At 68.7% G+C, this 56,123-nt stretch carries 53 protein-coding genes, 1 pseudogene and 1 riboswitch (2 of these 55 cut by a window edge); of the genes and pseudogenes, 36 read left to right on the top strand and 18 right to left on the bottom strand.

Annotated elements, in window-relative coordinates:
* A protein-coding gene (locus IU514_RS18140) for an ABC transporter permease (RefSeq protein WP_194932550.1) crosses the window boundary here: on the bottom strand, positions 1-1,022 show its 5' portion. The gene continues 100 nt to the left of window position 1, outside the view; only the first 1,022 of its 1,122 coding nucleotides appear in the window; its start codon is at positions 1,020-1,022; the stop codon falls past the left edge of the window.
* A 155-nt stretch (positions 1,023-1,177) separates the two neighbouring features.
* On the opposite strand from IU514_RS18140, the gene IU514_RS18135 reads away from it, so the two are divergent.
* Positions 1,178-2,428 carry a threonine/serine exporter family protein gene (locus IU514_RS18135; RefSeq protein ID WP_194932549.1) on the top strand — a complete coding sequence of 417 codons (1,251 nt, stop codon included), beginning with the start codon at positions 1,178-1,180 and terminating at the stop codon, positions 2,426-2,428.
* 83 nt (positions 2,429-2,511) lie between these two features.
* Here IU514_RS18135 and IU514_RS18130 read toward each other — a convergent pair whose 3' ends face one another.
* The 4 genes from IU514_RS18130 to IU514_RS18115 all read right to left on the bottom strand — a co-directional run bounded on the left by IU514_RS18130 (position 2,512) and on the right by IU514_RS18115 (position 5,494).
* Positions 2,512-2,880 carry an H-NS histone family protein gene (locus tag IU514_RS18130; protein WP_194932548.1) on the bottom strand — a complete coding sequence of 123 codons (369 nt, stop codon included), beginning with the start codon at positions 2,878-2,880 and terminating at the stop codon, positions 2,512-2,514.
* Positions 2,881-2,990: 110 nt separating this feature from the next.
* Positions 2,991-4,709, bottom strand: coding sequence for a proline--tRNA ligase (locus IU514_RS18125; protein ID WP_194932547.1), 1,719 nt, complete (start codon positions 4,707-4,709; stop codon positions 2,991-2,993).
* Between the two features lie 81 nt (positions 4,710-4,790).
* Positions 4,791-5,066, bottom strand: coding sequence for a DUF4124 domain-containing protein (locus IU514_RS18120; RefSeq protein WP_194932546.1), 276 nt, complete (start codon positions 5,064-5,066; stop codon positions 4,791-4,793).
* Positions 5,067-5,074: 8 nt separating this feature from the next.
* On the bottom strand, positions 5,075-5,494 hold the full coding sequence (locus IU514_RS18115) for a DUF4124 domain-containing protein (RefSeq protein ID WP_194932545.1): 420 nt from the start codon (positions 5,492-5,494) through the stop codon (positions 5,075-5,077).
* Positions 5,495-5,579: 85 nt separating this feature from the next.
* Here IU514_RS18115 and pssA point away from each other — a divergent pair, with 85 nt between their 5' ends.
* The 4 genes from pssA to IU514_RS18095 are packed head-to-tail and all read left to right on the top strand — an operon-like array spanning position 5,580 to position 7,727.
* Entirely contained in the window at positions 5,580-6,356 is a 777-nt protein-coding gene (gene pssA, locus IU514_RS18110) for a CDP-diacylglycerol--serine O-phosphatidyltransferase (protein ID WP_194932544.1), read from the top strand.
* Positions 6,353-6,721, top strand: coding sequence for an alanine acetyltransferase (locus tag IU514_RS18105; RefSeq protein ID WP_194932543.1), 369 nt, complete (start codon positions 6,353-6,355; stop codon positions 6,719-6,721). The genes pssA and IU514_RS18105 overlap by 4 nt, the downstream gene beginning before the upstream one ends.
* Entirely contained in the window at positions 6,718-7,209 is a 492-nt protein-coding gene (gene rimI / locus IU514_RS18100; RefSeq protein ID WP_386760666.1) for a ribosomal protein S18-alanine N-acetyltransferase, read from the top strand. The genes IU514_RS18105 and rimI overlap by 4 nt, the downstream gene beginning before the upstream one ends.
* 29 nt (positions 7,210-7,238) lie before the next feature.
* Entirely contained in the window at positions 7,239-7,727 is a 489-nt protein-coding gene (locus IU514_RS18095; protein ID WP_194932542.1) for a hypothetical protein, read from the top strand.
* A gap of 105 nt (positions 7,728-7,832) precedes the next feature.
* On the opposite strand, the gene IU514_RS18090 is transcribed toward IU514_RS18095, so the two are convergent.
* The 3 genes from IU514_RS18090 to IU514_RS18080 all read right to left on the bottom strand — a co-directional run bounded on the left by IU514_RS18090 (position 7,833) and on the right by IU514_RS18080 (position 12,640).
* Positions 7,833-10,610, bottom strand: a complete 2,778-nt coding sequence (locus tag IU514_RS18090; protein ID WP_194932541.1) for a valine--tRNA ligase — start codon at positions 10,608-10,610, stop codon at positions 7,833-7,835.
* Positions 10,611-10,734: 124 nt separating this feature from the next.
* Complete coding sequence (locus IU514_RS18085; protein ID WP_194932540.1) at positions 10,735-11,157, bottom strand: DNA polymerase III subunit chi; 423 nt, start codon at positions 11,155-11,157, stop codon at positions 10,735-10,737.
* A 4-nt stretch (positions 11,158-11,161) separates the two neighbouring features.
* Positions 11,162-12,640 (bottom strand): leucyl aminopeptidase, encoded by a 1,479-nt coding sequence (locus IU514_RS18080; RefSeq protein WP_194932539.1) that lies wholly within the window; start codon positions 12,638-12,640, stop codon positions 11,162-11,164.
* A gap of 153 nt (positions 12,641-12,793) precedes the next feature.
* Between IU514_RS18080 and lptF the strand changes: the two genes are divergently transcribed.
* Positions 12,794-13,882 carry an LPS export ABC transporter permease LptF gene (gene lptF, locus IU514_RS18075; protein ID WP_194932538.1) on the top strand — a complete coding sequence of 363 codons (1,089 nt, stop codon included), beginning with the start codon at positions 12,794-12,796 and terminating at the stop codon, positions 13,880-13,882.
* A complete protein-coding gene (gene lptG / locus IU514_RS18070; protein WP_194932537.1) occupies positions 13,882-14,982 on the top strand; it encodes an LPS export ABC transporter permease LptG in 1,101 nt (366 codons plus the stop codon). Before lptF ends, lptG begins: the two co-directional genes overlap by 1 nt.
* Positions 14,983-15,165: 183 nt before the next feature.
* Here lptG and IU514_RS18065 read toward each other — a convergent pair whose 3' ends face one another.
* Entirely contained in the window at positions 15,166-15,660 is a 495-nt protein-coding gene (locus tag IU514_RS18065; RefSeq protein ID WP_194932536.1) for an RDD family protein, read from the bottom strand.
* A gap of 61 nt (positions 15,661-15,721) precedes the next feature.
* Between IU514_RS18065 and xerD the strand changes: the two genes are divergently transcribed.
* The 3 genes from xerD to purL all read left to right on the top strand — a co-directional run bounded on the left by xerD (position 15,722) and on the right by purL (position 22,131).
* Positions 15,722-16,720, top strand: a complete 999-nt coding sequence (gene xerD / locus IU514_RS18060) for a site-specific tyrosine recombinase XerD (RefSeq protein WP_194932535.1) — start codon at positions 15,722-15,724, stop codon at positions 16,718-16,720.
* Between the two features lie 520 nt (positions 16,721-17,240).
* The gene (locus IU514_RS18055) at positions 17,241-18,113 is read left to right on the top strand and encodes a DsbC family protein (RefSeq protein ID WP_194932534.1); all 873 of its coding nucleotides are present in this window, start codon (positions 17,241-17,243) and stop codon (positions 18,111-18,113) included.
* Positions 18,114-18,231: 118 nt separating this feature from the next.
* On the top strand, positions 18,232-22,131 hold the full coding sequence (gene purL, locus IU514_RS18050) for a phosphoribosylformylglycinamidine synthase (protein WP_194932533.1): 3,900 nt from the start codon (positions 18,232-18,234) through the stop codon (positions 22,129-22,131).
* 70 nt (positions 22,132-22,201) lie between these two features.
* Here purL and IU514_RS18045 read toward each other — a convergent pair whose 3' ends face one another.
* Together IU514_RS18045 and IU514_RS18040 are read right to left on the bottom strand one after the other, a co-directional pair.
* Positions 22,202-25,741 (bottom strand): HYR domain-containing protein, encoded by a 3,540-nt coding sequence (locus IU514_RS18045; RefSeq protein WP_194932532.1) that lies wholly within the window; start codon positions 25,739-25,741, stop codon positions 22,202-22,204.
* 108 nt (positions 25,742-25,849) lie between these two features.
* Positions 25,850-26,533 carry a helix-turn-helix transcriptional regulator gene (locus tag IU514_RS18040; RefSeq protein WP_194932531.1) on the bottom strand — a complete coding sequence of 228 codons (684 nt, stop codon included), beginning with the start codon at positions 26,531-26,533 and terminating at the stop codon, positions 25,850-25,852.
* Positions 26,534-26,768: 235 nt separating this feature from the next.
* On the opposite strand from IU514_RS18040, the gene gspE reads away from it, so the two are divergent.
* The 13 genes from gspE to IU514_RS17975 all read left to right on the top strand — a co-directional run bounded on the left by gspE (position 26,769) and on the right by IU514_RS17975 (position 39,646).
* Positions 26,769-28,484 (top strand): type II secretion system ATPase GspE, encoded by a 1,716-nt coding sequence (gene gspE / locus IU514_RS18035; RefSeq protein ID WP_194932530.1) that lies wholly within the window; start codon positions 26,769-26,771, stop codon positions 28,482-28,484.
* A 4-nt stretch (positions 28,485-28,488) separates the two neighbouring features.
* Positions 28,489-29,706 carry a type II secretion system protein XpsF gene (xpsF, locus tag IU514_RS18030; RefSeq protein ID WP_194932529.1) on the top strand — a complete coding sequence of 406 codons (1,218 nt, stop codon included), beginning with the start codon at positions 28,489-28,491 and terminating at the stop codon, positions 29,704-29,706.
* Between the two features lie 367 nt (positions 29,707-30,073).
* Positions 30,074-30,508: a type II secretion system major pseudopilin GspG gene (gspG, locus tag IU514_RS18025; RefSeq protein WP_194932528.1), complete on the top strand. Its 435-nt coding sequence runs from the start codon at positions 30,074-30,076 to the stop codon at positions 30,506-30,508.
* Positions 30,509-30,535: 27 nt separating this feature from the next.
* Complete coding sequence (gene xpsH / locus IU514_RS18020; RefSeq protein ID WP_228760847.1) at positions 30,536-30,994, top strand: type II secretion system protein XpsH; 459 nt, start codon at positions 30,536-30,538, stop codon at positions 30,992-30,994.
* On the top strand, positions 30,991-31,440 hold the full coding sequence (gene xpsI / locus IU514_RS18015) for a type II secretion system protein XpsI (protein WP_324187866.1): 450 nt from the start codon (positions 30,991-30,993) through the stop codon (positions 31,438-31,440). The genes xpsH and xpsI overlap by 4 nt, the downstream gene beginning before the upstream one ends.
* Positions 31,437-32,120, top strand: a complete 684-nt coding sequence (locus IU514_RS18010) for a prepilin-type N-terminal cleavage/methylation domain-containing protein (protein ID WP_194932527.1) — start codon at positions 31,437-31,439, stop codon at positions 32,118-32,120. The genes xpsI and IU514_RS18010 overlap by 4 nt, the downstream gene beginning before the upstream one ends.
* Positions 32,120-33,028: a type II secretion system minor pseudopilin gene (locus tag IU514_RS18005; protein ID WP_194932526.1), complete on the top strand. Its 909-nt coding sequence runs from the start codon at positions 32,120-32,122 to the stop codon at positions 33,026-33,028. The genes IU514_RS18010 and IU514_RS18005 overlap by 1 nt, the downstream gene beginning before the upstream one ends.
* The gene (locus IU514_RS18000) at positions 33,025-34,182 is read left to right on the top strand and encodes a PilN domain-containing protein (protein WP_194932525.1); all 1,158 of its coding nucleotides are present in this window, start codon (positions 33,025-33,027) and stop codon (positions 34,180-34,182) included. The genes IU514_RS18005 and IU514_RS18000 overlap by 4 nt, the downstream gene beginning before the upstream one ends.
* Positions 34,166-34,786 carry a type II secretion system protein GspM gene (gspM, locus tag IU514_RS17995; RefSeq protein ID WP_194932524.1) on the top strand — a complete coding sequence of 207 codons (621 nt, stop codon included), beginning with the start codon at positions 34,166-34,168 and terminating at the stop codon, positions 34,784-34,786. The genes IU514_RS18000 and gspM overlap by 17 nt, the downstream gene beginning before the upstream one ends.
* A gap of 7 nt (positions 34,787-34,793) precedes the next feature.
* Positions 34,794-35,612, top strand: a complete 819-nt coding sequence (locus IU514_RS17990) for a general secretion pathway protein GspN (protein ID WP_194932523.1) — start codon at positions 34,794-34,796, stop codon at positions 35,610-35,612.
* 79 nt (positions 35,613-35,691) lie between these two features.
* Positions 35,692-37,887 carry a type II secretion system secretin GspD gene (gene gspD / locus IU514_RS17985; RefSeq protein WP_194932588.1) on the top strand — a complete coding sequence of 732 codons (2,196 nt, stop codon included), beginning with the start codon at positions 35,692-35,694 and terminating at the stop codon, positions 37,885-37,887.
* Between the two features lie 8 nt (positions 37,888-37,895).
* Positions 37,896-38,759 carry a glycosyltransferase gene (locus IU514_RS17980; protein WP_194932587.1) on the top strand — a complete coding sequence of 288 codons (864 nt, stop codon included), beginning with the start codon at positions 37,896-37,898 and terminating at the stop codon, positions 38,757-38,759.
* Positions 38,760-38,785: 26 nt separating this feature from the next.
* Complete coding sequence (locus IU514_RS17975; RefSeq protein ID WP_194932522.1) at positions 38,786-39,646, top strand: glycosyltransferase family 2 protein; 861 nt, start codon at positions 38,786-38,788, stop codon at positions 39,644-39,646.
* On the opposite strand, the gene pyrF is transcribed toward IU514_RS17975, so the two are convergent.
* The 3 genes from pyrF to lpxO all read right to left on the bottom strand — a co-directional run bounded on the left by pyrF (position 39,647) and on the right by lpxO (position 43,233).
* Positions 39,647-40,459, bottom strand: a complete 813-nt coding sequence (pyrF, locus tag IU514_RS17970; RefSeq protein ID WP_194932521.1) for an orotidine-5'-phosphate decarboxylase — start codon at positions 40,457-40,459, stop codon at positions 39,647-39,649.
* 61 nt (positions 40,460-40,520) lie between these two features.
* Entirely contained in the window at positions 40,521-42,182 is a 1,662-nt protein-coding gene (ettA, locus tag IU514_RS17965; protein WP_194932520.1) for an energy-dependent translational throttle protein EttA, read from the bottom strand.
* 145 nt (positions 42,183-42,327) lie between these two features.
* Positions 42,328-43,233, bottom strand: coding sequence for a lipid A hydroxylase LpxO (lpxO, locus tag IU514_RS17960; protein WP_194932519.1), 906 nt, complete (start codon positions 43,231-43,233; stop codon positions 42,328-42,330).
* Positions 43,234-43,380: 147 nt separating this feature from the next.
* Here lpxO and glyA point away from each other — a divergent pair, with 147 nt between their 5' ends.
* The 13 genes from glyA (at position 43,381) to IU514_RS17895 (ending at position 53,186) form a co-directional block, all read left to right on the top strand.
* On the top strand, positions 43,381-44,634 hold the full coding sequence (gene glyA, locus IU514_RS17955; protein ID WP_194932518.1) for a serine hydroxymethyltransferase: 1,254 nt from the start codon (positions 43,381-43,383) through the stop codon (positions 44,632-44,634).
* A gap of 16 nt (positions 44,635-44,650) precedes the next feature.
* Positions 44,651-45,160 (top strand): energy transducer TonB, encoded by a 510-nt coding sequence (locus IU514_RS17950; protein ID WP_194932517.1) that lies wholly within the window; start codon positions 44,651-44,653, stop codon positions 45,158-45,160.
* A 46-nt stretch (positions 45,161-45,206) separates the two neighbouring features.
* The gene (gene nrdR, locus IU514_RS17945; RefSeq protein WP_194932516.1) at positions 45,207-45,728 is read left to right on the top strand and encodes a transcriptional regulator NrdR; all 522 of its coding nucleotides are present in this window, start codon (positions 45,207-45,209) and stop codon (positions 45,726-45,728) included.
* Positions 45,725-46,144 (top strand): hypothetical protein, encoded by a 420-nt coding sequence (locus IU514_RS17940; protein ID WP_194932594.1) that lies wholly within the window; start codon positions 45,725-45,727, stop codon positions 46,142-46,144. Before nrdR ends, IU514_RS17940 begins: the two co-directional genes overlap by 4 nt.
* Positions 46,145-46,189: 45 nt before the next feature.
* Positions 46,190-47,293 (top strand): bifunctional diaminohydroxyphosphoribosylaminopyrimidine deaminase/5-amino-6-(5-phosphoribosylamino)uracil reductase RibD, encoded by a 1,104-nt coding sequence (ribD, locus tag IU514_RS17935; RefSeq protein WP_194932515.1) that lies wholly within the window; start codon positions 46,190-46,192, stop codon positions 47,291-47,293.
* A 52-nt stretch (positions 47,294-47,345) separates the two neighbouring features.
* Positions 47,346-47,807 (top strand): cupin domain-containing protein, encoded by a 462-nt coding sequence (locus IU514_RS17930; RefSeq protein ID WP_194932514.1) that lies wholly within the window; start codon positions 47,346-47,348, stop codon positions 47,805-47,807.
* A 13-nt stretch (positions 47,808-47,820) separates the two neighbouring features.
* On the top strand, positions 47,821-48,594 hold the full coding sequence (locus IU514_RS17925) for a class I SAM-dependent methyltransferase (protein ID WP_194932513.1): 774 nt from the start codon (positions 47,821-47,823) through the stop codon (positions 48,592-48,594).
* Between the two features lie 84 nt (positions 48,595-48,678).
* Positions 48,679-48,858: riboswitch (FMN riboswitch) on the top strand.
* A 166-nt stretch (positions 48,859-49,024) separates the two neighbouring features.
* The gene (locus tag IU514_RS17920) at positions 49,025-49,627 is read left to right on the top strand and encodes a riboflavin synthase (protein WP_194932512.1); all 603 of its coding nucleotides are present in this window, start codon (positions 49,025-49,027) and stop codon (positions 49,625-49,627) included.
* 46 nt (positions 49,628-49,673) lie between these two features.
* Entirely contained in the window at positions 49,674-50,786 is a 1,113-nt protein-coding gene (gene ribB / locus IU514_RS17915; RefSeq protein WP_194932511.1) for a 3,4-dihydroxy-2-butanone-4-phosphate synthase, read from the top strand.
* Positions 50,787-50,862: 76 nt separating this feature from the next.
* Positions 50,863-51,330, top strand: coding sequence for a 6,7-dimethyl-8-ribityllumazine synthase (gene ribH / locus IU514_RS17910; protein WP_194932510.1), 468 nt, complete (start codon positions 50,863-50,865; stop codon positions 51,328-51,330).
* A complete protein-coding gene (gene nusB, locus IU514_RS17905; RefSeq protein ID WP_194932509.1) occupies positions 51,327-51,788 on the top strand; it encodes a transcription antitermination factor NusB in 462 nt (153 codons plus the stop codon). Before ribH ends, nusB begins: the two co-directional genes overlap by 4 nt.
* A 98-nt stretch (positions 51,789-51,886) precedes the next feature.
* On the top strand, positions 51,887-52,834 hold the full coding sequence (gene thiL / locus IU514_RS17900) for a thiamine-phosphate kinase (RefSeq protein WP_194932508.1): 948 nt from the start codon (positions 51,887-51,889) through the stop codon (positions 52,832-52,834).
* 100 nt (positions 52,835-52,934) lie between these two features.
* Complete coding sequence (locus IU514_RS17895; RefSeq protein WP_194932507.1) at positions 52,935-53,186, top strand: hypothetical protein; 252 nt, start codon at positions 52,935-52,937, stop codon at positions 53,184-53,186.
* A 24-nt stretch (positions 53,187-53,210) separates the two neighbouring features.
* On the opposite strand, the gene IU514_RS17890 is transcribed toward IU514_RS17895, so the two are convergent.
* From IU514_RS17890 to IU514_RS17875, 4 genes and pseudogenes are all read right to left on the bottom strand, one after another.
* Complete coding sequence (locus IU514_RS17890; protein WP_194932506.1) at positions 53,211-54,590, bottom strand: FAD-binding oxidoreductase; 1,380 nt, start codon at positions 54,588-54,590, stop codon at positions 53,211-53,213.
* The gene (locus tag IU514_RS17885; protein WP_194932505.1) at positions 54,587-55,129 is read right to left on the bottom strand and encodes a metal-dependent hydrolase; all 543 of its coding nucleotides are present in this window, start codon (positions 55,127-55,129) and stop codon (positions 54,587-54,589) included. Before IU514_RS17885 ends, IU514_RS17890 begins: the two co-directional genes overlap by 4 nt.
* Before the next feature lie 9 nt (positions 55,130-55,138).
* Positions 55,139-55,537, bottom strand: a pseudogene (locus IU514_RS17880) (YraN family protein).
* A 7-nt stretch (positions 55,538-55,544) separates the two neighbouring features.
* Positions 55,545-56,123, bottom strand: the end of a protein-coding gene (locus IU514_RS17875; protein ID WP_228760846.1) for a penicillin-binding protein activator. The gene runs 822 nt beyond the window's last position; 579 of the gene's 1,401 nt are visible here — the last part of the coding sequence; its start codon lies beyond the right edge, outside the window; it ends in the stop codon at positions 55,545-55,547.

The following is a 56,123-nucleotide window of genomic DNA, read 5'->3' as shown; positions in this document are numbered from 1 at the left end:
GACTGCGCCGTGCCCTCGACCTGCAGCCCTTCCAGGCAGCCGATCAGGCTGATCACCAGGGCGAAGAACGGCGCCTTCGCCAGGCCGACCAGGAAGTGGCGGAGTTCCATCGTGTCGTGCATGCGGGCGAGGTACTGCTGCGGCGGGATGTCCAGGCCGTAGGCGCCGACGGTCAGGCCGCCGAGCAGGCCGAACACCATCGCCACGAACGTCAGCAGCGGCAGCATGATCAGCAGGGCCAGCACGCGCGGGATCACCAGCAGGTCGATCGGGTCCATGCCCAGCGTGCGGATCGCATCGACCTCCTCGCGGCTCACCATGGCGCCGATCTGCGCGGTGAACGCGCTGGCGGTGCGGCCGGCCAGGATGATCGCCGTCAGCAGCACCCCGAACTCGCGCAGGAACGAGATGCTGACCAGTTCGACGACGTAGATGACGGCGCCGAAGTCGCGAAGGATGTTGGAGCCCAGGAACGCGATCACCGCGCCGACCAGGTAGCACAGCAGCGCGACCAGCGGCACCGCGTCGAGGCCGACCTGTTCCATGTGGAAGACGGTCGCGGTCGGACGGAAGCGCGTCGGTTCCTTGAACATGCGCAGCAGCTTCATCAGCACTTCGCCGAAGAAGCCGATCAGCGCCAACGCTTCCTTCCAGTCGTCGTGAACGGCGCTGCCGAGGCGGGCGAGGGCGGCGCTGACGCCGTATTCCCTGCGCTTGCGCGGACGGTCGTCGGCGACGTCCTCGATGGCCGCGACCAGCGCACGGTGCGATTCGTGGAAGACGAACGTGTCGAAATCGAGTTCCCGGCGCCGCGCGAAGCGCAGCAGTTGCAGCACCGCGGCGGTGTCCAGGCGGTCGACCGTGCTGGCATCGACGGCGACGGCATCGCGCGGCACGCCCGACAGCAGTTCGCCAATGGCGAGCGCATGCTCAAGCGTCCAGCTCCCGCTCAAGCGCAGGCGCGAGGGCGGTGGGCCGTCAAGGGCGATCTGCGGTGGCGTCGTCGCTGAGGTAACGGTCATTCGGGGCCTCGGCCAGCAGGATACAGGCTTGCCCGGCTGGCGTGAGCGCCGCGTGCGCACGGTTCCGCAGGCCAGTCGGTATGTTTCGTCCAATCCCGCCGATATCCGCAAGGCCATCTGTTGGCAGGACATGGGCACATGCGATGCTTCGCGTCATGTCACATCCCACGCCCCTCAATTCCGTCAGCTACGCCGCCCGCATCAACTTCGTGGTCGAACTGGCCGAGCGGCTGCATGCCTACGGCACGACCGCGCAGCGGCTGGAAGGGGCGATCTCGGCCGTTGCGCATCGGTTGAAGCTGGATTGCGAGCCGTGGTCCAACCCGACCGGCATGATCCTGACCTTCAGCGATCCACAACGGCCGCTGGGCGACAGCGATACCACGCGCGTGATCCGGCTCCCGCCCGGCGAGACCGACCTGTACCGGCTGGCGGAAACGGATCGCATCGCCGAAGACGTCATGGCCGGCCGCCTCGGCCTGGCCGAGGCGCACGCGCAGATGGAGCAGCTCGACCGCCCGCCCACGCGACGCCACCGGATCATGCAGGTGCTGGCGTTCGGCATGGCCGCGACCGCCATCGCCGGCGTGCTGCGTCTGCCGTGGCTGGATATCGGCGTGGCCGGACTCAACGGGTTGATGATCGGATTGTTCGTGCAGATGGCGGAGTTCCAGCCCACTCTCAAGGAGGCGCTGGAAGCGGTGACGGCGATGTTCGCGGCGACGGTGACACTGCTGGTGTCGGCCTTCATCGCGCCGCTCAACCAGAACACCGTGATCATCGCTTCGCTGATCGTGCTGCTGCCCGGCATGGCGCTCACCAACGCGATGAACGAGCTGACCAGCCAGCACCTGGTGTCGGGCACCGCGCGTTTCGCCGGCGCGGTCACCACCGTGCTGAAGATGGCGATCGGCGCAGCGATCGCGCTGTACATCGCCGACCTGGTCGACCTGCACCCGCAGGTGCGTGCCTCGCGCCCGCAGGACCAATGGGTGGAATGGGTCGCCCTGGTCGTCGCCGCGTTCGCGTTCGCGGTGCTGTTCCGTGCGCAGCGTCGTGATTACCCGAAGGTGATGGCGGCGGCGGCGGGCGGCTTCCTGATCTCGCGGTTCGGCGGCCAGGCGTTCGGCAGTCCCGCCGGCATCTTCCTCGCCGCGCTGGTGTTGACCGCGGCCGGTAATGCCTACGCGCGCTGGTGGAATCGCCCCGGCGCGATCTTCCGCGTGCCCGGCATCATCATGCTGGTGCCGGGCAGCACCAGCCTGCGCGGCTTCCTGCAGCTGATCCAGCAGCAGGACGTGGATGCCGGCCAGACCGCGCTGCTGGCGGTGCTGAACATCCTGCTGTCGCTCATCGCAGGACTGCTGCTCGGCAACCTGCTGCTGCCGGCGCGGCGCAACTTGTAACTCGGGGGAGATTCGCCTCCAACGAAAAACGCCGGGGCGAGCCCCGGCGTTTTTTGTTCAAGCCTTGCCCGTCACCTGAAGAATTACTTGATCAGGAAGTCTTCAGGCTTGCGGCCGGTGGCGGTATAGGCCGCCATCCAGCGCGGCTGCTTGCCGCGGCCCGACCAGGTCTCGCCGGGATTGGCCGGGTTGCGGTACTTCGCCGCGACCTTGCCCAGCGCCTTGCGCGGCTTGCGGCTGCGTGCCGCGGCCGGCGCCTTCGCGACGCTGCTGCCACCGCCACCGCCGAACAGCTCGGCAATGCTGTATCCCTCGGCTTTCGCAAGCTGGGTCAGCTTCTTGCGGACCAGGGCGATCGGCTTGCGCTTGTTGAGCGTGGTCTTGCGCTTCTTCGCCTGGCTGATCAGCGAGTCGAGTTCCTTCGCGGACAGCGAGCTGATGTCGATCGACATGAAAACCTCCGGATTATGGCGATGATTTTCGGCCGCCGTGGCGGATGGCCGGATCATAATCCGGCCTTTATCTGCCAGTAAATCCCGAGTTAATGCCTCCGGCGCTGGAATCAGGCCTTGCCGGCCAGCCGGGACAGTACGGCGGCGCGGTCGAGATTCTCGGCTTCGCTGGCCAGGCGGTGGCGGTATTCGAACGTCCCGGCCGCCAGGCCGCGTTCGGACACCACGACCCGGTGCGGGATGCCGATCAGCTCGATGTCGGCGAACATCGCGCCCGGGCGCAGTCCGCGGTCGTCCAGAGCGGTCTCGATGCCCGCGGCGTTGAGCTCGCGGTACAGCGCCTGCGCGGCTTCGGAGACGGCGGCGTCGTTCTTCGGATTGATCATGCAGACCACGGCCTGCCACGGCGCCATGGCTTCCGGCCAGGCGATGCCGTTCTCATCGTGGTTCTGCTCGATGGCGGCTGCGACGATCCGCGAGACGCCGATCCCGTAGCAGCCCATCGCAGGCGCGGCGGCCTTGCCGTTGTTGTCCAGCACGGTCAGCTTCATCGCTTCCGAATACTTGCGACCCAGCGCGAACACGTGGCCGACCTCGATGCCACGCGCGATGCCCAGCGTGCCGTGGCCGTCCGGCGACGGGTCGCCCTCGACGGCGTTGCGGATGTCGGCGACTTCGTGCGGTTCCGGCAGGTCGCGACCCCAGTTGACGCCGGCGAGGTGGAATCCCTTCTCGTTGGCGCCGACGACGAAATCGGCCATCGCCGCGACGCTGCGGTCGGCGACGATGCGGATCGCCTTCTTCGGAGCGACAGGTCCGAGGAAGCCCGGTTCGCTGCCCAGGTGCTGGTCGATCTCCTCTTCGGTCGCCAGGCGGTATTCGCCCAGGCCGGCGAGCTTGGACAGTTTGATCTCGTTGACGACGTGGTCGCCGCGCACCAGCGCCAGCACGAACTGAGGGTTGCCCTCCGCATCCTCGCCCATCAGTGCCACCGACTTCACCGTGCGCTGCAGCGCGATGCCCATCAGCGCGGCGACGTCCTCACAGGTCTTCTGCGTCGGCGTATCGACCTTGTGCATGGCTTCGGCCGCCGCGGCGCGCGGGCCCGGCGACACGGCTTCGGCCAGCTCGACGTTGGCGGCGTAGTCCGAGCCGCTGGAGAACGCGATCGCGTCCTCGCCCGAGTCGGCCAGCACATGGAACTCATGCGAGGCGCTGCCGCCGATCGCGCCGGTGTCGGCGAACACGGCACGGAACTTCAAGCCCAGGCGGGTGAAGATGCGGCCGTACGTGTCGTACATGTTCTTGTACTCGCGGCCCAGGTCCTCGTCGGTGAGGTGGAACGAATAGGCGTCCTTCATCAGGAACTCGCGCGCGCGCATCACGCCGAAACGCGGGCGGATCTCGTCGCGGAACTTGGTCTGGATCTGGAAGAAGTTCACCGGCAGCTGCTTGTAGCTGGCCAGCTCGTTGCGGGCGAAGTCGGTGATGACTTCCTCATGTGTCGGGCCGTAGCAGTACCAGGCCTCCTTGCGGTCCTGCATCTTCAGCAACTGGCCGCCGAACTTCTCCCAGCGGCCGGTTTCCTCCCACAGCTCCTTCGGCTGCACCGACGGCATCAGCACTTCGATCGCGCCGGCGGCGTTCATCTCCTCGCGCACCGCGCGCTCGACCTTGCGCAGCACGCGCAGGCCCAGCGGCGACCAGGTGTACAGGCCTGCGGCGAGCTTGCGGATCATGCCGGCCTTGAGCATCAGCTTGTGGCTGACGATCTCGGCCTCGGCGGGGGTTTCCTTGCTGGTGTGGAGGTGGAACTGCGACAGGCGCATCGGCGGGACTTCGGGGACGTAGGGAAGCGGCCATTTTGCCGTGCCGGCGACGCCGGCGCGAACTTCACCGCAGCCGTCCGGTCACTCGCGATCGCCGTGGACCTCGATCCCGGGCCGGGGTTCGCGGTCGACGCGTTCGTAACGCCGGCCTTTCGGAGGCTGATCGGTGACCTGCAGGCGTCCCTGCGCATCGCGCCAGCGGTACAGCACGGGGCGGGCGTCCTCGGCATCGGCGGCGCGGGCCGCCGCGGCTCGCGCCTGCTTGCGCTCGATGTCGGCCGGGGTGTCGCGCGAGGTCCACCAGGCCACGCCGCCGCCCAGCAGGATGCCGGCGAGGATGGCCCAGCCCAGGCGCATCAGGGCGCTTACGGCGTGGCGGAAGCGGTCGGCGTGCACCAGGCCTTGATGCCGGCCTCGGCCAGCTGGACCTGGTCGGCGCGCTGGTCGGCGCTCAGTTCGGCGTCGGGCTTGCCGTCGTTGTTCGCGTCCAGGCCGACCGGGGCGTTGCTCTTCAGGCGCTCCAGGTTCTGCCGGGACGCGGTGCACTGCGGACTATCCGCGGCCTTCTCGGCCTTCTCGGCCGCCGGGGCCTGCCCGGCCTGCGGAGCGCCGGCGTTGACCGTACTCTTCTTGTAGGCCGAATCCTTTGGCGGGGCGTCCGAGTAGTGGGTGACGCCCTTGGCGTCCTTCCAGCGGTAAACCTCTCCAGCCGTTGCCGGCAGCGCGGCCACCAGCAGTACGGCGGTCAGCCCGAGCAGGGCGGGGAAGCGGGCGGGGCGGGACATGGGCGGCTCCGGTAGGCGGACAACCTCGACGAGTCACGATTGCAGCACCGCCGCGCCAGCGAGGCAAGCCGTTAAACTTCAAAACATGGACCAGACGCAACAAACGCCCCGACCGCGTGGGCGCGGCATCTATCTGCTGCCGAACCTGTTCACCACCGGCGGCCTGTTCGCCGGCTTCTACGCGATCATCGCCGCCACCCAGGGCCGTTTCGACGACGCCTGCATCGCGGTGTTCATCGCCGCGATCCTGGACGGCGTCGACGGCCGCGTCGCGCGCCTGACCAATACCCAGAGCGAGTTCGGCATGCAGTACGACTCGCTGGCCGACCTGATCAGCTTCGGCCTGGCGCCGGCGCTGGTGACCTACCACTGGGCGCTGTCGTCGATGAAGTTCGACGGCCCGGTGCCGGGCAAGATCGGCTGGATCGCCGCGTTCCTGTACGCGGCCTGCGCGGCGCTGCGCCTGGCCCGCTTCAACTCGCAGGTCGGCCAGGTCGACAAGCGCTGGTTCATCGGTCTGGCCAGTCCGGCCGCGGCCGGCGTCGTGGCGAGCTTCGTATGGACCTTCCACGACCTGGGTTACACCGGTGAGCAGCTGCGTTATGCGGCGCTGGCGGTGACGGTGGCGGCGGCCCTTCTGATGGTCAGCCGCCTGCGCTACTTCAGCTTCAAGGGCGGCGGTCCGCGCCACGACCGCGTGCCGTTCCTGGCGATCGTGATCGTGCTGGCGGTGCTGGTCGCGATCGCGATCGACCCGCCCAGCGTGCTGCTGACGATCGGAGCGCTGTACGCGTTGTCCGGACCGGTCTATGCCGTCTGGCGCCGCCTGCGGCCGAGCCCGGCCAACGGGAGCGTGGCGTGAGCACGCCCTGGAGCGCCGAACAGGCCCAGTGGCTGCAGGCCATGGGGCACCAGGTCTGGACGCTGGCCGGTCACGGAGCCGAAGCCGCGCCGCAGTCCGGCGCGATCGCGGAGGCGGCAGCCCTGCTGGACAAGGCCGCACCTGCCCGTCCGCAGCCGGTTCGCGAGCCGGTCGCGGCGCGCACCGTTGTGCCCGCGGCAGACCGGCTGGTGCAGGCGATCCTGCGCGCCGCCAATCGAACGGCCGGCGACGAAGCAGTCAGCGCGCTGCTGCAGGAAGCGCCCGCGCTACGTGGCAACGCCGCTGCCAAGCGCGCGCTGTGGCCGCGACTGCGCCGTCTGCGCCGTCCGCAGGAGGGTCCGTGAGCGCGCTCGCCGCCGACTCGCGCGCGCTGGCGCAGCCGACGTCGCTGCGTCCCATGCGCGACGACGATCTCGATGCCGTGCACGCGGTCGAGGTGCGTTCCTACGAGTTTCCGTGGACCGTCGGCATCTTCCGCGACTGCCTGCGCGCCGACTATCCGGCGTGGGTGCTGATGCAGGACGACCGGGTCATCGGCTACTTCCTGATGAGCATCGCCGCCGGCGAGGCGCACGTGCTCAACGTCTGCGTCGATCCGGCGCAGCAGGGCCGGGGCCATGGCCGCCACCTGCTGCGCGCGCTGATGCATATTGCCCGTGGCCGCCAGGCCGAGCGGGTATTCCTCGAAGTCCGCCCGTCCAACCTGGGGGCGATCAGGCTCTACGACTCCGAAGGCTTCAATGAGATCGGCCGGCGTCCCCGCTACTATCCGGCACGGGACGGCCGCGAGGATGCGCTGGTGATGGCGATCGAGTTGCTGCCGCCGGAGTAGGGGTTCCGCACAAACACCAGGGGAGCAGGATGCGACGCAGTCAGGGGATGATGGTGTTGTCGTGCGCGATCGCGGTGCTGGCCGCGCTGGTTCCGGCGGGTCGTGCCGTTGGCGCCGAGGGTGGCGAAGCGGTGCCGCTGCTGTGGGAATCGCCGGGTTGCGATCACGACAAGCTCGGCACGGTCGAGATCGAGGCCGGAGAGCGCGTCAGCGAGCAGACGCGCGACCTCATGGTGCCGCTGGTCGACTACGGCCGCGCGATGAAGAGGCTGTCGGAAGCGGCGCAGCAGCGCGGCGGCAATGCCGTCGTGCTGCGCTGGCACCAGGGCGTGTACTTCACGCGCAACGGCAAGCAGAGCCGCAAACCTGTCTACGTGAAACTGCGCGGCGCGGCGATCCGCTTGCCCGCGCCGGAACAATGCAGGCTGCAGCTGGTCGATGCGGACGAACTTGAAGCGAGGTCGCTCGGCGGCAAGCCAGTGAACGTGTCTTCGGGCGATGCGTATGCCGGAGAGTGATCGGCGGTCCGATCGCCCACCGGCCCGCCGTTCGTCCTGAGCGCAGACGCCGAAGTCGAGAGGTGAGCGGGCCGGGTATCCAGGCCCACTTCAACCTGTCGGGACTCAGCCCAGCTTCGCGCGCTGCGTCGCCAGCGCTTCGCGCTGCAGGTTCCAGTCGGCCAGGCGCTTGCGCTCCTGCTCGACTACCGCCGATGGCGCGTTGGCGACAAACGTCTCGCTGGCCAGCTTGTTGTGGCACTTGGCGATCTCGCCGTCGACGCGCTTGAGCTCCTTGTCCAGGCGCGAGCGTTCGGCACCGAGGTCCACCAGGCCTTCCAGCGGCACCAGCAGTTTCAGTTCGCCCACCACTGCGGTCGCCGCAGCAGGTGCGTCGCCGGTGTTGTCGAGCACGCGGATCGCGTCGAGCTTGGTCAGGAAGCGCAGCTGCGAGTCGAAGCGTGCGGCGCGATCGCGATCGGCCGCGCTGGCATCGGCCAGCAGCAGCGGCACGGTCTTCGACGGCGCGACGTTGAGCTCGCTGCGGATCTTGCGCAACGCGGTCACCATCGCCTTGAGCCACTCGACGTCGGCTTCGGCGGCGGCGTGATCCTGTCCGGCGAAATCGCCGGACTCGGGATACGGGCGCACCATCAGCGTGGCTTCGGCGAGGTTCAGGCGCGGCGCGACGGCCAGCCACAGCTCTTCGGTGACGAACGGGATCAGTGGGTGCAGCAGCGACAGCAGGCGCTCCAGCACGTACAGCAGCGTGTGGCGCGTGCTGTCGGCCGCCGCGGTGTCGTCGCCATTGAGTGCCGGCTTGGCCAGCTCGACGAACCAGTCGCAGAAGTCGTTCCAGGCGAACTCGTACAGCGACTGCGCGAGCAGGTCGAAGCGGTACGACGCGAAATGCTGTGCGGCTTCCGTGGTCGCCTTGGACAGTTGCGCGAGGATCCAGCGCTCGGCATCCGTCTTCGGCTGCGGCACGCCGGCGAAGCTCGCGCCCTCGGTGTTCATCAGCACGAAGCGCGTGGCGTTCCACAACTTGTTGCAGAAGTTCTTGTAGCCCTCGGCGCGGCCGAGGTCGAACTTGATGTCGCGGCCGTGCGTCGCCAGCGCGGCGATCGTGAAGCGCAACGCATCGGCGCCGAACGCCGGGATGCCGTTCGGGAATTCCTTGCGGGTGGCCTTCTCGATCTTCTCGGCCATCTTCGGCTGCATCAGGCCGATGGTGCGCTTGGCCAACAGGTCGTCCAGCGAGATGCCGTCGATCAGGTCGAGCGGGTCGAGGATGTTGCCCTTCGACTTGGACATCTTCTGGCCGTCCTTGTCGCGGACGAGGCCGGTGATGTACACGTCGTTGAACGGCACGCGGCCGGTGAAGTGGTCGGTCGCCATGATCATGCGCGCGACCCAGAAGAAGATGATGTCGAAACCAGTGACGAGCACGCTCGACGGCACGTAGCGGTCGAAGCCACGCTGCGCCATCGCCTGCTCGTTCGGCCAGCCCATCGTGCTGAACGGCCACAGCTGCGAGGAGAACCAGGTCTCCAGCACGTCGCTGTCCTGAGACAGCGCGACGTCGCCGCTGAGCGAATGCTGCGCGCGCACTTCGGCTTCACTGCGGCCGACGTAGATGTGGCCATCGTCGTCGTACCACGCCGGAATGCGGTGGCCCCACCAGAGCTGGCGGCTGATGCACCAGTCCTGGATGTTCTCCATCCAGTGACGGTAGGTGTTGATCCAGTTCGCGGGGACGAGCTTCACGTCACCGCTTTCGACGAGTTCCAGGCCACGCTTGGCCAGGCCATCCATCTTCACGAACCACTGGTCGGTCAGGTACGGCTCGATCACCTGGCCGGTGCGGTCGCCGCGCGGCACCTGCAGCTTGTGCGGCTTGGCCTCGACCAGGCGGCTTTCGGCCTCCAGGTCGGCGAGCACGACCTTGCGTGCTTCGTAGCGGTCGAGGCCGCGATACTTCTCCGGCGCGTTGTCGTTGACCGCCGCTTCCGGCGTGAAGATGTTGATCATCTCCAGCCCGTGGCGCTGGCCGACGGCGTAGTCGTTGAAGTCGTGCGCCGGGGTCACCTTGACCACGCCGGTGCCGAACTCGCGGTCGACATAGTCGTCGGCGATGATCGGAATCTGGCGGTTGCTCAGCGGCAGCGTCACGGTCTTGCCGATCAGGTGGGTGTAGCGCTCATCCTGCGGATGCACCATCACCGCGACGTCGCCGAGCATCGTTTCCGGACGCGTGGTGGCGACGACGAGCTCGCCGCTGCCGTCGGTCAGCGGGTAACTGATCGACCACAGCGAGCCTTCTTCCTCTTCGTTGACCACTTCCAGGTCGGAGATCGCGGTCTTCAGCACCGGGTCCCAGTTGACCAGGCGCTGGCCGCGATAGATCAGCCCCTGCTCGTGCAGCCGCACGAACGCCTCGACCACCGCTTCGGCCGCCATCGGGTCCATCGTGAACACGCTGCGCGTCCAGTCGCCGGACGTGCCCAGGCGGCGCATCTGCCGCTCGATCGTGTCGCCGGACTGCTGCTTCCACTCCCACACCTTGGCGATGAAACCGTCGCGGCCCAGGTCGTCGCGGGTGACGCCTTCGCGGCCAAGGTTGCGCGCCACCACCATCTCGGTGGCGATGCCGGCATGGTCGGTGCCCATCTGCCACAGCGTGTCGTAACCGCGCATGCGGTGGTAGCGGATCAGCGCGTCCTGCAGCGTGTGCTGGAACGCGTGGCCCATGTGCAGCGTGCCGGTGACGTTCGGCGGCGGCAGCAGGATGGTGTAGGGCTGGCCCTCGCCGCGCGGCTTGAATACGCCGCTGCGCTCCCATTCCTCATAGAGGCGGGCTTCGAACTGCTTGGGGTCGTAGCTGGAGGCGAGGGTGTGGGTCATGGGGGGTCTGGTTGTTTTTTGCTCCCTCTCCCGTCTGCGGGAGAGGGCTGGGGTGAGGGGCGCGGCCTGGCGCCCTCATCCGCCCTTCGGGCACCTTCTCCCGTAAGCGGGAGAAGGGATGGAATCACATGTCGTACTTCTTGAGCTCGAGCCCGCGTGCCTGGTACTGCTTCCAGCGCTCGCGCAGCGGGCCGCGCGCGGAGTCGTCGGCCGGTACCACTTCCAGCACGCGGTCGAAGCTGCCGGTGACGGCTGCATCGCGCAGGTTGATCACCAGCGCACGCATCGGCGTGTCGACGTCGGGCGGGGCGATCAGCACCGGCGTCAGTTCATCTTCTTCGTCGCCGGCGACCTGGTGCGGGATGTAGGCGTCCTCGTCGAACGCCCACAGCAGTTCGTCGAGCTGCTCGGCCTGTTCGGCGTCGCGCGTCAGTACCAGCGTCCACAGGTTTGCATCGTGGGCCTTGCGCGCGAGTTCGCACACGAGCAGCAGCGGTTCCTCGCGGAACCGCTCCTTCTGGATCAGGTAGAAGTCGGCGCGTGGCACGCCGTTACGCCGCCCGGTCCAGCAGCCACTGGCTCAGCAGGCCGACCGGACGGCCGGTCGCCATGCCGCGCTTGCCTTCGTCGCTGGCGCTGCCGGCGATGTCCAGGTGCGCCCAGCGCTGGCCTTCGGTGAAGCGCGCCAGGAAGCAGCCGGCGGTGATCGCGCCGGCCCAGCGGCCGCCGATGTTGTAGACGTCGGCGAAGCTGGATTCCAGCAGCGTCTGGTACTCGTCCCACAGCGGCAGGCGCCAGGCGCGGTCGAACACGTTCTCGCCTGCGTCGATCAGTTCGGCGGCGAGGTCGTCGTGCTTGCTCATCAGGCCGGTGGCGAACTTGCCCAGCGCGATCATGCACGCGCCGGTCAGCGTGGCGACGTTGACCAGCGCCTGCGGCTCGAAGCGCTGCGCGTAGGTCAGCGCGTCGCACAGGATCAGGCGGCCCTCGGCGTCGGTGTTGCCGACCTCGATGGTCTTGCCGGACATGCTGGTGAGCACGTCTGACGGGCGGTAGGCGTCGGCGTCGGGCATGTTCTCCACGGCCGGGACGACCACCACCAGATTGATTGGCAGCTGCATGCCGACGGTGGCGACGAAGGTGCCCATGACGGTGGCGCCACCGCACATGTCGTACTTCATCTCCTCGATACCGCCCTGCGTCTTGAGGTTGATGCCGCCGGTGTCGAAGGTGATGCCCTTGCCGACCAGCACGTAGGGCTTGGCATCGCCGCCGTTGCTGTACTTCAGCACGATGAGCTTGGGCGGGTTGGCCGAGCCGCGGCCGACCGCGAGCAGCGAGCCCATGCCCAGTTCGGTCATCTGCGCCACGTCGAGCACCTCGCACGAGGTGGTCGGGAAGCGGCCAGCGAACTCCTGCGCCTGCTGCGCCATGTAGGCCGGATTGCAGATGTTCGGCGGCAGGTTGCCGAGCTCGCGCGAGAACTGCACGCCGGCGGCGATGGCTTGGCCCTGCGCGAGTGCGAGCTTGTCGTCGCCAAGGATCGACAGCTTGCGCAGGCCCGGATCGTCCTTCTTGCGGGCGGCGGCGCCGAGCGTGGCGGTGTAGCGGTAGCAGGCGTGGTCGGCGGCGATCACGGCCTGGCGGATCACCCAGGCGGTATCGCGGCCAGCGACCGGCACTTCCGACAGCGTGAACAAGGCGTTCGCGATCGGGCCCGACTTGAGCGTGCGGGCGGCGTCGCCGACGGCCTTGAGGTACTGCGGCACGCCGAACTTGGCGGCATCGCCCAGGCCGATCACCAGCACGCGCGGGGCGGCGATGCCGGTCAGGTCATGCAGCAGGGCCGTCTTGCCGGTCTTGCCGCTGACGTCGCCGCGCTCCAGCAGGGCGGACAGGCGGCCACCGCTGGCCTCGTCGAGGGCACGGGCGGCCGGAGTCAGGCTGTTGTCGGCAAAAGCGCCGACGACGATGCAATCGGTTTGCGCGGCGGCAGGAGCGTCGCGGTTCAGGTCGAATTCGAGGGCCATCCAACAGATTCCCGGCAATAAAAAGAAAGAGTTCCGTACAATCGAGTGGCTGAGCGGGGGCGCAACACCCCTGGCCGCGGCTGGCGCAGCCGTCTCACGCCCTCGGGACGAACCCCCGAGTTTAATGCAACCCCGCCCGGAAGCCGAAGCCTGATGCCCAAGCTGGACCGCTATCTGCTGAGCGAACTCGCCCAGTCCGTCTTCGCGACCCTGGTGGTACTGCTGATCGTCTGCCTGGGCGGCGTGTTCGTCGACGTCCTGACCGACATCACCCGCGGGCGCGTCCCGGCCGGGCTGATGCTGGTCCAGTTCGGACTCGTGCTGCTGCAGTGGCTGCCCCGAATCCTCCCGCTGGCGCTGATGCTGGGCCTGATGCTGGGCATCGGCCGCCTGTACCGCGATTCGGAGATGCCGGTCCTGTCCTCGATCGGCGTCGGTCCGCGGCGCATGTTCAAGCCGCTCATGATGATCGTGCTGCCGCTGGTGGCGGTGGTGGCCGCCTGCTCGCTGTGGCTGGCCCCCTGGGCCGAGCGCCTGTCCAAACAGATGATCAACGAGGCCAACCGCAACCTGCTGATCGCTGGCCTGGAGCCGGGCCGCTTCACCGAGCTGCCCGCCGGGGCGGGTCAGGGCGGCGTGATCTATATCGGCAGCATGTCCAATGACGGCAGCCGCTTCAGCCGCGTGTTCGTCTACCGGCAGACCGAGGACCGCCGCGTGGTCACCACGTCCGACGACGGCCAGCTGACGGTGGACGCCAACGGCGACCGTTACCTGTCCCTCAGCAAGGGCTTCGAGGTGGAGGGTCCGCGCGCGGCCGGCCTCGACTATCGATTGCTGCGCTATGCCCGCAACGACGTGCTGCTGCCGGCGGTCGCGAAGAAGTACGACCCGGATTCGCCGGAGCTGATGCCGACGACGAGCCTGTTCGGCGATCCCCGTCGCGAGGCCAATGCCCAGTTGCATTACCGCCTGGCGCCGCCGCTGCTGGCGTTCTCGTTCGCGCTCATGGCGGTGCCGCTGGCGCGCAGTTCGCCGCGCGAGGCCCGCTACGGCCGCATGCTGATGGGCTTTCTGGCCTACCTGGTGGGCATGAACCTGGTGATGGCCGGCCAGGGCTGGCTGGAGACCGGCAAGATCGCGCCGATGCTCGGCCTGTGGTGGGTCGTGTTGCCGGCAGCGGCGATCGCGCTGTGGCTGTATTTCACTGACGGCCGCCTGCGCCGCGCACGGAGCCGGTGATGAGGCTGTTGCCCAAGATTCATGACCTCTATGTCGGCAAGACCGTGCTCGGCACGGTGCTGCTGACCTGGACGGTGCTGCTCGGCCTCGATCTGATGCTCGGGTTCTTCACCGAGTTCAGCGACGTCGGCGAAGGCAACTACGGCATGTTGCAGGCGCTCACGGTCATGGCGCTGTCGGTGCCGCGCCGCGCCTACACGCTGTTCCCGCACGCCGCCGTGATCGGTTCGCTGATGGCGCTGGGCCAGCTCGCTGCCAGTTCCGAGCTGACCGCGTTGCGCGCGCTCGGCCTGTCGCGCCGCCGCCTCAGCCTCAGCGTCGCCGCCGCACTCGCGTTGCTGACCGGCCTGATGGTGATCAATGGCGAGACGCTGGGCCCGGCCGGGCAGCGACGTGCCGACATGCTGAAGGCGTCGGCCAAGTCGAAGAACATGATCGTCGCCCAGTATTCGGGCCTGTGGGCGCGCGAGGGCAACGTGATCCTCAACGCCAACGGTGGCGAGGAGCGTGTGAAAGACGGCGACCGCTGGCTGGAACTGCGCGATGTCTTCCTCTACGAGTTCACCGACAACGGCCGCCTCAAGTCCACCGCCACCGTCGCCCTGGCGGAGCACCGGCCGGGCGGCTGGCTGCTGCGCAATGTCACGCGCATCCATTTCGCCGACGCCGCGGTGCGCCAGACGCATGTCGCGGAGGAGCGCTGGAACTCCAAGCTCGATGCGGTTGCCTTGACAGCCGGCGCGGAAAAGCCGCGCTACCTGACCGCCGCGCAGTTGCATGACGCGACCAACTACCGCCTGCGCAACCGGCTGGATGCCAGCGAACTCCAGGAGCACTACTGGGGGCGCTGGTTCTATCCGATCAACGCGCTGGCCCTGTGTCTGGCGGCGATCCCGTTCGCGTTCGGCACTCTGCGCAGCGGCAGCCTGGGCAAACGATTGTTCATCGGCATCGTCTTCGCGCTCGGCTTCTGGCTGCTGCAGACGCAGTTCGTTCGCCTGGCCGGTGTGTTCAAGTTCGACTACCGCGTCGCGTACGCGCTGCCGACACTGATCATGCTCGCGGTGTCCGCGGTGTTGTTCAAACGGCGCTCGGGCTGAGCGCCGGCACGCTGCGAGGGACAGAAACGCCGCTGCAATGAGCGCGCCGCAGCGCGTGGGGATCTACTCGTTATCGCGCTTGCGCTTGGGCATGCGAATCATGCGGGTGCCGCTGGCCCGGTCGTGCCGCGCCGCGAGGAAGTGAAGCGCCGCTGCAGTGACCGCGCCGCAGCGCGCGAGGATCTAGCCGTCGCCGCGCTTGCGCTTCGGTTCGCGGATCATCCGCGTGCCGCTGGCCCGGTCGTGCCAGGTCAACCGCTCCCGGTCCACCCACGCCCACCAGAATCCCATCCCGGCGAGCAGCAGGGAGAAGGTGCCGACGGCGTAACGCACCAGCAGCGCCTTCATGGCGGGCTTTCCGTTGTCGTCCGCCGCGACCACGCGCAGGCGCCAGGGGCGCATGCCGAGCGTCTGTCCACCGCGCCGCCAGCTCAACAACGCGTAGGCGCCGGTGACGAGCCAGCACGACAGCCAGATCAGCCACGACAGCAGCGAGAACGGGCGGATGTTCTCGTGCGGATCGTGATGGCCGAGATAGGTGAAGCCGAGCGTGAAGGGCACCGAGATCAGCATCCACATCGCCAACACCGGCAGGAAGTCGTAAAGCATCGCCAGCAGGCGCCAGCCGATCAGGGCGGCGGGGCGGGGAGGCGTGGGGGCGGCTGCGGAATCGGTCATCGCATCAGGATATCCGCTCGCGCTCTTGCGGGCCTGCACCGGCAACGGGAATCATGCGGTCATGACCTCGCGAACCCCTTCCGACCGGCGCGTGCTCGCCATGGCGCTGCCGCCTTTGCCTCCGTCGGACGCGAGCACCGTCAACGCCTTCCTCGATGCGATCTGGGCCGAGAACGGACTGGCGCAACTGTCGCTCGACAGCTACCGGCGCGACCTCGAACTGCTGGCGCGTTGGGTGAGCCAGCGCGCTTGCGAGCCATCGGCTCGCGCGCTGGCGAACGCAGCGGAACCGCGCGGAGCCCTCCTCGGCACGGATCGCGCCGGCCTGTTCGACTACCTGGCGTGGCGCGCGAAGCACGGCTACTCGCCGCGCAGCAATGCGCGGCTGCTGTCGGCGCTGCGTGCGTTCTATGGCTGGTGCCTGCGGCGTGGAATGCGCAGCGACGATCCGACGGCGCTGCTGGATCCGCCGAAGCTGCCGCGCTCGCTGCCCAAGGCGCTGGCGGAGAGCCAGATCGAGGCATTGCTGGCCGCGCCGGATGTCGCGACGCCACTTGGCCTGCGCGACCGCGCGATGCTCGAGTTGATGTATGCCGCCGGCCTTCGCGTCAGCGAGCTGGTCAACCTGCCCGCGACCGCGGTCAACCTCCGCCAGGGTGTGTTGCGGGTCATGGGCAAGGGCAGCAAGGAACGCCTGGTGCCGCTGGGCGAGGAAGCGCAGCACTGGCTCGAGCGCTACCTGGCCACGGCGCGGCCCGCGCTGGCCGGCAAGCGCGCACTGGCACCGCTATTCCTGTCCGCCAGCGGCGAGGCGCCGACGCGACAGCAGTTCTGGCAACTGGTGAAGCGCTACGCCGCGGTCGCCGGTGTTGATCCGGACAAGATCAGCCCGCACGGCCTGCGCCACAGCTTCGCCACGCACCTGCTCAACCACGGCGCCGACCTGCGAGCGCTGCAGATGCTGCTCGGCCACAGCTCCCTGTCGACCACGCAGATCTACACGCTCGTTGCGCGGGAGCAACTCAAGCAGCTCCACGCGAAACACCATCCGAGGGGGTGAGGCAGGCCGCTTGCGCGGCACTGCCGCGCGGCCTGCCGAACGCCCGGCCATGGATGGCCGGGCCGGACCATCCGAAGCCTAGGTGCCTCGCCCCGGAAGGCAGCCTTCTCTCATCGAAGATCTTCATGCGCGCCATTGGCGCGCGCGGCCGCGAACGCCCGGCCATGGATGGCCGGGCCGGACCATCCGAAGCCGGTATGTCCCGCCATGGATGGCAACCGTGTTTATTCGAAGACGAATATGCGCGGCACTGCCGCGCGGCCCTGCCGAACGCCCGGCCATGGGATGGCCGGGCCGGATGATCCGAAGAAGATGCACCGCGCGATCTGTCAGACGGAGCAGCGCAGCCCCTATTCACTCTCGTCCCGCCATCGGGGCATCGTCCGCAACCTCATTCCCCGCATCAGCGCAACAAAGACCGGGACCGGCGGCACTGGCCGGTTCAGGCCGGCATGCCACAATTCCGGGAACCTCCCCCCATGAGTGCGGTCCCATCGGGACTGCCCGCCAGGAAGATTTCATGAAGCGCATTCTTTTCGCCGTCGTCGGCGCGATCAGCCTCTCCGCCTGCGCGCAGGCGCCGGATTCGGCGAAGGCACCGGGAGCGATGGCCAGCAGCGCCGGCGGCACGATGGCCGCGAAGGCTCCCGCTGCCGCGGCGGCGCCGAAGGCCGGTACTCCGGAGGCCCGGGCGCTGGATGCGATCGGCAAGCTCAACGCACGGGTCAAGCCTGACAAGGTCGGGCCCGCGCCGATGCCTGGATTCCAGGAGGCGATCGTGGGCGGGCAGGTGGTCTATGTCAGCAACGACGGCCGTTACCTGTTCCTGCCGGGCTCCGGCGGCGCGTTGTACGACGTCGATGCGCGCAAGAACCTCAGTGAGACCGCGCTCGCGTCCATGCGCAAGGACCTGCTGAAGACCATTCCTGTCAGCGAGCGCATCGTGTTCGCGCCGGCCAATCCGAAGTACACCGTCACCGTCTTCACCGACGTGGAATGCGGCTACTGCCGCAAGTTCCACAGTGAGATCGCCGAGTACAACCGCCAGGGCATCGCGGTGCAGTACCTCGCGTTCCCGCGCATGGGCCTGGGCAGCGACGACTACAAGAAGATGGTCTCGGTCTGGTGCGCACCGGACCGCCGCAAGGCGCTGACCGACGCCAAGAACGATCACCAGATCCAGCCGCGCTCGTGCAAGACCAGCGTCAACCAGCAGTACGACGTCGGCCAGCGCGCCGGCCTCACCGGCACGCCGATGATCCTGGCCGCCGACGGCACCCAGCTCGGCGGCTACATCCCGCCGGCGGCGTTGCGTGCCACCCTCGACAAGCTGGCTGCCGATTCGGCCAAGACCGCCTCGGCGGGCCCGGGCGGCGCGGCCGGCGGCCTCTGATCCACCCCCTGCGGCCGGGGCGACCATCGCCCCGACCCGCAGTTCCGGGCCTGCAGGAACCGCCGCGGCCCGTCGTTCGTTACAATGTCCGGCCCCGACGTAGCACGGTTCCCCGGACATGATCGTCCTCGAGGGCGCATCCGCCCTGTCGCCGTTCCGCCGCGAGCGGCTCCAAGCCCGCCTGCAAGCCCTCCATCCGTCCGTCCGCCTGCTCGGCGCATGGCATGTCTACTGGGTCGAACCCGAGCCCGGACAAACCCCCGACGCTGAAACGTTGCGGCGCATCCTGCAGGCCGCGCCCGCCGAGGCCGCGCGCGAAGCCGGTGCCGTCTCGCGTTACGTATCCCCGCGCCTGGGCACGCTGTCGCCCTGGGCCAGCAAGTCGACCGAGCTGATGCACGGCGCCGGCCTGCCGGTGAAGCGCGTCGAGCGCGGCACGCGGTTCGACCTGGCCGGCTGGCCGGGCGACGCGCCGACGCAGGGCGCGCTGGCCAAGGTGCTGCACGACCCGATGACGCAGTCGCTGCTGGAAGCGCGCGACGATGCGGCCGCGCTGTTCGCCGTGCCGGCGCGCGGCAGCCTGGAGCGCATCGCGCTGGCCGACCTGGAGAACGCCAACGTCCGGCTTGGCCTCGCCCTGGCCGACGACGAGATCGCCTACCTGCGCGAGCGCTTCGCCGCGCTCGGCCGCGAGCCGTCGGACATCGAGCTGATGATGTTCGCGCAGGCCAACTCCGAGCACTGCCGCCACAAGATCTTCAACGCGTCCTGGACGATCAACGGTCGTGAGCAACCGTTGTCGTTGTTCAGGATGATCAAGAACACGCACGCGACCACGCCGGAGCACACGCTCTCGGCCTACAGCGACAACGCCGCGGTGGTCGAGGGCTACGCCAGCCGCCGCTTCCGTCCCGATCCGCAGACCCATGCATACCGCGCCGAGGCGCAGGTCGATTCGGCGTTCGCGATCAAGGTCGAGACGCACAACCACCCGACCGCGATTGCGCCGTTCCCGGGCGCATCGACCGGCAATGGCGGCGAAATCCGCGACGAAGGCGCGACCGGCCGCGGCGGCCGGCCCAAGGCGGGCCTGTGCGGCTTCAGCGTTTCGCACCTGCGCATCCCGACGCTGCCGCAGCCGTGGGAAACGCAGCGTTCGCTCAACCCGCGCATGGCACCGGCGCTCGAGATCATGCTCGACGGCCCGATCGGCGCGGCGGCGTTCAACAACGAGTTCGGCCGCCCCAACCTGACCGGTTACTTCCGCAGCTTCGAGCTCGACGAAGGCGCGCACGCGCGTGCCTACGACAAGCCGATCATGCTGGCCGGCGGCCTCGGCGCGATCGATCGCGTGCAGGTCAAGAAGCTCGGCATGAAGCCGGGCGACGCGGTCGTGGTGCTCGGCGGTCCGGCGATGCTGATCGGCCTGGGCGGAGGCGCGGCGAGTTCGGTCGCCTCCGGCGAAAGCCACGAAGACCTCGACTTCGCCAGCGTGCAGCGCGACAACCCGGAGATGGAGCGCCGCTGCCAGGAAGTGATCGACCGCTGCGTCGCACGCGGCGAGGACAACCCGATCGCCACCGCGCACGATGTCGGTGCCGGCGGCCTGTCCAATGCGATCCCGGAATTGCTGCACGACTCCGGCCTCGGTGGCGTGATCGACCTGGCCAAGGTACCCAGCGACGATCCGTCGCTGTCGCCGATGCAGCTGTGGTGCAACGAGTCGCAGGAGCGCTACGTGCTCGGCCTGCCGGCCGACCGCATCGCCGAGTTCACCGCGATCTGCGAGCGCGAGCGCTGTCCGTTCGCGGTGGTCGGTTACGCGACCGCCGAGGAACACCTGGTCGTCGGCTACGGCGCGACGGTGGAAAACGCGCGCGAAGCCGGCCATGACTGGCCTATCGATTTTCCGATGGACGTGTTGTTCGGCAAGCCGCCGAAGATGCATCGCGACACGAAGCATCCGCCCGCCGCGCCGTGGCCGGAGCTGGATTGGCAGGGGCTGGACCTGCACGAGGCGGGACTGCGCGTGCTCGCGCATCCGACCGTCGCTGCCAAGAACTTCCTCGTCACGATCGGCGACCGGACCGTCGGCGGCCTGACCGCGCGCGACCAGATGGTCGGTCCGTGGCAGCTGCCGCTGGCCGACTGCGCGATCACGCTGTCGGGCTTCGACGGTTTCGTCGGCGAAGCGATGTCGATCGGCGAGCGCACGCCGCTGGCGCTGCTCGATGCCGCTGCCGCCGCGCGCATGGCCGTGGGCGAGGCCATCACCAACCTGTGCGCCGCGCCGGTGGAGTCGCTTGCGCGCATCAAGCTCTCGGCCAACTGGATGGCCGCCGCCGGACACCCCGGCGAGGACGCGCTGCTGTTCGACGCGGTCAAGGCCGTGGGCATGGAATTGTGCCCGGAGCTGGAGCTGAGCATTCCGGTCGGCAAGGATTCGCTGTCGATGCAGGCGCAGTGGCACAACGACGGCAAGCCGCACAAGTCGGTGTCGCCGGTGTCGTTGATCGTCAGTGCGTTCGCGCCGGTGGTCGACGTGCGCCGTCAGCTGACGCCGCTGCTGGTGCGCGACGAGGAATCCGAGCTGTGGCTGATCGGCCTGGGCGCCGGCAAGCAGCGCCTCGGTGGCTCGGTGCTGGCGCAGTGCTTCCCCGAAGCGAACGGCAACGGCACGCTGCCCGCGTTCGCCGGTGGCGTGCCGGACCTGGACAACCCGCAGCGCCTGCGCGACTTCTTCGAGCTGATCCGCGATGCGCGCGAAGCGGGTGTGCTGCAGGCCTACCACGACCGTTCCGACGGCGGTGCGTTCGCGGCGCTGTGCGAGATGGCGTTCTGCTCGCGCCTGGGCCTGGACATCAACCTCGATGGCTGGGGCGATGATCCGTTCCGCACGCTGTTCAACGAAGAGCTCGGCGCGATCGTGCAGGTCTCGAACGAGGACCGTGCCGAGTTCGCCGACCTCGTCGCGCGCCATGGCCTGATCGACTGCGCGCAGCGTATCGCCAGGCCGACCACGGCTCCCGCCGTGCGCGTGCGCGATGAAGGCAAGACACTGATCGAATGGCGCTGGGACGACCTGTTCGATGCGTGGTGGGCGACCACCCACGCGATGCAGAAGCTGCGCGACAACCCCGAGTGCGCCGACGAGGAACGCGCCATCGCGCGCGACTTCAACGCGCCGGGCATCAAGCCGAAGCTGGTTTTCGATCCGCAGCAGGACATCGCCGCGCCGTTCATCAATACCGGCGTGCGGCCGAAGGTCGCGATCCTGCGCGAGCAGGGCGTCAACGGCCAGATCGAGATGGCCGCGGCGTTCGACCGTGCAGGCTTCGAGTCGTTCGACGTGCACATGAGCGACCTCGTCAGCGGCCGCGTGTCGCTGGACGCCTTCAAGGGGCTGGTCGCCTGCGGCGGCTTCAGCTACGGCGACGTGCTCGGTGCCGGCCGCGGCTGGGCGACCTCGGTGCTGGAGCGTGGCGCGCTGCGCGATGCGTTCGCCGCGTTCTTCGAGCGCAGCGACAGCTTCTCGCTGGGCGTGTGCAACGGCTGCCAGATGTTGTCGCAGCTCAAGCCGATCATCCCCGGCGCGACGCACTGGCCGAAGTTCCTGCGCAACCGCAGCGAGCAGTTCGAGGCGCGCCTGGGCCTGCTGGAAGTGGTCGAGTCGCCGTCGCTGTTCTTCCGCGACATGGCCGGCTCGCGCATCCCGGTAGCGGTGGCGCACGGCGAAGGACGTGCCGAGTTCGACAGCACGCTCGACCAGACCGCCGCGCACGTGTCGCTGCGTTACATCGACGGCAACGGCCAGGCAGCGATGCAGTACCCGCTCAACCCGAATGGCTCGCCCGACGGCATCACCGGCCTGACCACCGACGATGGCCGCGCCACCATCCTGATGCCGCATCCGGAGCGCACGCCGCGCAGCGCCAACCTGAGCTGGGCGCCGCCGGAGTGGGGCGTGGACTCGCCGTGGATGCGCATGTTCCGCAATGCGCGGGCGTGGGTGGGCTGATTCCGCCGCCGCAAGGTTGAAAGAAAAAGCCGGGCCCGAAGGCCCGGCTTTTTTGTTGCCATCGCGCCGCTTACTTGAAGGAGAAGTTGGCGGTGTGCACGGAGCCGTCGATCAGCTTCACCTGGATCTGCCGGCAGGTGCCGGCCCACGATTTCTCGCTCTTCCAGACGTAGACGTACTGGTTTGCACTGGCGTCGTACTGCAGGCTGCTCTGGCCGGCGGTGACGGTTTCCAGCAACGGGTCCTCGTTCGAGCTGCAGCCCATCGGTGCGGACTTCGGATAGCCTGCGGCCATGATCGACATCCCCTGGTAGCTGCCCAGGCTGAACTTCAACGGGATCGCGCTGCCGGCCTTCGATGAGTTGAGCGTCGGCGCCATGTCGACCGGACGGAAGAAACCATTCCAGGCAAAGCTGACCGTGACCGGGAACGAGCCCTCGGCCTTGTTGCCCGCCTTGTCGGTCGCGCTGCAGCGCACCTGCGTCGTGCCGATGCTGAAGGTGCTGCCCGATTCCGGACCGCAGATCACCGGCACGGTGACGTCGACGATGTCCGACGCAGTCGGCTGCGGATAGTTCACCACTGCCGTTGCGTTGCTGCCCGCGGTGACATTGACCGGGCCGAGATAGCTGATGACCGGCCTGGTCGTGTCCTGCACCGTGACGGTGAAGCTTGCGCTCCCCGTGTTGCCCGAGCCGTCGGTGGACGAGCAGGCCACGGTCGTGGTGCCCAGCGCGAACGTGCTGCCAGAGGCCGGTGCGCAGCTCACCGCGACGTTGCCGTAGACGAGGTCGTGCGCGGAGGCCACGAAGGTCACCGTGGCGCCGTCGGGGGACGTCGCTTCGCGGACGATGGCCTCCGGCACGCTGATCGCAGGCGCCGTGGTATCGCGCACGGTCACGGTCTGGGTGGCAGTGCCGGTGTTTCCGGCCGCGTCGCGTGCGGTCCAGATGACCGTCGTTGCGCCGAGTGCGAATGCGGACGGTGCATCATGGGTCAACGACACGACACCGACTGCATCGGTGGCAGTGGCCTGCCCGATATCGACCTCCGTCAGCGGCCCGGTGGCTTCGACGACTTGGCCCGGCGGCGCCGTGACTGCCGGCGCCGTCGTATCGACCACGGTGACGACGAATCCGCTCGGCTTGCCGGCATTGCCCGCGGCGTCGCTGGCGGCGCAACTGACGTTGGTCGCGCCGATGGCAAACACGGAACCGGACGCCGGAGCGCAGGTGGAGACGCCGTCGCCATCGACGATGTCATGCGTCGCCGGACCGTCGAAGGTCACCACGGCGCCAGCCGGGCCGGTCGCTTCGACGCCGGGGATGTCCGCGTGCGGGTCGATCACCGGTGGCGTGGTGTCGTGCACGTTGACGAAGAACGACTTCGGCGTCGCGACGTTGCCCGCAGCATCGTGCGCCGAGCAGGTGACTTCGGTCTGGCCCAGCGCGAAGACGGTGCCGGAGACCGGCGAGCAGCTTGCGGTTCCGGTGCCGTCGACCGCGTCGTGCGTCTGGGGGCTGGTGTAGAAGGCCTGCGCGCCGGCCGCGCTGGTCGCTTCGAGCGGACCGACGTCGTCCGGCTGGTCGATCACCGGCGGCGTGCTGTCGCGGACGATCACGTTGAAGTAAGTCGGCTCGGCCGCATTGCCGGCCGTGTCGGATGCGTTGCAGGTGATCTCCGTTGAGCCCAGCTCGAACAGCGAGCCGGACGCGGGCAGGCACACCGCGGTGCCGGCGCCGCTGACCAGATCGATCGTGCCAGGCGGTGTGTAAGTGACGTCGGCGCCTGCCGCGCTCGTGGCCTCCGCGATGACGTCGTCGTGTGGCGCGATCACCGGCGGCGTGGAATCGACCACCGTCACCGAGAACTGCGATGTGCTGCGGTTGCCTGCGGCATCGGAGGCACGGCAGTGGACGATGCTCGTCCCGACCGGGAAGGTGGACCCGGATTGCGGCAGGCAGTTCGCGATGCCATCGCCATCGACGATGTCGTGCGTCGCTGGATTGTCGAAGGTCACCACGGCGCCGGTCGGGCCGGTCGCCTCGATGCCGGTGATGTCCTCGTGCGCATCGATCGCCGGCGCGGTGGTGTCGTGCACGGTGACAATGAACGACTTGGAGGCCGCGGCGTTGCCGTGATCGTCCGTTGCGGCGCAGGTGACGGTCGTGTCGCCGAGCACAAACTGAGTACCGCTCGCCGGCGCGCAGGTTGCGTCGCGCACGCCGTCGACGATGTCGGTCGACGTGGCGAAGTACTCGACAATTGCGCCGTCGGGCCCGGTGGCTTCGACACCGAACGCGAGCGGTACGTTGAGCACCGGTGCGGTGGTGTCCTGGATCGTGACGTTGAAGGCGCCCTGCGCGGAATTGCCTGCCGAGTCGCTGGCACTGCAGGTCACCGGCGTCGTCTTCACTGCGAACGTGCTGGCCGATGCCGGCGCGCACGAGAAGTTCGGGGCCGGCAGGCTGCCATCAACCGCGTCGAATGCCGAGGCCGTGTAAAGCACGACGTTACCGGCGGCCGACGAGGCCTCCTGCACGATGTCGGCGGGCAGGGTGAACACGGGGGCCGTGACGTCGCGGATCTGCACGGCGCACTCGGCGAAGGTGAAGGCACCCATCGCGTCGGTCGTGGTGAGGCGGAACGTATAGAAGCCGGCATCCTGGTAGCCGAGCGTTCTCGCCGGAACCGAAATTGAATTCGTCGCGAAGCCGCTCAGGTTGAGCTGCGGCCAGCCGCCGCTCCAGGCGTACGAGGCGATGCCGTTGTCGCCATCGCGGCTCGCGCTGCCGTTGAGCGCGATGGGCTGGCGCTCATTCACTGCGGACGGGCAGGTGAGCGCCGTCACGGGCGGGTCGTTGACCCAGCTGATGTTGACCGTGACGTCCTCGATGTCGGTATAGACGCCGTCGTTGACGGTGAGCCGGAACACCAGCGTGGCGCCATTGGGATAGGCAGTGTTCGGTGCCTGGAACGTGGCGCTGGGTGTGTGGATGTCGCTCAGGACGACCGCCGCACCGCTCTGTTGCGACCAGGTATATGAGAGCGGCTTGCCCTCGGGGTCGTTCGAGCCTGCGCTGCTCAGCGTCACCGTGACGCCCTCGTCGGCCACGGCGGGCGAGGCGCTGGCGGCGGCCACCGGCGGGTTGTTGACGATTACGTTGTTGCGGTCGACGACGTTCAGCGTGACCGTGTCGGTGAACGTGCCGACACAGCCGGGCTCCGTGCTCTGCACCCGCATCGTGACCGTGATGGTTTCGCCGGCGGTGCCGACATCGGGCACGGTGAATGTCGTCGAAGGCCCGCTTGTCGTGTTGAAGCTTCCGGCGGTCTGGCCGGTGCCTTGAGACCAGGTGTAGATCGCGTTCGGGCCGGGTTCGGGCTTCGACGAGGGACTGTTGTTCAGCGTGATCGTGTTGCGCCGGAAGTTGCCCGGCGAGGTTTCGATCGAATCCGGGAAGCCGTCATAGACCTGGCTGCCCTGGATCTTCACGCTCGGGTTCTTGCAGTCGTTCGCGGCCAATGCCGGCGTTGCGAATGCGCCCGCTGCCAGAAACACGAAGACGGCAAGGCCGCGGCGGCCGCCGTGTGCGGATGGAGCTTTCATGATGTTCCCCCTGTGTCCCCTGGCGCCTTCGCGACCCCCGGACGGGTGACGCTAGGAGCAGGTGACCAAGGGCGTCATCGCCCAGATGGATGAAACGCCGCCAGCGGCTCAATCGCCCAGACGGGCGGCCACCAGCGCCACGAGGCTGGCCTGGTTGTGGGTGGCGGTCTTGTGCATCGCCGCCTTGATCTGGCTGCGCACGGTGTGGATCGACTTGCCCGCGCAGCGCGCGAACTGGTCGAGCGAGCCCATCGCGTAAAGGCCGATCGCGCACTCGGCTTCCTTGCGGGTCATCAGGTATTCGTCGCAAAGCCGCTGAAGGCCGCGTTCGATCGACGCCTTCTCATGCAACTCGACCATCAGCACTTCCGACACCGGCAAGCCGGGGCCGGGACCGAAGTCCAGGGATTGGAGCTGCAACGTCGCGGCCAGGCGTTCTCCCTGGCGCAGCTCCACGACCTGCGCCAGGCCCGGGCCCGCAGTGCGGGCCTGCCGGACGGCCGCATGGAGCTGGTCGTCATGCGCGCGGTCGGCGAAGGACAACCGGCCGTCGCGCATCCGGACGATGCCCTCGCCCGCGAGTTGCCGGCGTGCGGCGGCATTGGCGTGCCAGACCTGGAGGGGCGATGCGGGCACCAGCAGCACGATCGGCTGCGGCAGCAGGTCCAGCGTCGCCGCGAGGCAGCGCGCCTGGGCGATCCAGTGCAACTGCTCCGGGCGGTCCTCGCGCCTGATGCGACGCTCTACCGCGCGGCGTCCCGCAAGCGGGCCCTTCGCTCCGTCATCCGCCATGGCCTTCCCCCTCGACCAGTGGCCAGACGATAGCGTCGTGCTCGCTCGCGTGTGAACACCCTGGGCGGTGAACCGGACGAATGGCGTGCCACGCGGCACGGAAGGCAAATGTCCACATTGCCGAGCAAACACCGTGGTTCCAGCTCATGGGCGGTGTTTCGTGAACAGGGTGCTGTCCGCCGAACTGGTAAAGTCGGGTCTTCTACGGAGGTCGGCCGAAGGGCTCAGCACAGACGTGAACGCAGTCCTATCCAGTGGGATCGAAGGCGGCTCCGACGAACGCATCGTCGCTGCGCTGCTCGCCAAGGGCCGGCTCAAGGATGCCGACCTCGTGCGAGCGCGGCGCCTGCAGGAGGAAACCGGCGGCAGCCTGCTGACGCTGCTGGCCCGGCTGGGTCTGGTCTCCGAGCGCGACCATGCGGAGACCGCGGCGGCCGTGCTCGACCTGCCGCTGGTCAGTGCCAAGGACGCTCCGGAACTGCCGCCCGAAGGCGTGGCGCTGACGCCGAAGTTCATGAAGCAGTTCGCGGTGTGCCCCATCGCCGAGGGCGAGACCACAGTCGACGTGCTGATGGCGGATCCCCAGGACGCCTACACGCTCGACGCGGTGCGCCTGGCGACGCAGCGTGAAGTGCGCCCCGCGGTGGCGCTTCGTTCGGAGATCGACGACCTGATCGAGCGCTGGTACGGCCAGGGCCGCAGCGCGATGGGCGCGATCATCGAGACCGCGGAAGGCGAGGGCGGTGGCGACCTGGAGGACGTCGAGCACCTGCGCGACCTCGCCTCCGAGGCGCCGGTGATCCGCCTGGTGAACCTGGTCATCCAGCGTGCCGTCGAACTGCGCGCGTCGGACATCCACATCGAGCCGTTCGAGAACCGCCTGAAGGTGCGGTACCGCATCGACGGCGTGCTCAACGAAGGCGAGAGCCCGCCGGTCAACCTCACCGCCGCCGTGATCAGCCGCATCAAGATCATGGCCAAGCTCAACATCGCCGAGCGCCGCCTGCCGCAGGACGGCCGCATCATGCTTCGCGTGCAGGGCAAGGAGCTGGACCTGCGCGTCAGCACGATCCCGACCGCGCACGGCGAGAGCGTAGTGATGCGTCTGCTCGACCGCGAAACCGTGGTGTTCGACTTCAAGCGACTGGGCTTCACCGACTACTTCCTGCCGCAGTTCCAGAAGGTGCTCGACCAGCCGCACGGCATCCTGCTGGTGACCGGCCCGACCGGTTCCGGCAAGACCACCACGCTGTACACCGCGCTGAGCAAGCTCAACACGCCTGACGTCAAGATCATTACCGTCGAGGACCCGGTCGAATACCAGATCGAGGGCATCAACCAGATCCAGGCCAAGCCGCAGATCGGCCTGGACTTCTCCCACGCGCTTCGTTCGATTGTCCGCCAGGATCCCGACATCATCATGATCGGCGAGATGCGCGACCTCGAAACCGCGCGCATTGCCATCCAGTCCGCGCTCACCGGCCACCTCGTGCTGTCGACGCTGCATACCAACAATGCCGCCGGCGGCATCACGCGCCTGCTGGACATGGGCGTGGAGGATTACCTGCTGACCTCCACCATCAACGGCATCCTCGCCCAGCGCCTGGTGCGCAAGCTCGAGCCGACGCATGCCGAGCGTTACCTGGCCAGTCCCGAGGAGATCGAGAAGTTCGGCCTGCGCCGTTACCAGCCGCAAGGCGACATCTACCTCTACCACGCACGCGGTTCGGCGATCGCGCCCACCGGCTACCTCGGCCGCACCACGATCATGGAGTTCCTGGTGATGAACGACGAGCTGCGCCGCGCGGTGATGCGCCATGCCGGCATGGGCGAGATCGAGCAGCTCGCCCGCCAGAGTGGCATGCGCACGATGTACGAAGACGGCATCGCCAAGGCCCTCGCCGGCGAAACCACGATCGAGGAAGTGCTGCGGGTGACCGAGGACGCATAAGCCCATGCCGCTGTACTACTACAAAGCCCTCAACAACCGCGGCGAGCTGCTCGATGGCCAGATGGAGGCCACGAGCAATTCCGAGGTGGTCGCGCGGCTGCAGGAGCAGGGCCATCTGCCGGTCGAGGCCAAGCTGGCGAGCGAGGTGTCCGGCGCATCGCTGTGGAAGGGACTGTTCAAGCCCAAGACATTCTCAGGGCCGAGGCTGGTGCAGTTCACTCAGCAGCTGGCGACGCTGCTCGGCGCGGGGCAACCGCTGGACCGGGCGCTGACGATCCTGCTGGAACTGCCTGAAGACGAAGCCGCGCGACGCACCATCGCCGACGTGCGCGATGCGGTGCGCGGTGGCAGTTCACTGTCGGCGGCACTGGAGCGCCAGCACGGGACGTTCTCGCGCCTGTACGTGAACATGGTGCGAGCCGGCGAGGCGGGCGGCAGCCTGCAGGAGACGCTGGCGCGGCTTGCCGACTACCTGGAACGCGCACGCGAGCTGCAGGGAAAGGTCATCAACGCGCTGATCTACCCGGCCATCCTGCTGGTGATGGTCGGCCTGAGCCTGCTGTTCCTGCTGGGCTACGTCGTGCCCCAGTTTGCCGCGATGTATGAAAGCCTCGACGCCGAACTGCCGTTGTTCACGAAGATCGTGCTGGGCGCGGGCATGTTCGTGCGCGACTGGTGGATCCTGCTGCTGGTGGCGCCGGCGCTCGCGTTGTGGTGGTTCGATCGCAAGCGTCGCGACCCCGAGTTCCGCGAACGCTTCGACGGCTGGCTGCTGCGCCAGCGCTTCGCCGGGCCACTGGTGGCCAAGATCGAGACCGCACGGCTTGCACGCACGCTGGGCACGCTGGTGCGCAATGGCGTGCCGCTGATCGCCGCGCTCGGCATCGGTCGCAACGTATTGGGCAACCGCGTGCTTGCGGCCGATGTCGAAGCCGCCGCGGGCGACGTGAAGAACGGCGTCGCGCTGTCGACGGCGCTCGGCCGGGGCAAGCGCTTCCCGCGCCTGGCCATGCAGATGATCCAGGTCGGCGAGGAATCGGGTGCGCTGGACGCGATGCTGGTGAAGACCGCCGAGACGTTCGAACAGGAAACCGCGCTGGCGCTGGACCGCATGCTGGCGGCGCTGGTGCCGGTGGTGACGATCGTGCTGGCGGCGGTGGTCGGCATCGTCGTATTGGCCGTGCTGACGCCGCTGTACGACCTCACCAGTGCGATTGGGTGAGCCGATGCGTTTGCGAACCATTGGTTCGCGCATCGGCGAACGCCCGGCCATGGATGGCCGGGCCGGGCTTTCCGAAGCCGGTAGTGCGTCGCCATGGAGGGCAGCAATTTTGTTGATCGGCGCCATGCGGCACTGCCGCGCATCGCGCTGAACGCCCGGCACGGATGGCCGGGCCGGAGTTTCCGAAGCCGGTAGTGCGTCGCCATGGATGGCTGCAGGATGGTTTGCGGCGCAGCGTGGGATGCGCGCGTAACCAGGAATCACGCAGGCGGGGCACCTCCCGCTCACGGAACTGAATACAAGCTGCCGCAGTCAGTCCATTGGCAGGATAATTCAGGTAAACAGGACTTTTCGAAGGAACTCCATCATGCGCAATCGCCGTTCGATCAATCGTTCCCCGTCCGCCGCCGCGCAGCGCGGCATGAGCCTGATCGAGATCATCATCGTGATCGTGCTGATCGGCGCGGTGCTGGCTTTCGTCGGCAGCCGCGTGCTCGGTGGCAAGGATCGCGGTGACTACAACATCGCCAAGGCGCAGGTGCAGACGCTGGCGGGCAAGGTCGAGTCGTTCCAGATGGACACCGGGCGCCTGCCGGCGTCGCTGGAGGAGCTGGTCAAGCAGCCTTCCGACGCCAGCGGCTGGCTGGGCCCGTATGCGAAGGAAGCCGAGCTCAAGGACCCGTGGGGCCATCCGGTCGAGTACCGCACGCCGGGCGAAAGCGGCGCGTTCGACCTCGTGATCCTCGGCAAGGACGGCAAGGCCGGCGGCACCAGCGTCGACGCCGACATCAAGTACCAGTAACCGAACAGCCTGGCCGGGAGGGCGGTCATGCGGTCGCGTGTCGCGGGCACATCGCTGCTGGAGATGCTGCTGGTGATCGCGCTGATCGCCGCGCTCGGCGTGCTTGCGGCCGCGGCCATGAGCGGCGGCTTTGCCGGCATGCAGTTGCGCTCGAACGCCAAGGAGATTGCCGCGCAGCTGCGCTACACGCGCACGCAGGCGATCGCGACCGGGCAGCCGCAGAAGTTCACGATCGATCCGCAGGCCCACGCCTGGACGGCGCCGAACAACCGTAGCGGCGAGATTCCTCCGTCGATGGGCGTGCGCTTCATCGGCGCGCGCGAAGTGCAGCCCCGGGCCGGCGAGGGCGCGATCATGTTCTTCGCCGATGGCGCCTCGACCGGCGGACGCGTGCAGCTGCAGATGCGCAGCACCGCCTGGAACATCGATGTCGCCTGGCTGACTGGCGAGGTGAAGATGCGCCGCGTCGAGGCCGACCGGCCGTGACGGCGCTGCGCTCCTCCTTCGCGCCGCGGCGCCAGCGTGGCTACACGCTGATCGAGGTGATCGTCGCCTTTGCGCTGCTCGCGCTCGGGTTGAGCCTGTTGCTTGGCACGTTGTCCGGCGCGGCCCGGCAGGTGCGCTGGTCCGGCGATGCCGGGCGCGCGGCGCTGCATGCGCAGTCGCTGCTGGACCAGGTTGGAGTCGGTGAACCGTTGCAGCCCGGACAAAGCGAGGGCGACATCGACGGCGGCCGCTACCACTGGGCGCTGTCGGTGTCGCCCTGGGTCGATGCCAGTGCCGCGGCCAGCAACCAGCCGCGCAGCCTGCAGGGCCCGCGCATGCTGGAGCTGGTGATGACGATGCAATGGGGCGACGGCGGTCCGCGCCAGCGCCTGCAGTTGCGCACGCTGCGCGCGGCGCCGCCCGACACCGGAGCCTCGTTGCCATGACGGCCTCCACACCGGGGAATCGCATCCAGGGCCGCGCACGGCACGCGCGCGGCTTCACGCTGATCGAAGTGATGCTTGCGACCGTGCTGCTGGCGGCGGGGCTGGCGCTGGCGTTCGCGACCTTGTCGGCGGCCACGCGCACCGCGACGCGTGGCGAGGCCATGGCGGAACGCAACGAGCGCGAGCGTGCCGTCGAGAACTTCCTGCGCAAGCGCCTCACTGCGATACGCCCGGTGCCGTTCGCGGTCGACACCTCCAGCGGATTGCCGCAGCGCTTCATCGGCGAGGCCGGGCGCATGCGCTTCGTCGCCGACCTGCCGGACTACCTGGGGCGTGGTGGTCCGTATCTGCACGACCTGGAGATCGGCGACGACGGACGCATCCGGCTGGCGCTGTCGATGGTGCTGGCCGGCCAAACCGTCGAGGAACGCGAACCGCGTCCACCGGAGCTGCTGGTGGAAGGCCTGGAATCGGCGCGGTTCCGCTACCGCACGCTCAACCAGGACGGCAGCCTCGGCGACTGGGAAGAGCGCTGGGAGACCACGGACCAGCTGCCGATGCTGATCGAAGTGACGATGACCGACCGCGACGGCCGCGTGTGGCCGCCGCTGGTGGTGGCGCTTCCGCTGTCCACGGCATCGGCGGGCGCGATCGTGGCTCCGCCACAGGAGAACCTGTGATGCGTGCGCCAGGGAATGTCCGGTCCAATGCACGAGGTGCCGCGCTGCTGCTGGTGTTGTGGCTGATCATGCTGATGGCCGCGCTGGTCGGCGGCTTCGCGCTGGCGGCGCGGGTCGAGCATATGCAGGGACAGGTCATGGCTCGCGGCCTGGTGGCCTCCTACGCTGCGCGCGCCGGTTTGGAATACGCGTTGACGCGAGTCGAGGACGAGGATCAGCGCCGGCGTTGGCGCCCCGACGGCAGCACGAACCGCTGGTCGTATGCGGGTGCGCAGGTCGAAGTCCGGCTCATCGACGAGAACGGCAAGATCGACCTCAACCAGGCGGATGCGTCGTTGCTGACGTCGCTGCTGATGCGTGTCGGCGAGGGGGAGATGGGACAGGAGCAGGCTGCGCGCCTGGCCGCGGCCATCGTCGACTGGCGCGATCCGGACCAGTTGACGCAGCCCGCGGGCGGCGCCGAGGATCGCGACTACGAGGAAGCGGGGCGGCCTTACGGGGCCAAGGACGCGGAGTTCGAAAGCACGGCCGAACTGGAGCAGGTGCTGGGCTTCACCCCGGAGCTGTATGCCAGCCTGGAGCCGTTCGTGACGGTCTTCAGCGGCCGCATGCGCCCGGATCCGGCGTTCGCTTCCGCTGAAGTGCTGGATGCCATGGGGTTGAACGGAAACGACGTGGTCACGCAGCGGCAGCGATGGAACCCGGAGTCCGGGTTGCCGCCGCCGGGGCTTCCTGGAGGGGAATCGCTCGTGGGCGAACGCAGCGGAACCTATAGTATCGAGAGCCGGGCGAAGCTGGCCGATGGGCGCGAGTCGTTGTTGCGGGCGGTGGTCCGCCTCGGCTCGGGCACTACGCCCGGCAGGATCTACACCCCGTTGCGTTGGGAAGAGGGAGCTTCACCCCGATGAGTTCATTGGCCGACCGCGTTGGCGGAATCCGCTGGCGAGATCGCCTGCCGAAAGGCGGGCGATGGCGTTATGGCGCGGGCGGATTCCTGGTGTGGTGGGGCCGTTCGCTCGCGGCGTGGCTGCCGGCGCGCGTGCGCCAGGTGCTCGGCCTCGACCGCGGCCGCCTGCTGTTGCAGGCCGTCGGCGACGACGTGCACCTGCGTCTGCAGCAGGGCGAGGACCTGCGTGAGCTGGCCGTCGTTCCCGCCGGCGCCTTCGACGAGGCCGCCGCCGGCCGCCTGCTGGGCTCGCGCCTGTCAGACCTTCCGCACTGGCTGATGCTGCCAGCCGCTGCCGCGCTGCGCCGGCGCCTGGTGCTGCCGGCCGCTGCCGGCGATCGCCTTCGCGACGTGGTCGGTTTCGAGATCGACCGGCAGACACCGTTCACCGCCGACGCCGTTGCCTACGATGCGCGCGTGCTGGGCCACCGCGAAAGCGACGGGCAGCTCGATGTCGAACTGGTCGTGGTGCCGCGCAGCGCCATCGAGCCGTTGCTCGATCGGCTCGGTCCGCTTGCGCAGACGCTGGCCGGCATCGACGTCGCCGCCGCCAACGGCATGCCGCTGGGCGTGAACCTGCTCGACCCCGCGCGGCGCCATCGCCGGAGCGATCCGTGGCAGCGCTGGAACCTCGCACTGCTCGCGGTTGCGTTGCTCGCACTCGCCGCGGGGATGGCGCAACTGCTGAACAATCGCCGCGCCGCGGCCGACGAGCTTGAGCAGCGCATCACCCGCAATGCCGACGCGGCGCGCCGCGCGGCCGTACAGCGCCAGCGACTGGCGGATCTGGTGGAAGGCCAGGCCTTCCTCGACCGCACCCGTGCCGCGCGTCCGACCGTGGTGGCGGTCATGGATGAATTGACGCGGCGCCTGCCCGACAGCACCTACCTGGAAAAGCTGTCGATCGAAGAAGACCGCCTGACCCTGATCGGCCTGAGCCGCGAGGCGCCGGCGCTGATCGGGCGCCTGCAGGGCTCGACGCTGTGGCGTTCACCGGCACTGACCGGCGCACTCCAGCCCGATCCCGCCAGTGGCCGCGACCGCTTCACCCTCACCGCAGAACTGGCCGGCACCGCGCCGGCACGCACGGAGCCCGCCAATGCCGCAAATCGCTGACCGCGATCGTTGGCTGGCGCTGGCGCTGCTGCTCGGCGTCCTCGCCGTGGCCTATGTGCTGCTGGTGCATCCCTGGTGGAGCGTGCCGATGCGCGAGGCCAACGAGCGCGTGCAATCGATGCAGGAGCGCGAGCTTCGCCAGCGCCTGCAACTGCAGCAGGCGCCCGAGGTGGCCAAGCGCCTGCTGCAGGCGCGCGACCCGGGCTTCCTGCCTGAAGCCAGTGCCGAACTCGCCACTGCCGCGCTGGTGCAGCGGCTGGAAACCATCGTCCGCCAGGCCAGTCCGGGCAACCGCAGCTGCGCGATCACCAACCGCTCGCCGATGACGGAACCGCGCCGCGATCGTTTCGCGCGCGTGGTGGTGCAGGTGAGGCTGCGTTGCGGCACGCCCGAACTGGCGGCCGTGCTGCATTCGATCGAGACCGGCACGCCGCGGCTGTTTGTCGGCAACCTCAACGTGCTCGCGCAGCGCTTCTTCTTCTCGCCAGGCACCGGCGCCACCGCCGGCCAGCGCGAAGGCGGGCTGGACGTGAGCTTCGATCTCTACGGTTACCTGCCGGCATCCGCCGCGGCGGCTTCGACGGAGGCCAACCGTGCGCGTTGATACGGCCATGCCCCGTACCTGGCTGCTGGCCGCGCTGGCAGGCTGGGCGGTGCTCGTGTGGTTGCTGGCGCTGCTCGGCATGGGGCGCCATGCCAGTTCGCTCGATCCCGACCAGGCGCAGTTGCCGCCGTTGCCGCAACCAAGCACGCGCGCTTCGACACCGGCACCGCCGCTGGGTCAGTTCGATCAGATCGTTTCGCGGCCACTGTTCTCCGACGATCGTCGGCCCAGGCCTTTCTCGCTGCAGGGCGATGGCGGCGCGGAATCCGCGCAGGCTTTCGACTTCGTCCTCAGCAGTGTGCTGATCACGCCGCAGGTGCGGCTGGCGATCCTGCAATCGCCCGATCGCAGCAAGTCGCTGCGGGTGAAGCTGGGCGAGGCCCCGGAATCGCAGCCGTCGTGGCGGCTGGCCGAGCTGAGCCCGCGCAGTGCCGTGTTCGAAGGGCCGGAAGGCCGCCGCACGATGGAGTTGCGCACGTTCGACGGCACCGGTGGCGAGCCGCCGACGGCGATCGCGCAGCCCGGCGCGACACCGGTCGGCCAGAGCGTGCGCGCGCCGCAGCAGCAAACCCAGCCGCAACCGCAGCCTGCCGCTCCCGTTCCGGCATCCGCGCGCGCCGCCGCCGCGCCTGCCGGCAACGCCGAACGCCCGGGTCAGCAGGGTCCGGCGATCGTCGCCGAACCGGGCAGCGCCGCGGAGGCGCAGGCCACCGACCAGCAGATGGAAGCGATCCGCAAGCGCATCGAGGCGCGTCGCGCGCAACTGCGCCAGCAACAACAGCAACAACAAAAGCAGCAGCAAACGACACCGCCGGCCCGGAATTGACAAGAGTGCCCGTATGAACCTTCGACACAGTGTCCACGCGCACTTCGCACCCACGCTGCTGGCGGCCGCGGTAGGCGCCATGCTCGCCGGCTGCGCCGGCGTGCCGACTCCCAAGGTGCGGCGAGATGCCGATCCGGCCACGCTTCAAGGCCCGACGACAACCGCAGGCGCGCCAGCCGGCACGACGACCACCGCGGGCGGCGTGCAGACGCAGCCGCTGGCGCAGGACGCTGGCGATGCGCGGCCGCAGATCCGCCGCGGCACGGGCCAGGTGATCAATCGCAGCGCGGCATCGTCGCCGCCGCCCAACCTGGGTGGCAGCACCGGCGAGGCCACGTTCAATTTCGAAGGCGAGTCGCTGCATGCCGTGGTCAAGGCGATCCTGGGCGACATGCTCGGCCAGAACTACGTGATCGCACCGGGCGTGCAGGGCACGGTGACGCTGGCCACGCCCAAGCCCGTCAGCCCGGCGGATGCGCTGAACCTGCTGGAGATGGTGCTGAGCTGGAACAACGCCCGGCTGGTGTATTCCGGTGGCCGTTACAACATCGTGGCTGCCGACCAGGCGCTGGTGGGCAATGTCGCGCCGCGCACCGGTCCGGCGGCGAACGCACGCGGGTTCGAGGTGCGCACGGTGCCGCTGCGCTTTGTGTCGGCCACGGAGATGGAGAAGATCCTCAAGCCGTATGCGCGTCCCAACGCGATCGTCGGCACCGACAATGCGCGCAACGTCATCTCCGTCGGTGGCAGCAAGGCCGAACTCGAGAACTACCTGCGCACGATCGCCATCTTCGACGTCGACTGGCTTGCCGGCATGTCGGTCGGCGTGTTCCCGCTGCAGTCGGGCAAAGCCACCAAGGTCGTGGCCGACCTGGAGAAAGTGTTCGGCGAGCAGAGCAAGTCGCCCGTCGCCGGCATGTTCCGCTTCATGCCGCTGGAGGGCGCCAACGCGGTGCTGGTGATCACGCCGCAGGCCAACTATCTCGACGACATCCAGCAGTGGCTGGACAGGATCGACAGCGCCGGTGGCGCGGTGCAGCTGTATTCGTACGAACTGAAATACATCAAGGCGCGCGAACTGGCTGAGCGCCTGTCCGACGTATTCGGCAGCAGCCGCAGCGGCGGCAATGGCGCCACGTCCAGCCAACCCTCGCTGATGCCCGGCCTGGAATCGGTCGAGCTGCAGGACTCCGGCAACGGCAGCGTCGCCACTCTCGGCAACGAAGGCGCCAACGGCGATTACGGCGCCACCAGCGGCACGGGCGGCGGCATGGAAGGTTCGCTGTCGCTGGGCGCACGCGAACAGGGCAACGCTGCCGTCACGCTCGACGTCAACGGCGACCGCGTCGGCGTGTCGGCGATCGAGGAGACCAATTCGCTCATCGTTCGCAGCAGCCCCTCCGCCTGGAAGTCGATCCGCGACGTGATCGATCGGCTGGACGTCATGCCGATGCAGGTGCACATCGAGGCGCAGGTGGTCGAGGTGCAACTGCAGGGCGACCTGCGCTACGGCGTGAACTGGTACTTCGAGCGCGCCGTCACCGACGCCGGCCTGCCCGACGCGGTCGGCCGCGACACCTGGAGCACGCTCGCCGGCAGCATCCAGCCCATCACCGGCAGTCCGGCCGGTCTGTCCTGGACCTTCCTCGGCCGCAATGCCGCGGCGGTGATCAGCGCGCTTGATTCGATCACCGACCTGCAACTGCTGCAGACGCCATCGGTGATGGTGCGCAACAACGCCGAGGCCACGCTCAATGTCGGCAGTCGCATCCCGATCTCGTCGGTGACGGTCAACCCGACCGGCACGGCCGACAACACCTACAGCCAGGTCCAGTACCTTGACACCGGCACGATCCTCAAGGTGCGGCCGCGCGTGGCCAAGGACGGCATGGTCTTCCTCGACATCGTCCAGGAAGTCAGTACGCCAGGCAGCCCGGCCACCGCCGATCCCAACGGCAACGTCCGCATCGACACGCGCAAGCTAAAGACCGAGGCGGCGGTGCAGAGCGGCGACACCGTGCTGCTGGCTGGCCTGATCAGCGACGGCGCCGAGCGCGGATCCTCGGGTTTCCCCGGGCTCAGTCGCATCCCGGTGATCGGCGGCCTGTTCGGTACGCAGCGTTCGCGCCAGTCGCGCAACGAGGTCATCGTGCTGATCACGCCGACCATCGTGCGCAACCCGCAGGAGGCGCGCGACCTCACCGACGAATACGGCCGCCGCTTCCGCGCGATGGAGCCGCTGCAGAGCAAGCCCCGGAGGCCCGGCCAGCAGTGACGTCGGTCATCGAGTTGCCCGTCGTCGTGGTGCCGGTCGGCCCCGACGACGATGGGCTCGACGCCTGCCTGGCCGCGCTGGATTCCAGCACTCCGGCGGGAACCCGCGTCTGGCTCGCCGACGACGCACAGGTCGGCCCGCGCGGTTACGCCATCATCGAGCGCTGGATGAAGCGCACGCGCCTGCAGGCTGACTACACACGGCGCCAGCGCGCCATCGGCGAAGTCGCGCACCTGGACCAGGTGTTGGCCGCGTGCGGCGATGCCGATGTCGCCGTGCTCGCTGCCGACGCGACGCCGCTGCCCGGCTGGCTGACGCGCATGCACGCCAGCTTCGCCGCCGACGGTGCGATCGGCACCGCAACGCCGTGGAGCAATGCCGGCGAGTCCGCGGCCTGGCCGCGCATCGGCGAGATCGCGCCGATACCGGAAGATCCCGAACACTTCGCGCGCGCCGTCGCGGCGATGCCGGCCGAGCATCCCGAGCTGCCCGCGGCCGTCGGCCACGCCGTGGTCTTGCGCGGTAGCGCACGCCGCCGGGCGGGCGGCCTGGACGCAAGCAGCTACGGTTCGTGGTACGCGGCATTGATCGACCTGTCGCTGCGACTGGCCGGCCTGGGCTGGCGCAACGTGCTGTGCGATACCGCATTCGTCGCCCGCCCCGGCGAAGGCGTGCCGGCCGACGGCGACATGGACGCCCTGGCCGCGCGCTGGCCCGACTGGCATGCGCGGCTCGCCGGTTTCCTGATGCAGGACCCGTTGCGCGCCTCGCGCGTGCAGCTGGCCGCCCTGCTTGAAACCCTGGGGCCGCCGCAGCCACAACGCGATCTCTTCGCCTATCCTTCCTCCTTCCCGCATGCGGGAGAAGACTGAACGTCCGCAGCGGCGAAGGTGAAGGAATGAACGAAGCGGGGCCGATCGCCGCGGTAGTGGTGACCTACCAGAGCGCGGAAACCATCGACGAATGCCTGCAGCGGTTGCGTACCGCCGAAGGTGTCGGCGTGATCCGGGTCGTCGACAACGGCTCGGAGGATGGAACGCTGGAGACCGTGCAGCGCCACGCCCTGGCCGACCCGCGCGTGCGCTTCGTCGCCAACCCCGATAACCCCGGCTTTGCGGTCGCCTGCAACCAGGGCGCGGCCGCGGCGGGAGCGGGCATGGACTGGCTCGCATTCGTCAATCCCGATTGCATGGTCGAGCGCGACACGCTGTCGCGCTTGCGCGCGCTCGCCGCGACGCGCGGGGACTGCCTGCTTGGCGCCGACCTGGTCGACGAGCGCGGCGTTCGCGACAGTGCGGCACGCCGCCAGGATCCCGATTTCGCCGCGATGCTCGCCAACGCTTTCCGTGGCGCGGCTCCAGCCTCCACGCTGGACGTGGCGCCGGACGATGGCGAAGCACTGCAGAAGGTCGAGGCCGTGTCCGGAGCGCTGATGCTGACGCCGCGCGCGCTGTTCCAGCGCATCGGCGGCTTCGACGAAGGCTACCGGCTGCATGCGGAAGACCTGGACCTGTGCCGGCGTGCACGCCAGGCGGGTGCGTTCATCGGTGTCGCCAACGCGGTTCGCGTGCTGCACGTGCGCGGCGTGTCGAGCCGATCGCGACCGGTTTTCGTCGAGTGGCACAAGCACCGTGGCCTGTGGCGCTACTTCCGCAAGTTCGAGGCGCCGCGCCGGGGCCTGGGCGTGCAGGCTGGCGTGTTCGCAGCGATCTGGCTGCGCTTTCCGCTGGCGCTGGCGCGGGCGTGGGCGAGACGCTGATCAGCGGTAGCGGTTGATCTCGTCGCGCAGGCGCCGGGCTTCGTTCGCCGCGGCCTGTGCGTAGTCGTCAACCGCGGATGCGTACAGCACCGCACGCGAACTGCTGACCATCAGGCCCGTGCCGTCAGCGGTCTTCGCGTTGGACACCACGGCCTCGACATCGCCGCCCTGCGCGCCGACGCCCGGCACCAGGAACGGAACGTCGCCGACGATCGCACGCACTTCCTTCAACTGCGCCGGCCAGGTCGCGCCGACGACCAGCGAGCAGTTGCCATGGCCGTTCCACTCGCGCGCGACCTTCTCGGCGACGTGCTGGTACAGCGGGCGGCCATCGATGGTGAGGTCCTGCAGGTCGCCGGCGCCCGGGTTCGAGGTGCGGCACAGGATGACCACGCCGCGGTCGGCGCGATCGAGGAACGGCTGCACCGAATCGTGGCCGAGGTACGGATTGGCCGTCACCGCGTCGGCGGCGTAGCGGTCGAAGGCCTCGCTCGCATAGTGCTGCGCCGTGCTGCCGATGTCGCCGCGCTTGCTGTCGAGGATCACCGGGATGCCGGGGTGCGCGGCATGGATGTGGGCGATCACGCGCTGCAGCGCGTCCTCGGCACCGAGTGCGGCGAAGTGCGCGATCTGCGGCTTGAACGCGCAGACATGTTCGGCCGTCGCGTCGACGATGTCGCGGCAGAAGTTGAACACCGCGTCGGCGTCCTGGGCGAACTTCGCCGGGAACTTCGCCGGCTCCGGATCCAGGCCGACGCAGACCAGCGAGTCGGCCTGGGTCCAGCGGTTGCGCAGTGCCTGCATGAAGCTCATGTCGTTTCCTCGGGTGATTGCGACGACGCCCACCTTGCGGTGGGCGTCGGTTGTTGCGTTCTTACTTCAGCGCCTTGAAGCGCAGGCGGTGCGGCTGTGCACCTTCGGCGCCGAGGCGGCGCTTCTTGTCTTCCTCGTACTCGCGGTAGTTGCCCTGGAAGAACTCCACGTGCGAGTCGCCCTCGAAGGCGAGGATGTGCGTGGCGATGCGGTCCAGGAACCAGCGGTCGTGCGAGATCACGAAGGTGTTGCCCGGGAACTCGAGCAGCGCGTCTTCCAGCGCGCGCAGCGTTTCGATGTCGAGGTCGTTCGACGGTTCGTCGAGCAGCAGCACGTTGCCGCCCTGCAGCAGGGTCTTGGCCATGTGCAGGCGACCGCGCTCACCGCCGGACAGCGAGCCGACGAGCTTCTGCTGGTCCTGACCCTTGAAGTTGAAGCGGCCGATGTAGGCGCGCGACTGGATCTCGATGCCGTTGATGTTGAGGATGTCCAGGCCGCCGGAGACTTCCTGGAACACGTTGTGGTTGCCCGTCAGCGCGTCGCGGCTCTGGTCGACGTAGGCCAGCTTCACGGTCGAGCCCATGTCGATTTCGCCCGAATCCGGCTTCTCCTGGCCGGTGATCATCTTGAACAGCGTCGACTTGCCGGCGCCGTTCGGACCGATGATGCCGACGATGGCGCCCGGCGGCACCGAGAAGTTCAGGTTGTCGATCAGCAGGCGCTCGCCGAACTTCTTGCTGACGTTCTTGAACTCGATGACCTTGTTGCCCAGGCGCTCGCCCGGCGGAATGAAGATTTCATTCGTCTCGTTGCGCTTCTGGTAGTCGACCGACTGCAGCTCTTCGATACGCGCCAGTCGCGCCTTGCCCTTCGAGCGGCCGCCCTTTGCGTTCTGGCGAGCCCACTCCAGTTCCTTGTGGATCGCCTTCTGGCGCGCCTTTTCCTGGTTCTCTTCCTGCTTCAGGCGCTCTTCCTTCTGCACCAGCCAGTCGGTGTAGTTGCCCTTCCACGGAATGCCGCGGCCGCGGTCGAGTTCGAGGATCCACTCGGCGGCGTTGTCGAGGAAGTAGCGGTCGTGGGTGACGGCCACCACGGTGCCGGCGTAGCGCGCCAGGAACTGCTCCAGCCATTCCACCGACTCGGCGTCGAGGTGGTTGGTCGGCTCGTCGAGCAGCAGCATGTCCGGCTTCTGCAGCAGCAGCTGGCACAGCGCGACGCGGCGCTTCTCGCCGCCCGACAGGTTGCCGATCACCGCATCCCACGGCGGCAGGCGCAGCGCGTCGGCGGCGACTTCCAGCTGGTTCTCCAGCGTATGGGCGTCGCCGGCGGCGAGGATCGCCTCCAGGCGCTGCTGCTCGGCGGCGAGCTTGTCGAAGTCGGCGCCTTCTTCGGCGTAGGCAGCGTAGACAGCATCGAGCGCGGTCTGTGCGTTGATGATCTCTCCCAGGCCTACTTCCACTGCCTGGCGCACGGTGTGGGTGGGATCAAGCTGCGGTTCCTGCGCCAGGTAGCCGACCTTAATGCCCGCCTGCGGACGCGCCTCGCCGACGAAGTCCGTATCCACGCCGGCCATGATCTTCAGCACCGTCGACTTGCCCGCGCCGTTGAGGCCGAGCAGGCCGATCTTGGCGCCCGGGAAGAACGACAGCGAGATGTCCTTGATGATCTGGCGCTTCGGCGGCACGACCTTGCTGACGCCGTTCATGGTGTAGATGTATTGCATGCGGACTCCGGAACCGGGACGCGACCAGCCCGGCCGGGAGGGCCAGGGTCTGGGCGAGGAAGGCGCAATTATGTCACCCCGGGGGCGCCTCGGACATGCCCGGGGAGTGGCGCAGGCAGGCGGGCTGGCCCCCCGGCCTCGCCGTTCAGATCCAGGCGATCAGGGCGACCACCAGGATGACGGCGAGGTATTTGAGGCCGTAGTACAGCCGCTGGTTGCGCTCGCGCAGGCCCTTGGCCTTCAGGCGCAGGGCGTAGAAGTACTTGAATACCCGGTTGATGCCGCCGGTCTTGTCGCCTTCCATGTTCGGCGAGGCGCCGGCCGCGACCAGGTGGCGCGCGACGAACCGGTTCAGCCACTGTGCCCAGCGGTACTTCATCGGCCGCTCGACGTCGCAGAACAGGATGATGCGGTTCTGCTGGGTCTCGTTGCGGGCGCCGTGGATGAAGGTCTCGTCGAACATCGTCCACTCGCCGTCGCGCCAGCTGTAACGGATGCCGTCGACGTCGATGTAGCAGCCATCGTCGTTGGGCGTGTCCAGCCCCAGGTGCAGGCGCAGGGAGCCGGCGAAGGGGTCGCGATGCGGGCGCAGCTCGCCGCCCGGCGGCAGTTCGGTGAACATCGCCGCCTTGACGCTGGGAATGCCGCGGAGCAGGGCGGTCGTGCGCGGGCACAGCTCGGCCGCGGAGGGGTGCGCGTCGTCGTACCACTTCAGGTAGAAGCGCTTCCAGCCACGACGGAAGAACGAATTGAAGCCGACGTCGTTATAGCCGTCGGCGGCCTTGATGTGCTGGAGCTCGCGCAGCCGCAGGGCTTCGGCGCGGATGTCCTGCCAGTGCTCGCGCAGCGGGGCCAGTTCGGGGAAGTGGCGGCCCGGGTCGTCGAGATAGGCGGTGTTGGGCACGCGCGAGAACGCGTACATCAGCACGTTGACCGGGGCCATGAACGTGGAATGGTCCAGCAGCTGCCGGCCGAAGCGGTGCCGCACGCGCCCGCGCAGGTGCACGTAGACGGCGCTGGCGATGAACAGCAGGAGGAGAGCCCATTTCATTGCAGGGGGTCCGGAATCAGGGGGAATCCCCCGTGCGGCCGGGCATGGCGGCACGGGTTGGTGGCCGCATTTTAAGGCCTGGGCTACCATCCTGAGCCTGACTGCGCCGTCCCACCGGCCCTTTATCTACCGTTCGAGGTCCTGCGAATGTTCCCCAGCTCTGCCCGTATCGCCGGTTACGACGATGAACTCGCCCAGGCGATCGCCCATGAGGCCCGCCGCCAGGAGGATCACGTCGAGTTGATCGCCTCGGAGAATTACGCCAGTCCGCGGGTGATGGAGGCGCAGGGCAGCGTGCTGACCAACAAGTATGCCGAGGGCTACCCGGGCAAGCGCTACTACGGTGGCTGCGAATACGTCGACATCGCCGAGGAACTGGCGATCGACCGCCTGAAGAAGCTGTTCGATGCCGACTATGCCAACGTCCAGCCGCATTCGGGCTCGCAGGCCAACCAGGCCGTGTACTTCGCCTTGCTGAACCCGGGCGACACCATCCTGGGCATGTCGCTGGCCCATGGCGGCCACCTGACCCACGGCGCCAAGGTCAACATCTCCGGCAAGCTGCTCAACGCGGTGCAGTACGGCGTCAACGACCAGGGCCTGATCGACTATGACGAGGTCGAGCGCCTCGCGGTCGAGCACAAGCCGAAGATGGTCGTCGCCGGCTTCAGTGCCTACTCGCAGAAGATCGACTGGGCGCGCTTCCGCGCCATCGCCGACAAGGTCGGCGCCTATCTCTTCGTCGACATGGCCCACGTCGCCGGCTTGGTTGCCGCGGGCGTGTACCCCAATCCGCTGCCGCACGCGCACGTGGTCACCTCGACCACGCACAAGACGCTGCGCGGTCCGCGCGGCGGCATCATCGTCGCCAAGGGCGCGTCCGAAGACCTGGTGAAGAAGCTGCAGAGCATCGTCTTCCCGGGCATCCAGGGCGGTCCGCTGATGCACGTCATCGCCGCCAAGGCGGTGGCCTTCAAGGAGGCGCTGGACCCGGAGTTCACCACCTACCAGCAGCAGGTCGTGAAGAACGCGCAGGCGATGGCCAAGACGATCATCGCGCGCGGCTACAAGATCGTGTCCGGCGGCACCGAGAACCACCTGATGCTGGTCGACATGATCGGCAAGGGCATCACCGGCAAGGATGCGGAAGCCGCGCTCGGCAAGGCGCACATCACCGTCAACAAGAACGCGGTGCCGAACGACCCGCAGAAGCCGTTCGTGACCTCCGGCCTGCGCATCGGCACGCCCGCCGTGACCACGCGCGGCTACCAGGAGGCCGACTGCATCGAACTGGCCAACTGGATGTGCGACGTGCTCGACGCGCCGAACGATGACAAGGTCATCGAAGCCGTGCGCGCGAAGGTCACGGCGCAGTGCAAGAAGTACCCGGTCTACGGTTGAGCGCCGGGAGCCTGTGATGACGCTGCGACCGCTGGTGATGCTGCTGGCGATCGCCGGCACTGCCTGTTCGGTTTCGCCATCCCAGCGCGAGAGCGTGGACAAGGCCAGGATCGTCAACGCGTCGCAGGCCCATCCGATCACGCACGTGGCGCGTTACGACCGGGACACCGGCGCGTGCGCGGCCGGCGCGGTGCAACTGCTGTCGCGCGATGAGGTCGAGTCCCTCGTCGCGGGCTGGAAAGAGCCGGACCAGGGCTGCGACGGCCCCCGCAAGCGGCGTCTTCCCGAGCACGGCGCCTACCCGGGCTCGGCGCGGCGCGACCAGGCCCCGGGTTCGGCGCACGTGCTCGTGCGGCTCGAGGCCGACGGCCGGGTCGAATCCGTCCGGGCAGTGTGCGCGACCGATGCCTCGTTCGCCGAAGCCGCCGTCGAGACTATTTCGCGGATCGAGTTCTCGCCGATGAGCTGCCAGGGAATGCCGACCCGGATCGCGTTCTTCCTGCCGATGGAATACGAGTACCGTTGAAGCCGCGCCCCGGCTGCGGCCAGTCGAAGCGAGTACGAGGAAGCGTATGCACTGCCCGTTCTGCCAGCACCCCGACACCCGCGTGATCGATTCGCGCGTGTCCGACGACGGCGCCACGATCCGGCGCCGGCGCGTCTGCGAGGCGTGCGGCGAGCGTTTTTCCACGATCGAGACGATCGAGCTGAAGCTGCCGCTGATCATCAAGAGCGACGGCCGCCGCGAGGCGTTCGACGCGCGCAAGCTGCGCGCCGGCTTCGACCGCGCGCTGCAGAAGCGCCCGGTGTCGGAGGAGCAGATCGAGACCGCGGTGCGCGCAGTGGTCCACCAGTTGCGCATGACCGCCGAACGCGAGCTGGATTCGCGCCGCGTCGGCGAGTTCGTGATGACAGAACTACGCAAGCTCGACCACGTCGCCTATGTCCGCTTCGCCTCGGTGTATCGCGCGTTCGAGGACGTGGCCGATTTCCGCGAGGTGCTCGACCGCCTCGAGCACGACCATCCGCCTACCGAAGGCCAACTGCCGTTGCTCGACGGCGACCTGCCACCCGAGAAAAGGCGCCGCCGGTGAACGGCATTGCGCGAGCGGCATGCTTACTGCTGCTGATCGCGTTGCTGCCGGCAGGCGCGCTGCATGCGCAGGAGCCCGGGCGGGCCGATGAGCCGGTGGCCGCGGCGGCGGCACCTGCCGCGTTGGCCGGGCATTACCACCTCGAAGGCATCATGGAGACCGGCTCGGAGCTGCGACTCGGAGCCGACGGCCGCTTCCAGTGGTACTTCGTCTATGGCGCGCTCGACCTGATGGCGGAAGGACGCTGGCAGCGCGAAGGCGATCACGTCGTGTTGCTGCCCGACCAGTTCCACTTCCCGCCGCAGTATCCCGAGACCGAGTTCAAGCGCATGACGTTGCGCATCGACGGCACGGAGCTGATTCCTGCATGGCCCTGGGACGACGGCAACGAACGCGGACGCTACACACAAGATTGAGACAGGCTGGATCGAGAGATTGAGACAGGCTGGATCGAGGCAGGCATGACTGAGCAGGGTTTCACCGCCACCGACCACGCGATGATGGCGCGCGCATTGCGCCTGGCCGAACGCGGCGCCTACACCACGCGGCCCAACCCGATGGTGGGCTGCGTCATCGCGCATGGCGACGAGGTCGTCGGCGAAGGCTGGCATCAGCGCGCGGGCGGTCCGCACGCGGAAGTGTTCGCGCTGCAGGCAGCCGGCGAACGTGCGCGCGGCGCCACGGCCTACGTGTCGCTGGAGCCCTGCGCGCACACGGGCCGGACCGGTCCCTGTGCCGACGCGCTGGTCGCCGCCGGCGTCGCGCGCGTGGTCGCGGCGATGCGCGATCCGTTCCCGCAGGTGGACGGTGTCGGCTTCGACAAGCTGCGTGCCGCCGGCATCGTCGTGCAGTCGGGTCTGATGGAGGCACAGGCGCGCGCACTCAACCGGGGCTTCATTTCCCGCATCGAGCGCGGGCGGCCCTGGCTGCGCGTCAAACTCGCGACCAGCCTGGACGGGCGCAGCGCATTGGCCAGCGGCGAATCGAAATGGATCAGCGGCGAAGCCTCGCGCCTGGACGTGCAGCACTGGCGCGCGCGAGCAGGCGCGATCGTCACCGGTGCCGGTACGGTGCTGGCGGACGATCCGTCGCTGACCGTGCGTTTGGAAGACGACACGCCTTTCGAGCCGCCGCTGCGCGTGGTGCTCGACCCGGGCTTGGCGACGGTCGCTCGAGGACGCGTGCGCGAAGGCGATGCGCCGACGCTGTATATCCATGCACCCGACGCCAAGCCGCCGCGCGGCATCAATGCACAACTCGCGGCCGTGCCGGTGCGCGAAGGCCGCTTCGACCTGGACGCGGTGCTGCGGCTGCTGGCCGAGCGTGGCGTCAACGAGATCCAGCTCGAAGCCGGCGCGACGCTGGCCGGCGCCTTCGTCTCCGCCGGACTGGTCGACGAGATCCTGCTGTATGTCGCGCCGGTGCTGCTCGGCGACCACGCACGCCCGATGTTCGAAGGGCTGTCCATCGACTCGATGGCGCAGAAGCTGAAGATGACGATCGTGGAGTCGCGCTACATCGGCCAGGACGTGCGCCTGCTGCTGCGCCCGGAAAAGGCCGACTGACGGAAGGCCTCGCGTTATGCGAGGTGCACTCACGTCGCTATGGAGGCTCGAAATGTCCAGCCCGATATCGCTGGCGGTGGCCGCTCTGCTGTTGCTGGCCAGTTCCGATGCGCTTGCGCAGAAGGCGGCGGACGAGCCGGCGCTGGCGCTCGCATTCACTGACGCACAGCTCAAGTGGCTCGGCTGTCCCTCGTTCATGCCGGCCGGTTGCGAAATCGCCGTCCTGCACGGCGACCCGGCCAAGGCCAACGCGGACATCCTCATTCGCGTGCCTGCGGATTCCACCATTCCCCATCACTGGCACACCTCCGCCGAACGCATGGTGCTGCTTTCCGGACAGCTGCAGGTGACCTACGACGGCCAGGAGACCGTTGCACTCTGGCCGGGTCACTATGCCTACGGACCTGCAAAGCGTCCGCACCACGCCTACTGCAGCAAGGGCTCGGCTTGCGTGCTCTTCATTGCGTTCGAATCTCCCGTCGACGCCGTGCCTTCTGCGTCGCCGGGCAAATAGAGTCGAAGAACGGATGAGCGGCGCGAACTTCAAAGACCATTTCTCCGGCCTCGCGCAGGCCTATGCCGAAGCTCGGCCTGAGTATCCGGACGCCCTGTTCGATGCGATCGTGGCGGTCGTGCCGGCGAGTGCGCGCGTGTGGGAACCGGGCTGCGGCAGCGGCCAGGCGACGCGTGGGCTGGCGACGCGCTTCGCGCACGTGTTCGCGACCGAACCCAGCGCAAACCAGCTGGAGCGGCACTGGGCGCAGCCCTCGTCCGGGTACACCGGCAACGTCACCCTGGCGGTGGAGCCGGGCGAGCGCACGTCGCTGCCCGATGGTGGTGTGGAACTGGTGGCGGTCGCCCAGGCGCTGCACTGGTTCGACCTCGAAAGATTCTTCGCCGAATGCCGTCGCGTGCTGGCGCCGCGCGGCGTGCTCGCGGCCTGGGGCTATGGGGACTTCCTTGCGCCGGAGGGCATGGTCGAGGCGGTGGAGGCATTCCGCGCGCAGATCGACCCGTACTGGCCGCCGGAGCGGGCGTTCGTCGATGCGCATTACGCGGATTTCGACTGGCCGTTCCCGGCGCTGCCGGCGCCGGACCTCTGGCTGGAGGAGGAGTGGCGGCTGCCGCATTTCCTGCGCTACCTGACCAGCATGTCGGCGGTGGGGCGCTGCCGGGCCGAGACCGGCGCGGATCCGGTCGCCCGCCACGCTCCGGCGTTGGCTGACGCCTGGGGCGATCCCGACGAGCCCCGGGTGATCCAGTGGCCGCTGTTCCTTCACCTGCGGCGCAAGCCCGGCTGAGCCTGCTGGCGGAACAGTGCGTCCGGCCGGGGCCGGCGACCCCCGGTGCTAGAATGCCGCGGCCGGTTCGCCGGCCAAAACCAACGACGTCTTCAGGGCGGGGTGCAATTCCCCACCGGCGGTAGGTGCAGGACGCTGTCGCACAGGCAGCCCCGCACGAGCCCGCGAGCGCCTCCTGCGATCCGCTTCGGCGGGCGTGGAGGGTCAGCAGATCCGGTCCGATGCCGGAGCCGACGGTCACAGTCCGGATGAAAGAAGACGGCGGCGCATGGCGGCGGGACGCTCGGGAGAGCGAGTCCCGCACGGCCCTATTGGGCCGGTCCATGCCTGCCTCATGCCTTGGGACGTTTTTCGCCCACCGTTGCGGGAAACGTTTCATGTCCATTGCCAACCTTTCCAAGTCCGCCGCCTTCCGGCAGGAGGCGCGCTGATGTTCACCGGCATCATCGAGGGCCTCGGTCGCGTGGCCGCCATCGAGAACCGCGGCGGCGACGCGCGTCTGACCGTCGAGGTCGGCACGTTGCCGTTCGAGGCGGTGCAGTTGGGCGAGAGCATCGCCGTCAACGGCGTGTGCCTGACCGTGGTCGAGTTCGACGCCACGAGCTTCGCCGCCGACGCCTCCAACGAAACGCTGTCGCTGACGACGCTCGGTGCGCTGAAGGCGGGCACCGTCGTCAACCTGGAGCGTGCGATGCGTCCGACCGATCGCCTCGGCGGGCACCTGGTCAGCGGCCATGTCGACGGCGTCGGCGCAGTGGCCGGCATTGCCGAGGATGCGCGCGCACAGCGCTGGCGCTTCACCGCGCCGGCTGCGCTGCTGCGCTACGTCGCCAAGAAGGGCTCGATCTGCGTCGACGGCGTCAGCCTCACCGTCAACGAAGTCGACGAAACAGGCCTCGAAGTCGCGCTGATCCCGCACACGGTGTCGCACACCGCGTTCTCCCAGACCCGCGTCGGCGACGCGGTGAACCTGGAGATCGACCTCGTCGCGCGCTATGTCGAACGGCTGCTGGCCGGACGCACCACCCACTGAAAACTACGGTGCCGCGGCAGCGGTGCCCATGAAACCGGAATACCCCATGGCCTTCAGCCCCATCCCCGAACTGCTGGAAGAAATCCGCGCCGGCCGCATGGTCGTCATCGTCGACGACGAGGACCGCGAGAACGAAGGCGACCTGATCATGGCCGCCGAACTGGTGCGTCCGCAGGACATCAACTTCATGGTCACGCACGCGCGTGGCCTGGTGTGCCTGTCGCTGACGCGCGAGCGCTGCCGCCAGCTTGGCCTGCCGCCGATGGTGCGCGACAACACCTCGCCGCACCACACCAACTTCACCGTCAGCATCGAGGCGGCCGAAGGCGTCACCACCGGCATTTCCGCCTACGACCGCGCACACACGATCCGCACCGCGGTGCGCCCGGACGCCGCCGCCAGCGACCTGTCGCAGCCGGGCCACATCTTCCCGCTGATGGCGCAGCCGGGCGGCGTGCTCAATCGCGCCGGCCATACCGAAGCGGCGGCTGATCTCGCGTTGCTGGCGGGACTGGAGCCTTCCGGCGTGCTGGTCGAGATCCTCAATCCCGACGGCAGCATGGCGCGCCGTCCGGAACTGGAGGCCTTCGCCGCCGAGCATGGCCTGAAGATCGGCTCGATCGAGGAACTGATCCGCTATCGCCTGGCCACCGAGCACACGGTCGAGCGTGTCGATGCGCGCGAGATCGAGACCGAGCACGGACCGTTCCGGCTGTTCACCTACCGCGATCGCCTGAGCCATGCGCTGCACTTCGCAATGCTCCGCGGCGAGCCCGACCCGGCGACGCCGACGCTGGTGCGCGTGCACGTGCAGAACCCGCTGGCCGACGCGCTGCACTGGCGCCGCCCGGACTTCGGTCCGGCGGTGGGCGATGTGCTGGCCCGGATCGCCGCCGAAGGCTGCGGCGCGCTGGTGCTGCTGGCCGACCACGCCGACGCCCAGGCGCTGCTGGCGCGCGTGCGCGCTCCGCAGCACGCCGACGACGGATCGGCCGCGGCCGGTCATGCCCTGGCCGAGTGGCGCCGCAACGGTGCCGGTGGCCAGATCCTGGCCGACCTGGGGCTCGGCAGGCTGCGCGTGCTCGGCACGCCGCGCAAGCAGATCGGCCTGGCCGGTTTCGGCCTGGAAGTCGTCGAGTACGTCGATCCGCAACACTGAGCCATCCACATCGAGGCTTTCCCGGGCGCGCCCGGGATACCCGCGTTAAAATGCCCGCCCCTTACGAAGAACGCCCATGACCCACTACGAAGGCGACCTGCGCAGCCCTGAAGGCGCGCGTTTCGCGATCATCGCCAGCCGCTGGAACCCGCGTATCACCGATACGCTGGTCGCCGGCGCACGCAAGACCTTCGCCGACAACGGCGTCTCGGAAGGTGCCGTCGACGTGATCCGCGTGCCGGGCGCATGGGAAATCCCGCTCACTGCGGCGCGCCTGGCCGCAGCCGGCCGGCATGCGGCGGTGGTGGCGCTGGGTTGCGTCGTGCGTGGCGATACGCGCCATTACGAGCAGGTCGCCGACGGATGTTCGGACGGTCTGATGCGCGTGTCGCTGGATTACGGCATTCCGGTCGCCAACGGCGTGCTGGCCGTGGAGCGACACGAGGATGCCGAAGCCCGCGCTGGCGGCAACCACGGGAACAAGGGCGAGGAAGCGGCCTTGGCCGCATTGGAAATGAGTCACTTGCTGGGGCAACTGCCATGAACCGCCGTCGTCAGGATGGAATCGATCCCGTTGCCCGCTCGCGTGCGCGCCGCCGTGCGCTGCAGGCCGTCTATGCCTGGCAGATGTCGGGTGCCAGTGCGCGCGACGTGATTGCGCAGTTCGCGCACGAACAGGCGCACGAAGTCGCGGACCTCGAATACTTCGAGGACCTGGTGCGCGGTGTCGACGAGCATTGCAACGAACTCGACGAAGCGCTCAAGCCTTTCCTCGATCGCGACATCGAGCAGGTCGATGCGGTCGAGCGCGCGGCCCTGCGCATCGCCGCCTACGAGCTGCGCCGCCGCCTGGACGTGCCGTACCGCGTCGTCATCAACGAGGCGATCGAGTCGGTGAAACGCTTCGGCGCCGAGCACGGCCACACCTACGTCAACGGCGTGCTCGACCACGCCGCCGCCGACTGGCGCGCGAGCGAGGCCAAGGCGCCGCGCGGCAAGTAATGAGTGCTCCCTCTCCCGCGTGTCCCCCCAAGGGGACTTCCTTCGGGGCGCGGGAGGAGGGCCGGGTGAGGTCACGGACGCGGGACCGAGGACAACAAGTGCCCGAATTCGACCTCATCGATCGCATCCGCCAACGCGCCGCCACGCGCGAGGACGTGGTTCTCGGCATCGGCGACGACGCCGCGCTGTTGCAGCCACCGGCGGGAAAGCTGCTGGTGGTCGCCACCGATACCCTCAATGCCGGCGTGCACTTCCCCGGCGAAACGGCGCCTGCCGACATCGGCTGGAAGGCGCTGGCGGTCAACCTGTCCGACCTTGCCGCAATGGCGGCCGAACCTGCCTGGTGCACGCTGTCGCTTTCGCTGCCGGACGCCGATGAGCGCTGGATCGATGGCTTCCTCGACGGCTTCCTGGCGTTGGCTGGCCAGCACCGTGTCGCGCTGGTCGGAGGCGACACCACGCGCGGCCCGTTGTCCGTGTCGGTGACGGTGCATGGTTTCGTCGAGCCGGGTCGTGCGCTGCGCCGCGATGCCGCGCGCATCGGTGACGACGTCTGGGTCAGCGGCACGCTCGGCGATGCCGCCGCGGCGCTCGAGCAGTGGCGTTCCGGTGCTTCGTCCGACGAAGCGCTGCGCGCACGGCTCGATCGACCGGTGCCGCGTATCGCCCTGGGGCGGGCGCTGGCCGGAGTCGCTCGCGCCGGCATCGACGTCTCCGACGGCCTGCTCGCCGACCTGGGCCACGTCTGCCGCGCCAGCGGAGCCGCGGCCGAACTGGACCTGGAGTCATTGCCGGCCTCGGAGGCACTGCAGTCGGCGTTCGCTGTGCCCCAGCGCCACGCGCTGCAGGCGGCGGGCGGCGACGACTACGAACTCTGCTTCACCGCACCGCCCGACGTGCTGGAGGACGTGCAGCGCGTGGCCGCCGCCGTCGGCACGCCGGTCACGTGGATCGGCCGCATCGTCGAAGGCGAGGGCGTGCGCGTGTTCGACGCGGACGGAGAGCGCTGGGCACCGCCGCGCGGCGGCTACGAACACTTCGGTTGAGGACGTCGCGGCATCCGTTGCCGCGCTAAGATCGAAACGCCGGCGAGAGCATTTTGCCGGTGCAAGGCGCTGCCGCTGCGCCGGCGCGGCCTGCCTTCGCATGTCCCGTCACCGCTGCATGACGGTTCCGGCGCTGCCGCTCGCTGCGGAGGTGCGCGTGGACAGCAACCAGGTAATGGTCGTACTGGGCATCGTGCTGATCGTGTTCCCGATCGTCCTGATCGCCGTGCTGAACCGCGTGTTCCGCAAGGGTGGCGGTATCACCAAAGGCTGGGGCGGCGTGCTGTTCGTCTGCCTGTGCTGGATCGCCGCGATGTGGCTCGTGCGCTCGAAGATCGCCGATTTTCTCTGATATCGCCCGGCGCGTGGCACCTGATCAGGGCAGCAGCTTGCCCGGGTTGAGGATGCCGTCGGGATCGAACGCCGATTTCACCGCGCGCATCATCGCCAGCGTCGGCGGGTCGATCGCCTGCGGCATGAACTCGCGCTTGGCCAGGCCGATGCCGTGCTCTCCCGACAGCGTGCCGCCGAGTGACAGCGTCAGGGCGAAGACGCGCGACATCGCCACGCTGGCGCGCGCCGATTGCGCGGTGTCTGCCGGGTCGTAGAGCAGGTTCACGTGCAGGTTGCCGTTACCGGCGTGGCCGAAGCAGACGATCGGCAATGAGAACTCGCGCGAAAGGTGCTGCACGCCGTCGACCAGGTCGGGGATGCGCGAGACCGGCACCACCACGTCCTCGTTGATCTTTCCCGGTGCCAGCGTGCGCAGCGATGGCGACAATGCCTTGCGCGCGGCCCACAACCGTTCGCGCGCGGCTTCGTCGGCGGCGTCATCGAGCGAGACGAGTCCGTCGACGGTGGCGGCCGCCATCAAGGTCTCGATGGAGTGCGGCAGCGTGTCCGCGTCACCGTCGGCCTCGATCATGAGCAGCGCGCCGGCTTCCTGCGGCAGGTCGGCGCCGCCGATGTCGCGTGCCAGGCGTACCGCGTCGGAATCCATGAACTCCAGCATCGAAGGCGTCAGCGGCTGCGCCATCAGCTGCGCCACCGCCTGCGCCGCGCTCGACACATCGCGGTAGATCGCGCGCAGCGCACCCCGTGCCTGCGGCAGCGGCGTCAGCCGCAGGCTGGCTTCGACGATCAGCGCCAGCGTGCCTTCGCTGCCGACCAGAAGACGCTGCAGGTCGTACCCGGTCGCGCCCTTGGTGGTCGCCGTCCCGCAATGGATCAGTTCGCCGGCGCCGGTCACCGCGGTGAGCGCGAGCACGTTGTCGCGGCTGGCGCCGTACTTCACCGCGCGAGGACCGCCGGCATTGCAGGCGAGGTTGCCGCCGACGGTGCTGTAGCCGGCGCTGGTCGGATCCGGCGCCCAGAACAGGCCGTGCGCTTTCAGCGCGGCCTGCAGGTCGCCGTTGAGTACACCCGGTTCGACCACCGCGCAGCGGTCGCCGGGACGGATGTCGAGGATGCGGTTCATGCGCTCGAACGACACGACCACGCCGCCCGCCACCGGCACCGTGGCGCCGGTGGTGTTGGTGCCGCGGCCGCGCGCGATCACCGGCACGCGCCGCGCGCGGCAGGCCTGCACGAGCGCGGCGACCTGTTCGCGCGTGGTCGGCAGCGCCACCGCGTCGGGCAGCGACTGCCGGCGCGAGTTGTCGTAGGCGTAGGCGAGCCGCTCGCTGGGATCGGTGAGCCAGCCGTCGCCGAGCACACGGGCGAGTTCGTGGTTCAGGTCGGGCGGCAGCGCGTTCATCGCCGGGAGGATAGCGCGCCGGTCGCGTGGCGCAGGCCAAGACCGAGCAGCGCGAATGTCGCCGCAGGCAGCCATACCCAGCGCAGTTCCGAAACCAGCACCGCGATTCCGTGCGATCCGAAGAAGCCCAGGCCGATCGGCGATACGCGGATGGGGCGCCACGGCGCGAACACGCGCAGGTCGGACCAGGGCCAGAACAGCGCGACGCCGAGTCCACCATTGGTGAACGCATCCAGCAGCGGATGCGAGGCGGCACAGGCGAACAGCCAGAACCACGCCCGACGGAACGTGGCGCCCAGCCATCGATACGACGACGCGCCTAGCGTGGCGAGCGCTGCCGCGAACATCAAAGAGTGGCTGACGCCGCGATGGCCGAATGCGTCCGCGTACGGGATGCCGAAAGCGAACGCGAGCACGTCGGCGTCAGGCAGCATCGCCGCGACCATGCCGGCCACAACCATGCGATGGGTGACGCGATTCGAACCCAGCGCGATGCCGGCAGCGAGCGGCACGATGGCGTGGGTGAGGATGGTGGGCATGCTGCGTCGCTAGAAATCGTCGGCGCGGAACGCGTCGCGCAGCCAATTCAGACGCGGCGCCGCCGGCTCGCCGCTGGCCTCGATCACGTCGAAACGACAGGCTGCGTTGGCGTACTCGCGGTGGGCGGCGAGGAAGGCCTGCGCGGCGCGCACCAGCTTGCGGCGCTTGCCCGAATCGATCGAAGCCGCGCCGCCGCCGAAGCTCCCGCCACGCCGCTAACGCACTTCGACGAATACCAGCGTGTCGCCGCCGCGCGCATCGCGTTCGAGCATGACCAGATCGAGTTCGCCAATGCGGTAGTTGGCATTGGCGGCGACCTCGCGCAGGCCGGCGCGCACCAGATGGTCGCGCGCCGCCGATTCCACCGCGGAGCCGCATTCGCGCCGTCCTTGCGCGAGCTTCGTCATTGCGGAGTCAGCGCTTGTCGCCCTGCGGCAGCGGTACCGTGACGCCACTGCGGAACGTCGACCATGCCGGTGTGCGCAGCACGTTGCCGAAGCCATCCAGGCGCAGCGTCCCGGTGGCGCCTTCGATGTGCGCGTTGTTGGCGGTGGCGAGGTATTCGAGGTAGGCGCTGATCTGCCAGGCATCGAAGCCGAACGCGAACAGTCGCGCGCCCGGGCCCTTGGCCGTCGCCAGCATCGTGCCTGCGCTGGCCGGCGAGGGCAGGCCGCGCGCACCGCGCGTCGCCCACGCCTCGGTGGGGAACGCGATGCCATCGAGGATCGCGTCCTCGGTCGCCTTGCTGCCGGTGCCGGACAGCAACTGCGAAGTCGCTACGCGCGGCTTGCCCGCCAGGCCGGCCAGCGCCAGTCGCGGCATCAGCGTGCGCGCCGAGGTGCCGCGCACGGCGAGAAAAACGGCGTCGACGCCGCCTTCCTTGGAGGCATACGGCGCGAAGTCGGAGGTGCCTTCGCTGGCGACATCGGTGACGGCGGCGCCGCCCACAGCCAGCCTGTCGCGCAGCGCGGCGACGGCGCGGCGCTGGGTTTC

The organism is Lysobacter niastensis (genome assembly GCF_015453285.1).
Lineage (GTDB): Bacteria > Pseudomonadota > Gammaproteobacteria > Xanthomonadales > Xanthomonadaceae > Lysobacter_J > Lysobacter_J niastensis.
Note: the sequence above shows the minus strand (reverse complement) of the source record. Positions and strands in the feature narration are given on the sequence as shown.

Bases quoted from the DNA above. Each gene is read 5' to 3' on its own strand.
- IU514_RS18135 (WP_194932549.1), top strand. From the start codon at position 1,178: ATGTCACATCCCACGCCCCTCAATTCCGTCAGCTACGCCGCCCGCATC.
- IU514_RS18130 (WP_194932548.1), bottom strand. From the start codon at position 2,880: ATGTCGATCGACATCAGCTCGCTGTCCGCGAAGGAACTCGACTCGCTG.
- IU514_RS18125 (WP_194932547.1), bottom strand. From the start codon at position 4,709: ATGCGCCTGTCGCAGTTCCACCTCCACACCAGCAAGGAAACCCCCGCC.
- IU514_RS18120 (WP_194932546.1), bottom strand. From the start codon at position 5,066: ATGCGCCTGGGCTGGGCCATCCTCGCCGGCATCCTGCTGGGCGGCGGC.
- IU514_RS18115 (WP_194932545.1), bottom strand. From the start codon at position 5,494: ATGTCCCGCCCCGCCCGCTTCCCCGCCCTGCTCGGGCTGACCGCCGTA.
- pssA (WP_194932544.1), top strand. From the start codon at position 5,580: ATGGACCAGACGCAACAAACGCCCCGACCGCGTGGGCGCGGCATCTAT.
- IU514_RS18095 (WP_194932542.1), top strand. From the start codon at position 7,239: ATGCGACGCAGTCAGGGGATGATGGTGTTGTCGTGCGCGATCGCGGTG.
- IU514_RS18090 (WP_194932541.1), bottom strand. From the start codon at position 10,610: ATGACCCACACCCTCGCCTCCAGCTACGACCCCAAGCAGTTCGAAGCC.
- IU514_RS18080 (WP_194932539.1), bottom strand. From the start codon at position 12,640: ATGGCCCTCGAATTCGACCTGAACCGCGACGCTCCTGCCGCCGCGCAA.
- lptF (WP_194932538.1), top strand. From the start codon at position 12,794: ATGCCCAAGCTGGACCGCTATCTGCTGAGCGAACTCGCCCAGTCCGTC.
- lptG (WP_194932537.1), top strand. From the start codon at position 13,882: ATGAGGCTGTTGCCCAAGATTCATGACCTCTATGTCGGCAAGACCGTG.
- IU514_RS18065 (WP_194932536.1), bottom strand. From the start codon at position 15,660: ATGACCGATTCCGCAGCCGCCCCCACGCCTCCCCGCCCCGCCGCCCTG.
- xerD (WP_194932535.1), top strand. From the start codon at position 15,722: ATGACCTCGCGAACCCCTTCCGACCGGCGCGTGCTCGCCATGGCGCTG.
- IU514_RS18055 (WP_194932534.1), top strand. From the start codon at position 17,241: ATGAAGCGCATTCTTTTCGCCGTCGTCGGCGCGATCAGCCTCTCCGCC.
- purL (WP_194932533.1), top strand. From the start codon at position 18,232: ATGATCGTCCTCGAGGGCGCATCCGCCCTGTCGCCGTTCCGCCGCGAG.
- IU514_RS18045 (WP_194932532.1), bottom strand. From the start codon at position 25,741: ATGAAAGCTCCATCCGCACACGGCGGCCGCCGCGGCCTTGCCGTCTTC.
- IU514_RS18040 (WP_194932531.1), bottom strand. From the start codon at position 26,533: ATGGCGGATGACGGAGCGAAGGGCCCGCTTGCGGGACGCCGCGCGGTA.
- xpsF (WP_194932529.1), top strand. From the start codon at position 28,489: ATGCCGCTGTACTACTACAAAGCCCTCAACAACCGCGGCGAGCTGCTC.
- gspG (WP_194932528.1), top strand. From the start codon at position 30,074: ATGCGCAATCGCCGTTCGATCAATCGTTCCCCGTCCGCCGCCGCGCAG.
- xpsH (WP_228760847.1), top strand. From the start codon at position 30,536: ATGCGGTCGCGTGTCGCGGGCACATCGCTGCTGGAGATGCTGCTGGTG.
- IU514_RS18010 (WP_194932527.1), top strand. From the start codon at position 31,437: ATGACGGCCTCCACACCGGGGAATCGCATCCAGGGCCGCGCACGGCAC.
- IU514_RS18005 (WP_194932526.1), top strand. From the start codon at position 32,120: ATGCGTGCGCCAGGGAATGTCCGGTCCAATGCACGAGGTGCCGCGCTG.
- IU514_RS18000 (WP_194932525.1), top strand. From the start codon at position 33,025: ATGAGTTCATTGGCCGACCGCGTTGGCGGAATCCGCTGGCGAGATCGC.
- gspM (WP_194932524.1), top strand. From the start codon at position 34,166: ATGCCGCAAATCGCTGACCGCGATCGTTGGCTGGCGCTGGCGCTGCTG.
- IU514_RS17990 (WP_194932523.1), top strand. From the start codon at position 34,794: ATGCCCCGTACCTGGCTGCTGGCCGCGCTGGCAGGCTGGGCGGTGCTC.
- gspD (WP_194932588.1), top strand. From the start codon at position 35,692: ATGCTCGCCGGCTGCGCCGGCGTGCCGACTCCCAAGGTGCGGCGAGAT.
- IU514_RS17975 (WP_194932522.1), top strand. From the start codon at position 38,786: ATGAACGAAGCGGGGCCGATCGCCGCGGTAGTGGTGACCTACCAGAGC.
- pyrF (WP_194932521.1), bottom strand. From the start codon at position 40,459: ATGAGCTTCATGCAGGCACTGCGCAACCGCTGGACCCAGGCCGACTCG.
- ettA (WP_194932520.1), bottom strand. From the start codon at position 42,182: ATGCAATACATCTACACCATGAACGGCGTCAGCAAGGTCGTGCCGCCG.
- lpxO (WP_194932519.1), bottom strand. From the start codon at position 43,233: ATGAAATGGGCTCTCCTCCTGCTGTTCATCGCCAGCGCCGTCTACGTG.
- glyA (WP_194932518.1), top strand. From the start codon at position 43,381: ATGTTCCCCAGCTCTGCCCGTATCGCCGGTTACGACGATGAACTCGCC.
- IU514_RS17950 (WP_194932517.1), top strand. From the start codon at position 44,651: ATGACGCTGCGACCGCTGGTGATGCTGCTGGCGATCGCCGGCACTGCC.
- nrdR (WP_194932516.1), top strand. From the start codon at position 45,207: ATGCACTGCCCGTTCTGCCAGCACCCCGACACCCGCGTGATCGATTCG.
- ribD (WP_194932515.1), top strand. From the start codon at position 46,190: ATGACTGAGCAGGGTTTCACCGCCACCGACCACGCGATGATGGCGCGC.
- IU514_RS17930 (WP_194932514.1), top strand. From the start codon at position 47,346: ATGTCCAGCCCGATATCGCTGGCGGTGGCCGCTCTGCTGTTGCTGGCC.
- IU514_RS17925 (WP_194932513.1), top strand. From the start codon at position 47,821: ATGAGCGGCGCGAACTTCAAAGACCATTTCTCCGGCCTCGCGCAGGCC.
- IU514_RS17920 (WP_194932512.1), top strand. From the start codon at position 49,025: ATGTTCACCGGCATCATCGAGGGCCTCGGTCGCGTGGCCGCCATCGAG.
- ribB (WP_194932511.1), top strand. From the start codon at position 49,674: ATGGCCTTCAGCCCCATCCCCGAACTGCTGGAAGAAATCCGCGCCGGC.
- ribH (WP_194932510.1), top strand. From the start codon at position 50,863: ATGACCCACTACGAAGGCGACCTGCGCAGCCCTGAAGGCGCGCGTTTC.
- nusB (WP_194932509.1), top strand. From the start codon at position 51,327: ATGAACCGCCGTCGTCAGGATGGAATCGATCCCGTTGCCCGCTCGCGT.
- IU514_RS17895 (WP_194932507.1), top strand. From the start codon at position 52,935: ATGTCCCGTCACCGCTGCATGACGGTTCCGGCGCTGCCGCTCGCTGCG.
- IU514_RS17890 (WP_194932506.1), bottom strand. From the start codon at position 54,590: ATGAACGCGCTGCCGCCCGACCTGAACCACGAACTCGCCCGTGTGCTC.
- IU514_RS17885 (WP_194932505.1), bottom strand. From the start codon at position 55,129: ATGCCCACCATCCTCACCCACGCCATCGTGCCGCTCGCTGCCGGCATC.